Raw genomic sequence first — 57671 nt, 5'->3', positions numbered from 1 at the left:
AGATCACAGTGACACTGGCAGGCACCTCAGGTAAGGGCTGCTGCAGGCGCACGGGGCTGAGCACTACGGGGACTTCTGGCTCAAACTCTGACAGTACATCCGCCCGGCTGGCAGCCGTTGCCATTACCGTTGACGACACAACGACCAGTATCAAAGTTCTGCAGGCCATACTTCAATCCCTTGAAAACAGGACCAGAATTATTTCACAGACTGATTAGAAATATTCTGACCCCGTTACTGTTTTTATAAACGAACCTCAATTCCAGCCGCAGCCATGTGTTCCTTGGCTTGCTGAATAGTGTACTCACCAAAGTGGAAAATACTGGCGGCCAATACAGCATCGGCCCGGCCCTGGATCACGCCGTCGACCAAATGGTCGAGATTGCCCACGCCGCCGGATGCAATCACCGGAATATTCACTGCGTCTGAAATCGCCCGGGTTACACCAATATCAAAACCGGATTTCACGCCATCACGATCCATGGAGGTCAGCAGAATTTCACCCGCGCCGTAGTCGGCCATCTTCACCGCCCACTCAACCGCATTGATACCAGTTGGCTTGCGGCCACCATGGGTAAAAATTTCCCAGTGATTGTCACCAACCTGCTTGGCATCAATCGCCACTACGATGCACTGGGCACCAAATTTTTGTGACGCTTCGCGGACGAATTCCGGGTTGTACACCGCTGCCGAGTTGATCGACACCTTGTCCGCCCCGGCATTCAGCATGTTGCGAATATCAGCCAGCTCACGAATGCCGCCACCGACCGTCAGCGGGATAAACACCTGCTCGGCAATGGCTTCCACCATATGCACCGTCGTATCACGACCTTCGTGACTGGCGGTGATATCCAGAAAGGTGATTTCATCAGCGCCCTGGTCGTTGTAGCGTTTGGCAATCTCGACCGGGTCACCCGCATCCCGAATTCCAACAAAATTGACGCCTTTTACAACCCTGCCTTTGTCTACATCGAGACAGGGGATAATGCGTTTGGCCAATGCCATAGTGTTCTCTCCGCTCCGTCCGGCGCTTATTGGCCAACCAGCTCATCAGCCAACTTCTGTCCAGAAGCTACATCCAGTGTGCCTTCATAGATCGCGCGACCAGTGATAGCCCCCAGAATGCCCTTGTTGGCAACCATCGCCAGCTGACGAATATCTTCGATATTGGTCACACCGCCGGAAGCAATTACCGGAATGCCACCTTCAACCGCCAGCTCAACGGTTGATTCCAGATTCACACCCTGCATCATGCCATCACGGGCAATATCGGTATAAACAATGGCAGACACGCCGTCATTCTTGAACTGTTTGGCCAGATCTACCGCCTTCACTTCAGAGACTTCAGCCCAGCCGTCGGTAGCCACAAAACCATTCTGGGCATCCAGACCCACAATCACCTTGCCAGGGAAAGCGTCACAGGCTTGCTTCACAAAAGCAGGTTCTTTTACCGCCTTGGTGCCAATAATCACGTAGCTGACGCCCGCTTTTACATAGGCTTCGATGGTTTCCAGAGTCCGAATACCACCGCCAATCTGGATTGGCAGACCCGGAAACTCCTTGGCAATCGCGGTCACGGCTTCGCCGTTGACCGGCGTACCAGCAAAGGCGCCGTTAAGATCCACCAGGTGCAGGCGACGGCAGCCGGCATTGACCCAACGACGGGCCATTTCAACCGGGTTATCACCGAATACGGTGGAGTCGTCCATCCGGCCCTGACGCAGACGCACGCATTGACCATCTTTCAAATCGATTGCTGGGATAACAAGCATGGGGAAACCTTTTTAATTCAGCAGACGGCGGCGATCAGGCCTGACCGTCCCATTCAAGAAAATTCTTTAACAGCGTCAGACCGGCGTTGTGGCTCTTTTCCGGGTGGAATTGCACCGCAAACACATTGTCTTCACCAATTGCAGCCGCAAAATCAACACCGTAATGGCCACGCCCCTTAACCTGCTCTGGCCGCTCGGCAGACACGCAGTAAGAGTGGACAAAATAAAAGCGGCTGTTATCGGCAATGTCTTTCCAGAGCGGATGAGCAAGCTGCTCGACCTGGTTCCAGCCCATATGCGGAACCTTCAGCTTTTCGCCGTTTTCGCTCAGATCGTTACCGAAAAAACGCACCTGACCGGGGAACATACCGAGGCAGTCAACGCCACCGTTCTCTTCTGAACGATCCATCATCGCCTGCATGCCAACACAAATCCCCAACAGCGGCTTGGTCTTGCGAACTTCTGCAACCACCTGATCAATGCCCTGGGCACGGATTTCCGCCATACAATCGCGAATCGCACCAACCCCCGGCAACACCACGTGATCGGCAGCCATAATGACTTTCGGATCACTGGTTACCAGCACCTGCGTACCCGGAGCCACTGCCTGCAGCGCACCATGAGCAGAGTGCAAATTGCCCATGCCATAGTCGATCACTGCACAAACTTTACTAGTCACAAATCTATTCCTTCCACAGACCAGGAGAGCGTATTATCAGAGCGTGCCTTTGGTTGACGGCATCACACCAGCCATACGAGGGTCCATTTCCACCGCCATCCGCAGCGCCCGACCGAATGCCTTGAAAATAGTCTCAGCCTGGTGGTGTGCGTTGAAGCCCTTGATATTGTCGATATGCAGGGTCACCTTGGCGTGATTCACAAAGCCCTGGAAAAATTCCCAGAACAGCTGGGTATCCAGTTTGCCAATGCTGGCACGAGTGAAATCGCAGTTGAAACTCAGGCCCGGGCGACCGGAGAAATCGATCACCACTCGCGACAGGGCTTCGTCCAGTGGCACATAGCTGTGGCCGTAACGAACGATACCTTTCTTGTCACCAATGGCCTCGGCAAAAGCCTGACCCAGTGTAATACCAATGTCTTCCACCGTGTGGTGATCGTCGATATGCAGGTCGCCCTTGCAGAAAATATCCAGGTCGATCAGACCATGGCGAGCGATCTGGTCCATCATATGCTCGAGAAACGGCACTCCGGTGTCGAATTTGCTGGTACCGGTTCCATCCAGATTGATGGATACCTTGATCTGGGTTTCCAGGGTATTGCGTTCGACCGTCGCGGTACGGGCCATGGACAGACTCCAAACTCTCGCCAAAGAAAAAGGAAAGCATTATAAAGGGCGGCGTCAAAAACCTCCATGGAACAAACCCGGTCCCGGGTTATCCATATCCGCCAGCTATTGGCTGTGCATCATTTGCCAATCACACAGGAGACTCCAGGTGCCCATCAAACTGGAACATATCCACCAGCCGACCCCGGAAGACTGGAACGACCTCGACAAACTCCACCAGAACAGCGGGCTTGCCCCCCTCAGCCGTGATCAACTCGACAATTTACTCACCAGCAACGGCTGGATCGCGGGAGGCCGTTTTAACGATCGAATCGTCGGTGTCATACTCTGTTCGCAATCAGCTGACATTGTCACCCTCCACTGCGCCGCCGTACGGACACTGACCCAGCGCCGGGGCGTCATGCACCAAAGTCTCTGGTTACTGCAAAAGTGGGCCGCCAACGAAGGCTTTGTTTTGCAAATCAACAACCTGCCGGAATTCCTGCACGCTGCCGTTGTCTCAAGAGGGTTCACGGAAACAGCTGAAGGCACCTGGCAGTGGACGCCGACAAACTGACACTTGAGAGCCACTGGCAACACTCTTTCCAGAGTGGACACGCTACACTCAATAATAACCAGGCCTCATACTGGTTGCAGTTTTGTCCCGCCAAGAACTATTAAGGGAAGCACCAATGACCATGATGAAACGCTTGCTGACAACCACCGCCATGCTGTTGTTCGCCCTGAACAGCTGGGCGGCTACTCCAACAGAAGTCGTCACCAAGGCAACCAACGGCCTGATCGACAAGCTGAAAGCCACTACAGTGGAAGACCGTACCGACGAACTGGTAACCAGCCTGGTAATGGAATATATCGTCCCGGCTATCGACCAGGAAAAAATTGCCATGGGCGCCATGGGCAAATACTGGCGTCTGGCCAGCCCGCAGCAACGTGACGAATTTATTGAACGCTTCCGCGAGTTGCAGATTCGTACCTATTCCGGCGCCTTCAAGGCCTTCAGCGGCGAAAAACTCGCCTACGAAGACGCCCGCATCAATGATGCTGGCGACCGCGCATTGGTACAGGGTCAGCTGATCCAGCAAAACGGCAACGTGATCCCGATCGACTTCAAACTCTATCAGGGTGACGACAAGCAATGGCGCATCTACGATGCCGTGGTATCCGGCCTCAGCATGGTTAAAACCTATCGCGACCAAATGAGCCAGCGCTTGCAGGGAACCAACCCCGGCAATGCCAAGGAGCGCATGGATGTACTGCTGGAAGAACTGAAGAAGGAAGCAGAGCAAGTCGCGGCCAGCTGATTCAGCCAATCAGCTGCCAACCTTGGCAATTCAAACTCCCCGGACAGCTCTGCCTGTCCGGATTGCCACTCCCGCCAGACCACCCCACATGCAGCAGTCCTTGTTGATATAGTCCATACTGACCGACTCGTTCGTGTATCCAGAGCCGATGTATCGCTATGTCACGCCAACACCAGAATCTGAAACGCAAGCTGGTTATGGTCTCCTTGCTGACCACCGCCATCACCATGACTTTCAGCAGCGCAGCCTATCTCTGGCTGGAGTATTACCTGACCCGCAGCGATGACCAGCAACAGGTCGCCACCATCGGCCGCATCACAGCAGCCTACGCAGCCCATGAAATCCTGGATGGCCATTTACACGACCTGCAACAGGCAATTCAGGCACTCCGGGCAGCGCCCAATATCAGCCTCGGCTGTTTCTACAACACCGATCCACGCTTGTTGGCCAGTTACAACTCAGTCAGCACCAAAGACGAACCAGCCAAATGCCCGCCCTCTCCGTTTGACGCCGAATGGGACAGCTGGCAAAACACCTATCCGGTATTGAACGGTAATCAGCCCGTCGGAACCCTGCTAATTCAGACAACCGACCAGCAACTGCATAACCACCTGCGCCAATTTATTGGCTTCGCGACCATCATTACCATCATTGCCATGCTGCTGGGCCTGCTGGCGGCAACCCGTCTGAAGCACCTGGTGCTGATGCCAATCCGCAATCTCAGCGAAGCGCTGGGCCAGATCGCCCGGGAAAAAGACTACTCAATCCGGGTCGGTGAAGAATCCCATATTGAATTGAGTGGCCTGACCAACCTGTTTAATGAACTGCTGCACACCGTCGAGCAGGAACACATAGCGCTGAAAGAAAACGAGGCCCGCTTCCGCAAGCTGGCGGCCTTTTCCCCCGTCGGCATCTTCCAGCTCGACAATCAGATGAAGCTGCAGTACGTCAACCAGCGCTGGCGCGATATTCACAACCTCTACAGCGAACTGCCGAAAATAGAACACTGGTTCGACAGAATTGCCGAGCAAGACCGCGACCAGGCCCAATCCGCCTGGCACCAGCTGGTTGAACAGCAAACCAGCATCGCCATGGAGCTGCGTCTACAGCCACAAAATGGCAAGGAATGCTGGGTACATCTGCTGGTCAGCCCCCTACACGACCAGTCTGGACAGGTGATTGGCTGTCTTGGAGCCGTGTCCGATATTTCCGAGTTAAAAGCCGCCCAGCTGCAAATGGAAACCCTGGCTTTTTATGACCCGCTGACCGGGCTGGCCAACCGTCGCCTGTTCAAGAACCGCCTGTCGAAATCCATCAAGGCCGCCCAGCGCAGCAACTCCACCCTGGCACTGATGTTCCTCGACATGGACCAGTTCAAGCGAGTAAACGACTCCCTTGGCCACGACGCTGGTGACCTGTTACTTCAGGAAGTCGGCCATCGTCTCAGTGCCTGCGTGCGGGATCGTGATACCGTATCCCGCATTGGCGGCGACGAGTTCACCATCCTGCTGACCGACATCAAACAGATACCCGACGTGCTGGTCGTCGCCGAAAAGCTGCTGCAGGCGCTCAGCAGTCCCATTCGCATCAAAGGCCAGGAAATTATCACCTCGGTCAGTATTGGCATCACACTGACACCACAGGATTCGAGCGACCCCAACACGCTGATGAAAAACGCCGATCTGGCGATGTACAAAGCCAAGGAGCTGGGCCGCAACAACTTCCAGTTTTTCTCAGAGCACATGAATCAGGAAATTCTCGAACACCTGGCCTGGGAACAGGAAATTCGTACCGCACTGGCAGAAAAACAGTTCAGTATCTATTACCAGCCCAAGGTCTGCCTCGAAACCTATCAGGTCACGGGTGTCGAAGCCCTGCTGCGCTGGAATCATCCGACCCGAGGACCGATTGCTCCAGACCGTTTTATCCCGGTGGCAGAAGAAACCGGCCAGATTCTGGACATTGGTGAATGGGTGCTGCAACACAGCTGCCAACAGATCAAAGCCCTGATTGAACAACGGCGACTACCGCGCAATACCCGCGTAGCGGTCAATCTATCGGCCCGCCAGTTCGCCGCCAGCAATCTCGAACAACTGGTAGGTGACGTACTGCAGCACACCGGCCTGCCACCAGCCAACCTGGAACTGGAAATTACCGAAAGCACCCTGATGCTGGACCTCAACGCCGCCGTGGCGGTGATGCAACGGCTGCGCAATACCGGCATCCGTTTTGCCATTGATGATTTTGGCACCGGCTATTCGTCACTGGCCTACCTCAAAACCCTGCCCATCGAAGTGCTCAAGGTCGATCGCTCGTTCGTCAACGACATCCCGGAAGATAGCAATGATATGGCCATCACCGCGGCCGTTATCGCCATGGCACACAAGCTCGGCCTGCAGGTTGTTGCTGAAGGCGTGGAATCCGAGGATCAGGTAGAATTCCTGCGCCGTAACCGCTGCGACCAGGCCCAGGGCTACCTGTTCAGCCGTCCGCTTGACGTGCAACAGCTGGAACAATTTCTCGACCAGACCCGTGCCATGCAGCTCAGTCACCGACAACCTTGAAACCGGACCCATGCCGAACAACCCACAGCAGTCTTTCGCCACCACCATACTCAACTGGTATCACCAGCACGGCCGTAAACATCTGCCCTGGCAGCAGGACATAACTCCCTATCGGGTATGGGTCTCGGAAATCATGCTGCAGCAGACCCAGGTTGCCACCGTGATCCCGTACTACCAACGCTTTATGGAGCGCTTTCCAACCGTTGAAGCGCTGGCGGCGGCAGAGCAGGACGAAGTACTGCACCTCTGGACCGGGCTGGGCTATTACGCCCGCGGACGTAACCTGCACAAATGCGCCCAGGTCATTGTCGAACAGCATGGCGGTCAGTTTCCGACATCCGTCGAACAGTTGTCCGACCTACCCGGTATCGGCCGTTCGACCGCCGGAGCCATTGCCTCGATCAGCATGGGCATACGGGCCGCCATTCTCGACGGCAACGTCAAACGGGTACTGACCCGCTTCTACGCCGTCGAAGGCTGGCCCGGCACCACCGCCATCCAGCAACAACTGTGGCAAATAGCCGAACGCCTGACACCGGAACACAGCCATCGCGAATACACCCAGGCGATGATGGACATGGGCGCCACCCTCTGCACCCGCAGCAAACCTGCCTGTGGCATTTGCCCACTACAGCCGGATTGCCAGGGGTATGCTGGCGGCAAGCCAACCCAATACCCCAATGGCAAACCCAAACAGGTCAAGCCGGAAAAACACAGCTGGCTGCTGATGTTCCGCACGCCTGCTGGTCATGTGCTGCTGCAACAGCGGCCACAGACCGGCATTTGGGGTGGATTGTGGAGCTTTCCCGAAGCGGATTCGCTGGAACAGGCACAGCAAGCAGCAGACCTGCGCTTTGGCAGCCAGGTAAAGTACCTGCAGGAACTCCGCAGCTTCCGTCACACCTTTAGCCACTACCACCTGCATATTCACCCGGTAGAAATCGAACTGGCCGCCGAGCTTGCCCAAATAGGCCAAACCAGCCAGCATTGGTACAATCCGGCCGACCCCAGCGAGCTGGGACTGGCAGCACCCGTCATCAAGCTGCTGCAACGTCAACTCTGAACCCGGGAGCCAGCCATGAGCCGTACTGTCGTCTGTCGTAAATATCAGCAAGAACTCGAAGGCCTGTCACAGCCACCATTCCCAGGCCCAGCCGGAGAAGACATCTTCAACCACGTCTCCGCCCAGGCCTGGCAAGAGTGGACCGAGCACCAAACCCGCCTGATCAACGAGAAACATCTCAACATGATGGATAAGGAAGCCCGCAAATATCTGACCGAACAGCGTGGAAAATTCCTGTCAGGCGACGACTTCGACAAGGCCGACGGCTATGTGCCTGAAAAACCTGAAAATTAATTTTAAAAAAGTTGTTGACAGAAAATCGAGATAACTGTTTAATGCGTCCCACTTGAGCGAGACGTCAAACGTCAGCCAAGATGCCCAGATAGCTCAGTCGGTAGAGCAGGGGATTGAAAATCCCCGTGTCGGTGGTTCGATTCCGCCTCTGGGCACCATCCAGATTCCTCAAAAAAGCCTCGCAATCGCGAGGCTTTTTTGTTTCTGTAAATCACATCCAGATCAAACACGCCGCCACAATAGTCCACCACCGCTAGCGCGGCAGCAGGCCCATGGTTGGTTCTTTCGCATCCCACTCTTCTTTCACTGCCAGAATTTCTGGTAGTACGGCTTTGAAAATTTCCCACATATGCGGATCAAAATGATGGCCTGCACCCTCTTCCATCACGGCCAGAGTTTTCTCCAGCGGCCAGGCATCTTTGTAGGGGCGGTCCATGGTGAGTGCATCAAAAACATCGGCGATCGCAACGATCCGGGCTGACTCTGGAATCTCTTCTCCTTTAAGGCTGTTGGGATAACCTTTACCGTCCCAGCGTTCATGGTGACAAATGGCAATTTCTGCCGCCAGACGAAATACGGGTTCATCACTGCAGCAGAGAATGTCGTGGCCGATCTGGGGATGACGGCGCATGATTTCCCACTCGTCGTCGGTCAATGGGCCGGGCTTTTTGAGGATATGGGCGGGAATACCGATTTTGCCGGTATCGTGCATGGGCGCCGCCAACTCCAGCAGACTGCTGCGCTCGCTGTCCCAACCAATGGCTTTTGCCAGCGTCGCTGAAAACGCCGCCATCCGCCAGATATGGGCACCCGTATCACTGTCGCTGAAGTGTCCTGCCATGCCGAGCATGTTAATGGCATCACGGCTCACCCGCTCCAGCCGTGCCGAACGAACCAGTGACAGATGGGTACGCACCCGCGCACGAACTACCGGAGCCGACACCGGTTTGGTAATAAAATCGACCGCACCAGCATCGAAGGCTGCAGTTTCATCTTCCGGGCTTGAATGACTGGTAACAAAAATAATCGGTAGCTGGGCAAATTGCGGCTGCTGACGCAGGCTACGGCAGGTTTCCAGACCACTCATGCCGGGCATGTCCATATCCAGCAGCACCAACACCGGTAAATGCCGGGCAGCCATCTGCAAGGCTTCTTCCCCACTGCGGGCAAAGATCAGTTTGTAATCCGGCGACAGGATCTGTCTCAGGGTCGCCAGATTTTGTGGCTCATCATCAACCACCAGAACAGGACTACCCATTTACAGCTTACTCCGTTTTGCAAAATCAGTTTTCATCTGCCGAGCCAGTCCGGCGGCCTCTGTCAGGTTGAATGCAGCCAATGCATCCAGCAACTGCTGACAACGATTATCCGGGCATTTGGCAGCCAGATCAGCGGCCAATTGCTCACTCTGATCAATATCGTCGGCAGCCAAGGCCTCTAACAAGTGCTCCAGTACGACCAGCAGCGAACGTTCATCAACTGCCGTAACCGGCATAGTGGCTGTATATGCGGCATCCGCCAGATACTCGTCCACCAGTGTGAAGGTTTGTTGCAGCCGATCCAGTACCTTGCTGAGTGCTTGCGGATCAGGCTCTTCGCCACGATCCGTTTGCTGTTCAACGATTGCAGCTTCTGCCGCCACTCTTTCAAGTCCAAGGTTGGCAGCCGCGCCACGCATCTTGTGCAGCCAGGCACGAGCTTCCTCCTCTGGCTGGTCGCCATAGTCACGTCGGAAGATCCCCAGATAACGGCGGTAAACAGACAAATCCTGCCATGTTTGCATGGCCTTGCCCGGGTTAAACAAGGGCAAGTCCGTTTCATTGGCAACACCGGTCTGCGAACTATCCTCGAACGGCTGCCCAGCGGCATGCTGTCTGATCGGCTCTGGCGACACATTGCGCAGAATCAAGGCGACTGCAGCATCAACATCGAAGGGCTTGGGTATAAAACCGTTCATACCGGCGGCTTCGGCTCGCTCACGCTGATCCTGAAAAGCGCCAGCGGTAAGGGCAATCACGGGCAAATGCAGTATGCCAGCGCTCTGGCGAATAATCCGGGTGGCTTCATAGCCATCCATAATGGGCATTTGCGCGTCCATCAGAACCAGATCAAATGTATCGTCAGGCTGACTTTGCAACAGCTCCACTGCCTCACGACCGTTAGCAGCCAGCGAGATCCGCGCACCTTCGCCGCCAAAAATCCTGGCCGCGACTTCACGATTGATTTCACTGTCATCGGTAACCAGCAAGTGTAGCCCAGCCAGCCGCTGACAGGGCAGTTCGGTGTCTACATGTCCCTGCTGGTGACGCAAATGGCGAATACGCAGCACATGATCAAACAGCTCGGAGCCGGTTACCGGTTTATTGATGAAGCCATCGAGGCAGTCGAGGTTATCACTGGCCGCCAACTTGTCGCGCCCATAACTGGTCACCATTACCAGAATCGGTGCTTCTTCGTCAGAATAACGCTGGCGAATGGCGCGGGCTGCCTGCAGTCCATCCATGCCATCCATTTCCCAGTCGAGCAGAATCACCGGCGGAATGGTTTCACCCCGTAACCGGTTATCCAGTGCGTTGATCAGCTCCTCTGCGGAGACAAAGGTACGAGCCTCCCAACCGAGGGTATCAACCACATTCTTCAGGGCATCCAGCGCGATAGGGTTATCGTCAGCGATCATCAGCTTGAGACCGCTCAACTCAGGATGAGAAAAGATCTGCTCGCGAGCACGGGGGAAGGTCAGCGTGAAAAAGAACTCACTGCCTTCACCCAGAACAGAATCAAGCTGCAGCTCACCGCCCATAATCTGTACCAGCTGACGACTGATAGACAAGCCCAGCCCGGTGCCACCGAACTTGCGGGTGGTCGAGCTATCGGCCTGCGAGAAAGGTGCAAAAATTTCTTCAGCCTTGGCCGCTGAAATACCAATGCCAGTGTCACGCACCGAGAACCTCAGCTCCACCTGCTGTTGCTGTTGCGCGACCAGCTCAATGCTGACCAGCACAGTGCCGGACTCGGTGAATTTAATCGCGTTACCTGCCAGGTTTATCAGCACCTGTTCCAGTCGCAACGAATCGCCAATGAGAAAATTGGCGACCGCAGGCGGCGGTGAAATCACCAGTTCGATGTTCTTGCTGCCGAGGTTTGACGACATGATGGTAGCCAGATTGTCGGTCAGGGAATCAAGCCGGAATGGCGCCTGTTCGATTTCCAGCCGACCAACTTCGAGTTTGGAAAAATCCAGGATGTCGTTGATGATCATCTGCAACGAGCGTCCTGCCTTGCAGATTTTCTTCACCATATCCGCCGAGTCGCGCTGCAGTTTGCTGTTATCCAGCAGATACGCCAGCCCCAGAATGGCATTCAGCGGAGTACGGATCTCGTGACTCATATTGGCAAGGAATTCACTCTTCACCTGGGTCAGATATTCAGCCTGATGGCGCGCTTCTTCCAGTTCCGACGTCCGTTCGGCAACCCGCTGCTCCAGCTGCTGGTTCGATTCCAGTAACTCCCGGTTCAACTGCGAAATGCGTTCACGACTGGCCAGCTCTGCGGTCAGGTCACGTACACCACAAATCACCTGATAACCGTCCGGTGAATCGACCGCGTTCAGACTGACACTGACCGGAAACTCGCCACCATTCTTGGCCACCGCCGACAACGGACGGCCTTCGCCCATCGCCCGTCGCATTGGCTTGGCGTTATAACTTTCGCGCAGTTGCGGATGCTCGCGACGAAATTTCATCGGGATCAGCAATTCCACCGGTTGGCCAATCAATTCGCCACGCTCATAGCCAAACAGGTCTTCCATCTGATGATTAACCATCACGATATGTCCCTGCTTGTCGGCCACCAGAATTCCATCCGGGGTGGCACTCAACAGCTCACGGAATTCCGCGTTGGCTCGTTCCAAAGACACAAAAGCCTGCAAACGCTCGATAGTCTGGCGATAGCCAACCCCGGCACGAACCAGAATCAGCGATGCCATCAATAAAAATCCCAACAGCAACCAGTTACGTAACTTGGCCAGGCTGTTCCAGCGTTGCGACTCCGGCAACCAGTACACCAGTTGCCAATGCTGTCCCTTGTCGAACAGGGCCTGCTCAGCCGGATCGGTGATCATGGATACCGGTTTGTTATTGAGAAAGCGGGACACTGCCAGCCGATCTGTTAGCAACAGGCCCTCTGAGTCGCTGGTGACATCGCCACCCTGCAGCCGCTGCCACACGGCCGGAAAATCCAGCGGCACGGAATGCGGGTGGTTCTGGTCCCCCTGCAAATGCCAGATACCGGTCTGACGCGGCGGCATCAACCAGTTGCCATACTGGTCCACCAGCCAGAAACTGCCCTCCAGATGACTACTCTGCTGCTGCAAATAGTCCAGCATCGAGCCTATGCGGTAAGTCAGTACCAACACGCCATCATTACCGGCAGCCAGCCGATTGGGGCGCCCCGCCAGCTGTAACAGTGGCTCAAATCGCATTTGCTGAAGGGTGGCCAGATCCCGGATTGGCTTCATCTCCGTCAGGATCAGATGCCCCGGAGGTACACCCATAACAGCCCTGAAATAATCACTGCGAGAGCGGTCCTGAAGCAGGTTGGCAGCAACCTGGCGCACTGAACCATCATCGAATTGTTCAACCCGAAGAACTTCCTGGCCGTAGGGGGATAAAAAACGCAGCTGCTGGTATTGGTCCAGATGGGAAGACAGGAACGCCTGATATGCGCCTTCCAATAAGGTGAAGTGAGTGGCCTCAGAGACCATCGAACGCCCCACCCGCTGATGCACCCCCATCAAATAGCGGACATCTTCCTGAATGGAACGCAAACTGTACTGTACGGCTTCTCGAGACTGTGAAAGCAAATGACGGGCAGCAACGTCCTGGCTGCTTTCCAACCGCTTCTTTTCCTCGTTGTAAAACGCCTTGAGGGTGATGGCCAGCAAGGCCAGCAGCAAAAACACAGACCCCAGAGTCCGCCACAGCACGCGCCGTTTCAGCTTTGTGTAATCATCCCCAACTGTTGGCATTTACATTTATCCAGCTCGTCATTCTTGTGAACATCGGCACACATCTGAGCCATAACAATACCCAGACAGCAGCACAATACAAACTGTTGCCACGGCCAGCCTTGAATATAGGCCAGCCCAGCCATCTGGCCGGATGAATTGACCTCTATTTGTGCCAACCTGACAGCTTTGTCAGGACGGTAACCATTCCAGTAATCGGCGTCCCCAATTACTGCTGTAAGCCAAACCATCCAACCGACCACCCAACCAGGCACTCAGACTGACGCCCTCCTGCGGCGCTGGTGCCAGCACCAGCAACACCAGACACAACACTGCCAGCCCAAGGCTGCCCTGCCAGTTGTCCAGGCTGAGTGGCTTCAGGGCAGAACCAAACGATTTTTTCAATCGCATGCCGTTAAAGTCCACCGCACTGATTTCATCCAGCAGCAGATGCACCACAAAACCACCGGCCACAAAGATTCCTGCCTGCCAACAAAAACCACCGTCACTGGCCGGTAGCCAGGACACCAGCACCGTCGTCAGCAAACCACTGCTCAAGGCCGCCAGCAGCGAATGCAAAACCCCGCGATGCACCGTCAGCCGGAAAAATACCTGCATCGCCACCGGCCCGGCCAGTGCATAGGCCGCTGCCATCGCGCCCCACAAACAACACAGCGGCCACCAGTCAAAACTCACATAGGGCACTAACAGCCATAAGGTGATGGTTGCCGCCAGCGTGCCAAAGGCATTGAAAATCCATACCACCGGCCGCGACGTATCAGAATCCACGTCCGGCAAAATGCCACCCAACATGCCCAGTCCAAACAAGACTGCAGCCGTCGCCAGCGAGGCCTGATCAGCCACTACCAGCAACGAAGAAGCCATGGCACTTGCCACAGCAGCGCCACCCAGATGGGTCGCAAAACTAGCCATTACAGATTTCCAGTATAAAACAGTCGTTAGTATGGTGATGAAATAGCAAGAATTGACTGTATTGTCAGCACCACAAACTGGCAATAGAGACAGTTGGTGAACAATGACTGGCGATTTGTGCCTGCAACAGCTCGGCACAGGCCAGCGCATCCGTTTGGGCATGATGCGGGTGGTAGAAAGGCAAACCATAACGTTCGCGGGCGTCACCCAGTCGCAACGACTTCTTGTGAGCACCAAACACGCGCTCGATCAGGGTTGGCTGACGCACCAGATCCGCTTCCAGCTGCATGGTATCGAGCATTGGGAAACGAATGCCATCACCCCAGCGTGCCCGCACGGCCTTATCCAGAAAATTCCGCTCAATCGCACAGCAGTGGGCCACCACCACCTTGCCCTTGAGCTGCTCCAGTACTTCGTCCAACTGCTGACTCAGGTCCGGCGCCGCATCCACATCACTGTGGGTAATGCCATGCACCACCACCGAATCGGTCGACAGGTCAGTACGTGGCCGTACGATCCAGTGGCGCGCCTGACTGCTGTAAATCCGTTTGATGGTCATCGGCACCAGACCGATGCTGACGATGTCACAGGTCTTGGCATCCAGCCCAGTGGTTTCAAAATCAATCGCCACCAGTGGCACCTCCGCCAGCGGCGTCCCGGGGTCAGGCACTCCGGCAGCATAAAAATCCCGCAACGCCGGATGCCGTGAATTGCGCGCCTGGGCGGCATAGAGTTCTGGCCAACTGAGCCGCCCGGAAGGCGACAAATTAGCCATCAGTCGTTGTTGAAACCGGCTCATCCGTAAGCCCTCACAGACTGATAACGGAACCGCAGTGACTTCTGCGCGTTACTGACGATCTGGAAAGCGTCTTTCAGGGTCTTGCGTTCAAAGTCCGACAGGTTATCCGGTTCGATACTGTTGTCGGGCACCCGCCCGGCTTCGAGATCCTTGGCCTGATGGCGAATCCGCACCATTGCCAGCATCTCCAGCGCATCCCGCAAGTCCGGCCCCTGACCTTCCGGCAGATAATCCGCCGCAATCAGATCCTGCAGTCGCTCGAACGAGTTGTGTGCCCGAGAACCTATCGCCAGCGCATGCACCCGCACCAGATCCGCCAGCGGCGCAGTGCCACGGCGTTTCATATTGATCGAACGGCTGTGGTCACCATCACTTTCCATCACAAAGCCCTTGAAGAACCCCAGCGGTGGTGTGCGTCCCAGCGCGCCGCGGGCCATACAGGCGAGGAACATGGGATTATGCATGGCCTTCTCAGCCACCAGCCCGGTGAGCTGGCTAGCCCACTGGGTTTCACCCCAGACGCCCTGCATATCAAAAAAGATAAAGCTGTTGAGCAGCACTTCCTGCACCGGGTTTTCAATCCAGTCGACAAACGCCTGCTGCCATTGTTTGAGGGTTTTGCGCCACTTCGGATTGGTCGCCATAATGCCGCCCCGGCAATATTCATAACCACAGGCATGTAAACCGTCGCAGACGAACTTGGCGAGCGCGACAAAATAGGCTTCGTGTTCTTTCGGGTTGTAAGCGTTATCCAGGATCATGGCGTTGTCCTGGTCGGTCACAATCAGCTGCTCTTCCCGCGCCATCGACCCCAGTGCCAGAAAACAATAAGGAACCGGTGGCGGCCCCAGTTCGGCTTCCGCCATCTCCAGCAGCCGTTGTTTGAAACTGCGGCCAATCACCGCCATCGAAGTCCCTATCATGCGTGAGTTGGCGTCTTCCGCCACCAGCCGACTGAAACAGGCTTTCACTTCCGGCTGCAACGCCGCCAGCTCTTCAACGGTTTTGGCCTTGAAGATATTGCGCACCACAAACAGGCTGTTCTGCGACTCGTAACGAATCACATCCGGCAACGCAATTACCCCGATCGGAATGCCATGGCGCATCACCGGCAAATGGTGGACGTTGTAGCGCAGCATCATCAGCATGGCTTCGAACACAAACTGGCTGTGCTCAACACTGGCAATACAGCCGCTCATAATGTCTTCGATCGGCGTGTCGTACGGCAGCCCCGGCACCACCAGACGATTACGAATGTCCTTGTCGGTGACAATGCCCACCAGCCGGCTGGCCGCCAGCGGCTGATCTGACTCAGTCACCACCAACACACAGGTGACGCCAGCTTCCGACATGCGGATCGCCGCATCCCGTACCGGTGTCGATACCGTCACCAACTGCGGCTCACGCTGAATCAGACTGTCGACCTCGGCGCTCATCAGCTGATTGCCATCAATCTGACGGGCCACCGCCTGCCGCAACCGGCTGCGGTCTTCCACCTCAACCTGATCGGCAAAGTTTTCATGCTCTTCAAACAGCTCGGTAAACATGGCTTCAGGAATCAGATACACCAGCGTGTCTTCCAGCGCCCGCGCCGGGAAACGAATGCGGTTATTCCGCAGCAAGCCGAACTGGCCAAAATAGCCCCCAGTGGTCAAACGGTCGTACAGCTCACCGGAACGCCGATAGACCTCCACCACGCCGCTGCGGATCACATGCCAGTCGGTGATCTCCTCACCAAAGGCCAGAATCTGGGTACCGGCCTTGTAATAGGTCACATCGGTATGTTCGGCAATCCGCTGCAGCACCTTGTCATCCAGCTCGGTAAATGGCTGGTGCTGGCGCAGAAATTCCAGAATCTCGATATGTTCAGCCTGCATGATCACTCCCCTGACAGTTCCGTCGCAGCCACAATCTACCGCCACTATTCACTATAGCGGCTCTGGCCAGAGCCAGAATATACCGGCTGGCAACGATATTGTCGGTTGAAAGCTCACGAACAATGGCCTGAAAGCGGCATTCTGGCGGGAGAATTGCCCAAATCAGCTGCTCAGCAAAACCGCAGCAAGGACAGGAAGCAGACGACGCCTGGCGCACAAGCGCCAGACACCATCTTCATCAAAACGACCAGAAAAGAGTCAACCGGCCTCAGGCAGAGGCCGGTTCCTGCAAGGCATAGATCAGCCGTTGCGGCTGTAAGATCTGTTGCAGCAGTTCCGACGACAGCAGCTGCTCTTCTTCCACCAGTTCGATAACGCCACGGTTTTCGTGCAGGGCCCGGCGGGCGATGCGGGTAGCGTTGTCATAACCAATGTACGGATTCAGCGCGGTCACCAGACCAATCGAGTTATGCACCATGGCGGCACAGACATCACGGTTGGCGGTAATGCCAATCACACAGCGTTGCTCCAGCATCATCATGGCGCGTTTCAGCAGCCGCATGGATTCGAGGATGTTGTAGGCGATCAGGGGTTCCATGGCATTGAGCTGCAACTGGCCGGCTTCCGCCGCCATTGAAATCGCCAGATCATGGCCTGCCACCTGATAGGCAACCTGGTTCACGGCTTCCGGAATCACCGGATTGACCTTGCCCGGCATGATCGAACTGCCCGGCTGTTGCGGCGGCAGGTTGATTTCGTTGAGTCCGGCACGTGGCCCCATGCTCAGCAGTCGCAGGTCGTTGGAGATCTTCGACAGCTTGATCGCCAGCCGCTTCAGCATCGACGAGAACAGCACAAAGGCGCCCATATCGGAAGAAGCTTCAATCAGGTCTTCCGACTGGCTGAAGCTGAAGCCACTGATTTCGGACAGGTGTTTGATCGCCAGTTTGCCATAACGCGGATCGGCGTTAATGCCGGTGCCAATCGCCGTACCACCGAGGTTGACCTCTTTCAGCAGCTCCGACAGCGAGGCAATTACCCGCACGTCTTCACCCAGCGTGGATGCCCAGGCACCAAATTCCTGCCCCAGAGTCATGGGCACCGCGTCCTGTAACTGGGTACGGCCCATCTTGATGACATCGGCAAACTCGTGACTTTTAACCCGCAGCGCCTGCTGCAGGCTGGCCAGCGATTCGACCAGATCACCGTGACTGAGCAGAATCGACAGTCGAACGGCCGTTGGATAAACGTCGTTGGTCGACTGCGCCTTGTTGACGTCGTTATTCGGGTGCAGGAACTGGTATTCGCCCCGCTGTTTGCCCATCAGCTCAAGGCCAACGTTGGCGATCACTTCGTTGGCGTTCATGTTGGTGGAAGTACCCGCGCCACCCTGAATCATGTCGACCACAAACTGCTGGTGATACTGGCCTTCAATCACCTTGTTGGCGGCGCCAACAATGGCGTCGCAACGTGGCTGGTCGAGCAAGCCCAGTTCGTTGTTGGCCAAGGCGCAGGCCTGTTTCACCATCGCCAGCGCGTTGACCAGTTTGGGGAAGTGCGACAGCGTCACCCCGCTGAGGTTGAAGTTGTCGCGGGCGCGCTGGGTTTGCACACCGTAATAGGCGGCGGCTGGCACCGCCAGCTCACCCAGCAGGTCTTTCTCGATACGCATATCAGCAGCAGGCAGTTCCATGAGACAGCTCCGCTTAATACAACTTTTTCTGCGGCGGACCAGCGAACTCCAGCGGGCCGACTTTCGACATATCCACTTCAATTACTGCCGGGCCATCCAGTGCGATGGCAGCCTCGATAGCTGCGGAGAATTCTTCCACTGAGCCCACCTGCCAGCTGGCCATGTTCATGGCCTTGCCAACCTGGCTGTAATCCGGGGTGTGCAATTCGTTGTAGTACTGACGGCCACCGAAGTAGTTGTTCTGGATACCGCGCATCACACCGTAACCGCCATCGTTCATAACGATCAGCACCATGTCGGTGTTTTCCTGCACCATGGTGGCCATTTCACCAATGCCCAGCATCAGGCCGCCGTCACCAACGATGGTGGCGACTTTTTTGCCCGGGTTGGCCTTGGCAGTACCAATGCCGTGAGCCAGACCCAGACCAATAGCACCAGCCAGCGAGTGGATGTTCTGGTTTGGCTTCTCGAACGGCAGCAGACGGCTGCCCCAGGTAGAACCAGACACCGTGATGTCACGAACAAAAATACCGTCTTGTGGCAGCGCATCACGCAGTGCCTGACAGAGGTTGGCGTAGTTACCCACCTGTTCGATCAGGCCACTTTCCGCCTGTTTGACCGCCTGCTGGATTTGCTCGTCGTAGGCCGCATCGGTTTTGTCTTGCAGGTGTTCAGCCAGATAACCCAGCACCGGCTTGCAGTCGGCACAGATAAACTGGTCAACCTGGTAGTTACGGTTGTAGGCACCTGGATGGGCGTCGATCTGGATCAGAGGGCGACCAAATCTAGTCGAATAACTGGTGGTTTCGTTGCTGCGCAGACGCGAACCGGCAACCAGCACCAGATCGGCTTCTTCCAGCAATTTTTTCACCGACGGGCTGTTGTGAAAAGCACGCAGGCTGCGTGGATGTGAATCCGCCAGCAGACCACGGGCATGGGTGGTCGACAGTACCGGAATCCCCTTGTCGGCCAGTGCTTTCACTTCTGCCAGTGATTCGTTGGCACCACCACCGACCCACAAGACCGGCCGTTTGGCGGCTTTCACTTGCGCCAGCAGATCCGCCAGGACGTCGTAGTTGGCTTGTGGCATGGCAGGCACCGCAATCGGCCCCAGGTTGGCGGGCAATTCCATTTCGGTGGCTTGCACATCAATCGGAATTTCCACGCTCACCGGACCCATTGGCACAGTGCGGGCAACCCGGATGGCTTCACACAAAATACCGACCACCTGTTCAGGATGGGTAATACGGTAAGCGGCCTTGCTGGCAGCCCGCAGGAAGGTCAGCTGATCCTTGGCTTCGTGGATAAAGCTGGCATCACGATCCAGATAGGTGGACTCCACCTGACCGGTCAGATGCAGCAACGGGCTGGCAGCGTTGCAGGCTTCAATTAATGAACCAATGGCGTTACCGGCACCGGCACCAGTGCTGGTCAGGCACACGCCCAGACCTTTGAAACGGCCGTGAGCGTCGGCCATGGTGGCGGCGCCAGCTTCGCCGCGGGCACAGACAAAATGGGTTTTGTTGCGGCGACCAATGGCGTCTGCGATTGGCAGGTTGTGGATCGAAATCACGCCATACACATCAGAGACCCCATGGGCTTCCAGTACACGAGCAACGACTTCGCCGACGGTAACTTTTTCTTTCATAGCTATAACTCCAACAAATTGCGGCGGGTTGCCATCAGGCCCATGGGTTTGGCTGATCGCTCAAACCGACATAAATGCTCTTCTGTTGCATGTATTCCAGAATCCCCTGGCGGCCTTTTTCACGGCCCAGGCCGCTTTCCTTGAAGCCACCAAACGGTGCTGAAATCGAGAATTTCTTGTAGGTGTTCATCCACACGGTGCCAGCCTCTAACACCCGTGCCAGCTGCCAGCCCTTGCGGAAGTTTTCGGTCCAGATACCGGCCGCCAGACCAAACACGCTGTCGTTGGCCTGACCGATCAGGTCCTGCTCATCGTCAAACGGCAGCACCACCAATACTGGGCCAAATATTTCTTCCTGACAGACGTAGCTGCTGTTGCTGAGGCCAGCAATGATGGTCGGCTCATAGAAGTTACCGGCATCGTAGTCACAGTCGGCCGTTTTGCCGGTGATGCGCTGGCCACCACAGAGCACCTCACCACCGTCAGCGCGGGCACGTTCAACAAAACCGGCAACGGTTTCCAGGTGCGCCATGCTGATCAGCGAGCCAATCTGGGTATCCGGATGCTCCGGGTGACCCACCTTGAGGCCACGGGTCAGCTCTAACAGTCGTGCCATAAATGGCTGGTAAACCTTCTGGTGTACAAACAGCCGGGCACCGGCGATACAGGCCTGACCAGCGGAGCTGAAAATGCCGTAACAAACGCCACGGGCAGCCATTTCAATATCGGCATCTTCCAGCACGATGGTCGGCGACTTGCCACCCAGCTCCAGTGACGTCGGGATCAGTTTGTCAGCGGCGATATGCGCCAGGTGACGGCCGGTGCTGGTGCCACCGGTAAAGGAAATCTTGCGCACCAGAGGATGTTTCGCCAGCGCTTCGCCCACCACCGAACCACGGCCCGGCAGTACGCTCAGCAAGCCTTTTGGCAAGCCCGCTTCCTCAAACAGTTTGGCCAGTTCCAGCGCCGCCAACGGCGTGGCGTCAGCCGGTTTGACGATCACTGCGTTACCAGCTGCCAGCGCCGGGGCAATCTTCTGCATCTCGCTGGCAATCGGTGAATTCCAGGGTGTGATCGCTGCCACAATGCCAATGGGTTCATGCACGCTGGCGGTCATGAATTCCCGTGAACGCTGGCTTGGCAGGCTTTCGTCCATGGTTTCGCAGGCCGCCGCAAAATAGCGGGCAGTACCAGCAGCACTCATCACCAGTCCCATGGTTTCCGCCAGCGGCTTGCCGTTGTCGCGGGTTTGCAGCGCCGACAATTCCGCCGCGCTAGCAGTAATCAGGTCGGCAACCTTGTAGAGGATCGCAGCACGCTCGTGCGGCAGGCTGTTGCGCCAGGCCGGGTTACGCCAGGCGGCTTCGGCCACCCGGACGGCTTCTTCGACATCCTCGGCACCGGCGGTCGCAATTTCAGCGTTGATGCTGCCATCGGCCGGGAAAACGCTGGTGCGCACACCACCACGGCCGTTTTTCCATTCACCTGCGATGTAAATCGGCTTGAGCATTAAAAGCCTCCTCAAGGTTTTTAGCTGTCGAACGGCAAGGGGCTCCCCTTCCCATCCGGGAATATCGTTTTGAAATTCGGGTTCGAGCGATTAACTTATCTGGCGGTCTGCTGCTGACCAGAGTGAATAACGGTCGTTAGCTAACCGGTTTAAATAGCCGTTAAATAACCGCTTATATAACTATGGTCGACACACTCTGACGACAGGCACGTACCACACTCAACGCCGCCAGCGTTGAGGTTTTCGGATTGCTTTCCAGTGGCTTGCCAGCCAGCTGGATATTCATTTCACCGAAGCGACCGTTGGCACTGATCAGGTGCTGGTTACTGCGGGTTTCGGGGTCGACCATCAACTGCACACGGGTATCGTCGAGACCCATGCTGGCCAACGCGATGGTGGCAGCAACGTTGGCGTTGGCCGGGAAAGTCAGCGCCGCTTCACGGGCCGAACCTTCAAAAAACACCTGGGCTTGCTCAACCTTGTCGAGGTCGATCATTTGTTCGGCCGGGCTGCCCTTCCAGCTTTGTGGGCTCTTGCGGCAGGTGTAGGTGACCTGATCCAGGCCACCTTCGCGGGCGGCCGACAAGCCATCAATACCGGCAATGGCGCCAGGCAAAGCATGCAGACGGGCGTTGCCAACGGTCGCCGCAGCACACAGCTGATCGGCCAGTTGCGGGTCGGCCAGCGCACCAACGGAAATCATCAGCAGGTCCCAGCCGTTACGCAGCACATCGACACCGTGGGCACGCACACCGGGCTGACCAGCACATTCGAGCACCAGATCCGGCTGGCCGTCACAGTCCGCGATAGCCGTAATGACCTGCACATCACTGGCCTTGTATTGGCTGGCCAGTTGCTGGCGCACACGCTCGCAGCTGCGTTCGGTAGTGACCACCCAACCGACTGCCAGATCCGCTGGCAGCAGTTTCAGAACTTCTTCGGCCATCGCGCCGAAACCAATCATCATTATCTTTTTCATGCTGCTGTACCCGCCCCGGTTACGCTGCTGGTTACAATTGCTTGCCAAAGCCGCCGGACACATCCAGTGTCGCGCCGGTGGTATAGGACGCCAGTGGCGACGCCAGGAATACCAGCGCCCGCGCTGGCTCTTCCGGCCGTCCCAGCCGTCCCATCGGAATGCCACGTTTTTCGGCGATGGCACCGGTCCACTGTTGCCAGCTGGCCTCGGTGTCAGAACGCTCCTGATAACGGCGACGCCACTGACCAGATTCCACCATACCGAGCAAAATCGAATTTACCCTTACACCTTTGGCGGCATATTCGTGCGCCAGCGTGTGGGTGAAGTTGAGCAGTGCCGCACGGGCCGCCGAGGTGGCCATCATGTGGGGTTCAGGCTGTTTCGCCAGCAGCGAGTTAACGTTGGTAATGGAGCCGATATCCGATGCCAGCAGCTGATTGATAAAGGCCCGTACCGGCCGAATCACACCAAACAGCTTGAGGCTGGTTTCGGCCATCCAGTCTTCGTCACTGGTATTGTCGAAACCGGAAACCCGGCCCTGACCGGCGTTGTTGATCAGGCAGTCGGCATTACCCAGTTCGCTGGCGACGGCGGCGGCAAAGGCCTCAACGTCGTCCGCTTTTAATACGTCGCAAATGCGGGTCATGAACTGGCCGTTCGGGAATGCTTCCTTGATGGCAGTCTCAGAGGCCGCCAGACGGTCGGCATCACGGCCACACCAGGCCACTTTGGCGCCTTCGGCCAGTAACAACCGCACGGTTTCCAGACCAATACCGGAGGAACCACCGGTCACCACCACCACACGATCCTGCAACATAAAACTCATAACACACTACCTGTCTGCCGGGATGTTGCCGTCACTGTGGTCGATAACCACTCCAGCAACACCTGATTTACCTGATCAGCCGCCTCGATATAACAAGCGTGGCCGGCTGCCGGGATTTCAACAAATTCGGTGGCACCAAAGTCCAGTGCCAATTGTCTTGCGGCCGTCGGTGGAGTGATGTCATCAGCACCACCACAAATCACCCGACGGGGTTCCGAGTCGACGGGCAAATACGACCAGATGTCGTCATTGGCCAGCAACCAGGAGGCGGCGGTAAAACCTGCCAGCCGTAATTTCTTCATACCATCGGCGACCAAAGCCACCTGATCGGCACTGGCATTGGGGGATACCAGTGCCGCTGCCCGCTTTTGTGCCAGACCTTCCGGCCCCAGTTGCTGCAAGACATCCGGGCGTTTGCGGAACACCTGCTCTCGGGTTTGAGCGTCGGCCTTGCCATATCCCTGCGCCGGGCTGGCCAACAACAGGCCAGACAAGCGTTGTGGATAACGACGGGCAAAGGCTGAAGCAATCATGGCGCCGAGCGAGTGACCGACCAGCCAGCAGCGTTCAACGCCCTGACTTTCAAGCCAGCTGGCCAGCCGTTCGGCATAGTCCAGCGCGCTTGGTCTGGTGGTCGCCAGCTCGTCGCTGCCGCCATAACCCGGGGCATCCCAGGCCATGACCTTGCGTTCAGCAGAACCCAGTGCTGCCAGTTGCTGGACCCAGGAACCCGAGCCGGAGCTGATGCCATGCAACAGCACCAGCGTTTGGCCGTGTTCCGATGATTTGCCAGATTCGCGCCATGCCTGGGTGCGGCCATCGGCCAACTGGCAGGTCTGTAACGGCAAATCTTCAAGCATCCGGGTTAACATGGCAGCACCAGTTCCTTACATTTTTTCGCGTTTGATTTTGGCCAGCGGGTGATCGGCTGGATAGGTTGGAATCTCAGGCTTCGGATTACCAATCATCACGGCCATTACCGCATCTTCCTGGGTGTAGTTGTGCAGGCCACGGTAGATACCGGGAGGCACAGACACCAGGTCGCGTTCTTTCAGAATGGTTTCGCAGGTTTCGCCGTTCAGTTCGAGGAACAGACGGATGGAACCACGAATCATGAAGAACACTTCTTCAGCATCTTCGTGCAGGTGCAGCGGACCTTCACAACCGGCTGGCAACACCATGTTGGAGAAGGTGAAGTGCTCAGCAGGCACAGTGTTGGAATCACTGGTCACACCAGCGGCACCGGTACCCATGTAACGCATCTGGGCACGACGGTATTTGGGGTCGTAGTCAGCCTGGAACTTGAGCGCGTTGAAGTCGTAGGTACGTTCTTCCTTGCGGGCAATACGGCCTTCCATAAAGTCGGCCAGGCTTTTGTCTTCCGGTTTGATCCAGGTTGCGAATGTTTCGGACATGCTGTTTTCCTCTGTTTTGTTCGCAGTGTTCAGGGACTTACCCTTCCGCTATTTCTGCTGCACCCTTGTGTCATTCCTTGACCCAGGGGGCGTTCTCAATTATTCGGCTAGGCCTGTCAGGTGAAAAAAGCCTGTCAGGCAAGGCGTTGAATGCGGGGAATGGCGAGTCCTTTACAAATTCAACAACACAGCATGGCAGACTTTTGGCCCTGACCCTTCGGGCTGAGGCCAGCTGGCTCCAGACACTGCGTTATTCGTCATTTGTTTAGCTCGCTAAACCACATTCCTCCTGCCTTGTTCTGAAACCAGCTGGCTCTCAGCAGGTCCCGCTTAATAATTGAGAACGCCCCCTAGTTGCTGTGCTCATCCGTATCTTTGTCTTTGGTCGTGCCGAGGTCTGCGCCTCTTTTTCCTGCTTCTTTAATTACGGCGGTCGTGCTGATCAGGTGCTGTGTTGCCGGTCTTGCGATGGCCGGTTAGTGGCCTTTCCCTTTGATCATTGTTTTATATTTAAAACACTGATCTTTATTTGAAACATGCTAGGCGGATTAAGGCGTTCGGTCAAGATCAAACTTCCGCCACTGCGACGTCTTCGTCGCCTTTGTCCCTACAGCCGTCGTACGGCGACTGCAGGGGAATAAAAATACGTTACAAATCCAGTACCAGACGTTCGGATTTACAGCCGGATACGCAGATCATAATGGTGTTATTGGCGGCTTTTTCAGCCTTGGTCAGAACGCCGTCGCGGTGATCAATCTCACCCTCCAGGACAGCGACCTCACAGGCACCACAGACGCCTTCGCGACAGGAGCAATCAACCGCCACACCGGCTTCTTCCAGTCGCTCCAGCAACACATCGCCGGGATTGATCTGCAGGGTTTCGCCCGACTTCGCCAGTTCCACCACATAGCTGGAGCGGGCATCGGCTGAGGCGGCAATTTCCACCGGCGCAAACCGCTCGATGTGTACCTCGGTATAACCCAGCCGTTCACAGGTGGCTTCAAACGAATCCAGCATCGGCGTTGGGCCACAGCAATAGAAGTGGGTCTGCGGGTCCCGGCCGTGTAACAGCTGTTCGAGATTCGGCGGCGTGCCCTCTTCTTCGTCAAAGCGGAAGGTCACCTTGCCTGTCGGGTACTGTTCAACCAGCTGGCAGATTTCGTCGATAAACGCCGCCTCACCACGGGCGCGGGCGCAATAGATCAGCTCAGCCGTCTTGCCCTGTTGCAACAGCTCGCGAAACATACAAAGGATTGGCGTAATACCAATACCACCAGCCACCAGCACGCTGTTGTTGGCAGCGGTTTCCAGCGGGAAAGCATTGCGCGGCGCGCCAATCGGCAAGCGCATTCCCACCCGCAGTTGCTTGTGAACCCACTCCGAACCACCACGACTTTTCTTGTCGCGCAGAATGCCGACCACATAGCGGTTGGTCTCTGCAGGTGAGTTGTACAGCGAATAGCTGCGGGTCATGCCATTGGGCAGTTTCAGGTCGATATGGCTACCGGCGGTGAAAGCCGGGAAATCCGCAGCGCCAGCTTCGGGCCGCAATTCCACGCTGATGATGCCTTCGGCTTCGTAGCGAATCTGGTAAACCAGTGCCGTCAGAAATTCAGTGCTCATGGCAGTTCTCTCTAATCTTGTTGCCGTCAATTAGCGACGGGCTGTTTGGTCAGTGTGCGCAGGTCAACATCGAGGTTGATACCGGCCTCGATTTCCACACACAGCTCCGGGAACACCAGCCCGGAAACTTCCACCAGGGTCGAGGTCGGGAACACCTGCTGGCTGGCAAAAAAGTCCTTGCGGGCACGACCTACGTCGTCCTTGTCGGCGATGTTGGTGACGTACACGGTAAGGCGGTAAATATTGCCAATATGGCCACCGGCCGCCTCGGCCAGATCACGGATCTTGCCGAGCACCAGCAGGGTTTGCTGGTAGGCATCCAGCGGCAGGCCGTCTTCCGCTGCCATGCGGGTGGCAGGGTGGCCGGTCATGCCGGAGGTCACCAGTTCACCGCCAATCTGCAAGGCGTTAGACCAGCTGGCAGTGGCCAGCTCGGGCACCTTGCTGGCGCTGATGTGTTGTACGGTCGGTTGGCTCATGGTTTTTTCCTTACGGTTACTGGCCTGTTACTAACGCCTGATCAGGACTGCTGGTTTTCCAGCTGCTGCTTGGCCAGGTTTTTCATGTAACGACGCAGGCGCACCAGGCCAAGGTCGTGCTGATACAGAATCTCGCGCTGGTTAGCATCTGGCTCCATCGCTTCCAGTGCGACGCGGTCCTGCTCCAGTACATGCCAGTGACGGGCTTCCAGACGGTTCTTGTAGAGGAAACGCCAGGTATCTTTCTGCCAGCCGGTCAGTGGCCGACAACGCCAGTGGAATACCGCTGCCAGTTGCGGATTGATCGGTACGTACATGCCGATGATGTGGAAGTTACCGCCCGGGCCACCGGTTTTTGGATAGGGAATTTCCAGTCGCTGCCAGAACAGGCTGGTGTCGGCAAACTCACTCCAGTCGAAGTTGACGCCGCGCTGGCCTTCTTTCTCGAAGATAAAGCCGTGGTCTGTGTCGGTGGTGACGAACTTGGCTTCGGTTTCACCTTCCGACATGGAGTGCGACATCTTGTGCAAGAAAGCCCCGTGCATCGGGTCAGCGACGTTATCAATCACCATGCGGTAATCGGACTTCCACTCGCAGTAGCAGAGGAAGCTGGAGAATTCAGCGGAAGTCAGCTGCTCTGGCAGGATCAGCTCCGGCGGAGTTTCCAGATGCGGATCGGTGGCGTTGTAAAGGAAGATAACGTCGGCCACTTCACGAACGTGGAACATGCGGGTTGGACGGCTGCCGTCGAGCTTGCAACCGGGAGAGCCTGGTACCTTGCGAACCTTGCCAGTGCAATCCACTTCAACGCCGTGGTATGGGCACTGCAAACGGTCACCCAGATTGGCACCCAGCGACAGCGGTGCACCACGGTGTGGACAGTGATCTTCAACCGCGTGGGCAACACCATTCTGGTCACGCCAGAGGGCAATCTTGTATCCCAGAATACGGCGTGACACCGGCTTTTCGATGGTCAGCTGGCTGGCTGGCAACACTGGATACCAGCGGTCCTTGAGGCCTTGCTGGAGAATTTTTTCAACCGGATCGGCACTGGTTTGAATAAGGGTCATGATCTCGTCTCCTCTGCTGACTTATTCGCCGAGCTTGCTCATCAGGGTCTGGTAGGAATCTGCGGTCCACAGACCGGACTCAGTTGGGCATGGCGGCCCGACCCGGTTAAGGAAATCCACCAGCGTTGGCAGGTCATGAATCTGTTCGGCAAACGCCCGTTCGATGGAATCAGCCAGCAGGTCCTCAAACGGTGTGTTGTCGCGGGTACGAGCCTGATGCGGCTCCAGGTAACGATCAGTCATATGTGTGTCCTCCAATTCCTGTTGACGGTCAGCTGTGGTTAAAAGCCCTGGTTACAGGCTCTTATTGGCCGCCATTACGTACCCGTTCGCGGATCATTTCGCGTACCGGTACAAAGTCGTAAGTCGGGTAGCATTCGGTGCGGAATACGCCCCACGCCGAGCGCTCAAGCTCAACGTTGATTTTCGGTAACAGCGCCGGTGGCAGGCGCAGCGTAACGATCTGGCCCAGCCCCATGGCGACGGTCCAGGAGACGATTTCAACGCCTTCCACCGGGAACCGCTCCCACCAGTCCATCTGTTTCATATGGCTCTGGATGTCATCAAGATTCTTGCTCTGGTCGTGCTTCAGCAGCACGGTCAGCAGCATGGTGTTGTCGGTGTTAGCGCTCATTGCATCACTCACAGGGCGACTCCCTTATTGCTTCTCGCGGGCGGTAATAAAGGTGCCGCTGGCAGCCACTGGCGCCTTGGCCTGACGACGGGTGTTGCCGTCGATACCGCCAGAGATGGCCCATTCGGCAAACACGGTTGGGCCCGGCTCAAATTCCCGTGGCTGCCATTCGGCGGTCAGTTCGTCTTCATCGGCGTAGTACTCCACCAGCGCACCGGCCGGGTTTTTGAAGTACCAGAAGAAGGCGGAGGAAATCGGGTGACGGCCAGGGCCGAGTTCGGTTTCCCAACCAAGGCGGGCGATGTTCATGCCGCCGCCAAATACTTCATGAATGTCCCGTACGGTGAAGGCCACGTGGTTGAGGCCGGCCTTGCCGTCTGGCCGTTGCAGCAAAAAGATATCGTGGTGACCACCAATGTCGGCGCAACGCATGAAGGCACCCTTGTTGGGGTAACGATCGGAAGTCACAAAGCCCAGCACATCACGGTAGAAGGCTTCACAGGCCACCACGTCACTGACGAAAAACACCACGTGACCGACTTCAATCGGAGTGGCCTTGTCGTAGATCGGGCTGGGCTGGTTAACCCGGCCTTTTTCGGTCCAGCTGTTATGGCCGACACAGGCAATTTCGACGTCCTGTTTGATGGTTTTCTGTAGCCGTACCCCAACGCCGTTAGGGTCGATACAACCGGCGCGACCATCCTTGAAGAAATAACCCGGCTGGCTGGCCATCTTGTCGGCAAAGCGTGCCAGGTCTTCATCTGACTCGACGCCCCACACCACTTCGCGCAGGCTTGGGCCGTCTTCAATGGCAGGCGGCAGATCGGCGGCATCCAGCGGCTTGATCAGTACCCGGCCACCGTTAAGGGTGGTAAATACCAGCTCGGCCTCAGACTCGCTTTGCAGGGTCAGGCCCCAGTCAGTGAAGAAGCGCAGGCAGGCTGCCATGTCTTCGACACCGTAGGTAATTTCATCGATTCCCAATACACTCATAATTCGTTCCTGCTGAGATTCCAGACGCCGTTATGGCATCACGAAGCCGCCGTTAACGGGCAGCGTCTGGCCAGTGATAAAGCGGGATAAGTCCGACAGCGCAAAGATCACCGCGCCGCATACATCTTCAGGCAGCTGGGTACGCTTCAGCGGACGTTGCTGGCGGTACAGCTGCTTGCGGTCTTCCGGCACGTATTCGGTGGCTTCAACGGCCACCAGACCGGGAGCAATGGCGTTGACGGTAATGCCGTCGTCGCCGAGTTCGGTTGCCAGCGTGCGGGTCATGGCCATCACGGCACCCTTGCTGGCGGTATAGGCCAGCAGTTTCGGCGCGCCCCATAGCGCGGTGTCCGACGCCAGGTTGACAATCGCAGCGCGCTGACTGGCACGCAGCGCTGGCAAACAGGCGTTAGTCACCAGCCAGCAACCACGAACGTTGACTTCCATTACCCGGTCCCAGGTATCGATATCCAGCTCTTCCGTGGTTTTGCCACCCGAGTTAGTGATGGCAGCATTGTTAACCAGACCATCAAGGCCACCGAGCCAGGCCACCGCAGCGGTTACCGCGGCCTGCACCGATTGCAGCTCACGCACATCGATGGTCACCGCATGCACGTCCAGCCCAAGCTCGCGCAGTTGCGCGGCTGATTGCTGTACCTGTTCGGCCAGAATATCCGCCAGTACTACCCGCGCACCGGCACGGGCAATCTGTTCGGCGAAAGCAAAACCCAGTCCGCGAGCGGCACCGGTAACCAGTACCTTACGGCCGTTCAACAAGTCAGCAGGCAGTGTCAGATCAGCACTCATGGTCTGCTCCTTACGCCGTAACCAGGTTGGCTTTTGGCATGTAGTGCAGCATGCGTTTTTCGGCAAAGACCACCCCGGCGTAGGCAACGATTCCGATCACGGTCAGCCCAACGATGGCAACAAACACCCCGGCGGTATTGCCCTGGCCTTCAGAGTCAACCAGCAGGTAACCCAGACCCAGGTTGCCACCCACCAGCTCACCGACGGTGACACCAATTACAGCCAGCGTGGAGGCGATGCGCAGGCCGGAAAACAGGGCTGGCATGGCTGACGGAAACTCCACCAGCCGGAACAGCTGCCAGCGGCTGGCGTTCATGATGCGGATCAGGTTGATCATGTCCGGGTCGACTGCCCGTACTGCTGACAGCACGTTGATCATCACCGGGAAGAACACAATCAGCACCGCCACCAGGATTTTTGGATAGATGGTGTAACCCAGCCACATCACAAACAGCGGCGCAAACGCCACTTTCGGGGCAATTTGCAGCGCCAGAATATAGGGTGACAGCATGGCTTCGGTGGCTGGGGACAAGCCCAGCACCACGCCAATGGCGACACCCAGCAAAGCACCGATTCCGAAGCCCAGCAGCACTTCTGCCGCCGTGACCAGGGTGTGTTTGAGCAGGTCGCTGTTGTCCCACATAACGAAGAACTCACTCCATACGCGGCTCAGTTTCGGCAACACGTATTCCGGCATTCCCATTACGCCGGGACCCCATTCCCACGACGCCAGAAACAGCAGCAGGATGCAGACGCTACCAATCACAGTTCGGTTATTCATACAGCTTTCTCCAATCCCGTCTTATGGACGGTCTTCACGGGTGGTCACCTGAATGTGCGGCTTGGTAGACGAGAAGTCGGCTACGGTGCCAGGGCGCGCATTCTTGGCGAATTCATTGGTGAACAGGTCTTTCAGTGGTACTTCGGTCTTGACGATACCTTCGGCCAGATAGAACTTGGCGACTTCGCCCAGACGCTCTTCATCGATCACACCCGGCATTGGCGGATTCTTGTAAACGCGCTCGTTAAACAGAGCGAACGCCCGTTCGAGGTAATCTTCACGACCTTTAAAGGCAGGCACGGCGGAAGCAAAGTCCATCGCGGCCTGTTTTGGGTCGGCCATGATGTCGCGCATACCTTTCAGCGTCGCAGTTACCACGCCCTGGACGATGTCCGGGTGATTCTTGATGGCGTCGTCAGAGGCCAGAATCGCCTGTGCCATGCTCTGGAACATGTCTTTCTCTGGCACCACGCTGATGTCACGACCGCTGTCCTGCACGGATACAACCCAGTCCGGCGCACCGGCCATGGCATCGGCATCACCGGTCGCAAACAGCTTCCAGACACCAGCCGGGCCAGCGGCCTGAATGTTCATGTCGTCCTTGGTCAGGCCGTATTTCTTCAGGGTTGCCAGCAGCGCGTAATAGGTCGTGTCGGCGTAGGACAGCACAGTCACTGTCTTGCCTTTCAGGTCGGTGACGGACTTGATGCCAGCACTGTCACCGGTCGCCAGTACGGTCAGGCTGCCGGAACCCAGTACCGCAACGGCTTTCACCGGAATACCGTTGGCACGTACGATCAGTGGTGTATCGCCAATCGCGCCACCAACCATGGCATTGCCGGTACCAATCTGCTTGGCAACGTCAACACCACCGCGGGCGGTGACAAAATTCACTTTCAGACCTTCTTCCGCGAAATAACCCTTGCTCTGGGCCAGGGTCCAGGGTGCAAACGCTGGCAGGGTTGGTGGTGCCGGCATCAGGTAGGTAATTTCCTTCAACGCATCTTCAGCCTGGGACATGGCTGAGCAAAGCACGGCGGCGCTGACCATAGCGGCCCGGGCGAACGTCTTGCCAAATAGCTTCATGGTGTTCTCCTAGTAGTTGCAGTCGGTCTTTCTAGCGATTTGAGTGGGTGTTACTGAAAGCAGAACGAGACGATCAATGCATGGAACCTTCTTCACCGACATGCAGCAGCTCCATCAAACGACCAATCAAGGGGCCGGTTTCTGGCAGCTTGCGGCGCTCCAGCGGGTTGTCACGCATTGGCAAATTGACGTCGATCTCTTCGATGATGGTGCCCGGACGGGCGCTCATCACCAGAATGCGGTCAGACAGTGCAACCGCTTCGGCGAGATCGTGGGTAATAAAGAGAGCAGTCTTCTGCTCGTTATAAAGGGTGCGGGCCAGATCCTGTTGCAGCACCATTTTGGTCTGGGCGTCGAGTGCCGAGAACGGCTCATCGAGGAATAGCACATCCGGTTTCATCGCCAGCGTGCGAGCCAGCGCGGCGCGCTGACGCATACCGCCAGACAGCTGGAACGGATAATGTTTTTCAAAACCGGCCAGGTGACATTTGCCGAGCATTTCGGTCGCGATGGCACGACGTTCCGCCTTCGGCATACCGGCGATTTCCAGACCGACCTCGACGTTTTTTTCGATCGTGCGCCATGGCATCAGCAGGTCTTTCTGCAGCATAAAGGCAACCTTCTTGACCGGGCCTTTGACTTCCTGACCAGCCACCATCACAGTGCCGGTGGTCGGGCTGTACAAACCACTGCCCATATTAAGCAAGGTGCTTTTGCCACAACCGGAAGGGCCAATCAGCGATACCACTTCACCCTTGCGGATGCTGAACGTAAGATCCTTGACCACCGCAGGCGCATCCTTCTGGCCTTTACGCGGGAACGCCTTGCTGACGCCACGAAATTCGATTTCCACCCGGGTTGGAGTTACATCAGCAACCCGAGCCTTGCTCGCAGTTGCAGCAGGCTGGTTACCGTCGGATTCGGAGACGACATACATAGGGCTGGTTGTGGTCATTGGAATCACTCTTTGTTTCAAATATGAATTGATGATTTATATGTGAAATTATGATGCAGAAATGATGCCAGACTAAGGCCCAGTTCCTTTGGAAAATAAAAATAAGGGGGAGAAACCGCAGAAATGCGGCTATTTGACTTATATCAAGCAATCCAGCTGCTTGAATGTTCAAGCATTTATCAAGCCAGCTTTTTGACCTGAACAGGCATTTTTCCAGCAAAAACACCCCAACCTGGCGCATTTATGAAGCACAGCGCACCAAAATAAAACACACCTGCCGGTTTGCTGATCATCAAAAACACCACCCGAGCCACCACAGGGCAAAAACAGCCAATCCCCGGCAGACTCAGTGAATTATGTCACTGTGAATAGATAATCCGTCCGAAACACCCTCAACCACCAGACAAGGCTCCCTCACCCAGCCACAAAAACGCTACCTAAGGTAACAGGTGTTACCGCTCCACGGATTCCAGCAGCAGTGATCAAACGCCAGCAGGCGATCAAGCCAGTCGGTGTCATCCGGCCAAAGCCGTTGTTTCCATTCATCGGCAAACAGAATAAGCCAACAGCCCAATCCGCAACGGCAATCCATACCGGCTTTTCAGACAGGCTTTTTAGCAAGACCTATAAAGAGCCGCCAAAAGCACCACCTCGGTTTCAGCTGCCAGGCAATGCAATAGCGAGATACCAATCCAGTCATAAATATGTAGCTCAACGTAATCAAAAAGAGTCCATCTGCCGAAAATCTGCCCATAGCTCCAGAAGTTTTCGCCTGCTACCGGCTATTCAACCCGATTTGTGTCGTATTTATGACATTAAAAGGAAGTTGTACTACATATAACCATCATTGTTTGTCATTGAACGCCATAATTCCCGACAAAAATCGCCATAAGAACTCCCTGAAACCCTATCGTTATATTTTTTATTTACATAAAAAACAACCAGTTATCCCTTATCAACACTCGCTGACTGGAACCTTATGCCTGTAACAGCACAGCTGGTATATCGGTTGCTATCTCCTCCTCACGGATCGTTATGTAGTTTTTATTCATAGAAAAGTGTTCGCTTGCCAAATTCCTGCGCTGGCAAGTGGTAGCAACACCGAGCGGGTAACCCTCACCAGTGACACTTGATGGAGAACAACACGATGAAAAAGCAAGTTCTGCCCGTTATCAGCACTCTCGCCATGGCCATCGCCTTCAGCGCTTCCGCCCAGGCGGTTACCGTTGAAATTGCCGCTGCCAAGCTGTTTGAAGATGCGCTGGGTTCAGGCACTACCGAAGGCCCGGTGATCCAGGCATTCAAGGCATCCAGTGCCTATAGCGGTCTGGGATTTACTGTCGATTTTGATATTGCAACAGGTTCATCTGGCAGCTATGCCAGCCAAATTATCAGTGACCTGGCCAGCAGTACCGCAACCTACAACTTGTTTATTTCGGCGGATACCGACTATCCAGACGATATCTATGCCGATTACCCAAGTAGCGTGACGTCGCCAGTGGTCGTTTCTGAAGGCAAACTGATGCACTGGTCCAATGGCAATATTGATGTTTCTACCAACTGGCCCACCAATTTTATTGCCAACTACACCAGCCCCAGCATTGGTATCTGTAATCCAACCAATGGGCCTTATGGTGTGGCCGCAGAAGATATGATCGATGATTATTACTCTCCGATCAGCTCTTCCTCGGATACCACCCAATACAGCACCATCAAAATGGTCGACAACAATGTGTCGAGCGGCACGATGGAATCCGGCTTTGTACCGACCGCACTGCATTGCAGCAGTGGCGCCGTCAGCGTGCCAAGCGGTGCCACCTATCATGTGTTTGACGATACCTACGATCATGGAGCAATCCAGATCTACAGCGGCACAACCAATGTAGATACCGCGGTAGCCACCTTCATGACCTGGCTCGCCAGCAGCGCCGGTCAGGCCGAACTGGCGGATTATTGCCTGGCGTTCTGATCCCACCCCGCCTTGCCCGGTCAGCGACAGCTGATCGGGCTTTCCCCTGTTACAACGCATTATTGATGTCTATGCCGCCTGCGCTGGTGGGCCTGGCATTGGGAGAGTCTTTGTATGAACCGATGTTATCGCACGGTCTTTAACCCCAGCGTGGGTGAGTATCAGGCAACCTCTGAACTCAGTCGCAGTCGCAGCCGTGGTGTCACGGTCCGTTCCCTTTCCCGTTCTGCCATGCGCAGCGGTTTGTCCGCCTGTTGCCTGCTGGGCAGTCTGCCCGCTCTGGCAACGGATTTACCAACCGGCGCCGAGGTCGTGTCTGGCGAGGCCAGCATCAGCACCAGTGGTACTGAAATGGCCATTAACCAGAGCAGCGACAGCCTGATCACCAACTGGCAAACCTTCGACATTGGTGAAGGCTACAGTGTGGTGTTTATTCAGCCGTCGTCGGATTCAGTTGCCCTGAACCGGGTCATCACCAGTGATGCTTCCGAGATTTACGGCAGCCTCAGTGCCAACGGCAAAGTCTTTCTGATCAACAGCAGCGGCATCCTGTTTGGTGAAAACGCATCGGTGGATACCGCCGGTCTGGTGGCCTCCACCCTGGACATCAACGATGACGACTTTCTGGCAGGTAATTACCAGTTCAGTGGTGACGGCGATAATGCCGCGGTGGTCAATAATGGCAGTCTCAACAGTGCCGGGGGTGCCATTGCCCTGCTTGGCGGCAGCGTCACCAACAACGGTGTCATCAGTGCCCGACTGGGTACGGTAGCTCTCGCGGCGGGGAACGTCATTACGCTGGATTTCGCTGGTGATGGTCTGCTTTCTGTGGCGATTGACGAAGCCACCCTCGGCGCTCTGGTTGCCAACCACCAGCTGATTCAGGCCGATGGCGGCCAGGTCATTCTGACCGCCAGCGCCGCCGACAGCCTGTTACAGACAGTGGTGAATAACGACGGCATCATTCAGGCCGCCAGCCTGGAAGACCACAACGGCACCATAGTGCTCAGCGGCGGTGATGGTGCTGTTGAGGTGTCCGGTACTCTTGATACCTCAGCAGCCTATTCTTCAGCAGACGGCGAACAAGCCAGCAGCGGCGGCACCATCCAGATCAGCGGCAGTAGCATCAGCCTCACATCAGCCACGCTGGATGTGTCAGGCACCACCGGCGGTGGCAGCATTGAAATCGGCGCTGGTTATCAGGGCAGCGACTACCAGTCCACCGGTCTGACTGACAGCAGCAGCCTCACCAAAGCCACCAGCATCAGCATTGACGACGACAGCAGCCTGCTGGCCAATGCTGGCAGCAGCGGCGACGGTGGCACCATTGTGGTGTACGCCGAACAAGACACCCAGGTAGGTGGCCAGTATTCCGCCACCGGTGGCAGCATCTCCGGCGACGGAGGTCTGATTGAAACCAGCGCCAGCAGCCTCAGCGTCGCCAGTGCCATCAGCATAGACACCACTGCTGCGAACGGGGCAACCGGCACCTGGTTACTCGACCCGGATGGCTTTACCGTCGGTGACGACGGCGATATGACCGCAGCGGCCCTGACCAGCGCCCTGCAAACCAGCAATGTCACCATTCAATCGACCGATGGCAGTGGCGACGACGGTGATATCACCATTGCCGACGATGTCAGCTGGAGCAGTAACACCCTGACCCTGACTGCCACCCATAACATCAACGTCAATGCCGTGATGACCGCCAGCGACAACGCCGGGCTGGTCGCCAATTACGGCACTGGCACCGACGAGGACGGCGTTCTCTACGGCCTGTATACCCAACAGGGAGGCAATAGCAGCTTTACTGGCCAGATCAACCTGGACGAAACCGTCAGCGTGGTGATGAACGGCAACAGCTATACTGTGATTACCGACGCCAGCCAGCTGGCCGATATTGCCAGCGACGGTTACTACGTACTGGGCGCAGACCTGGGTGATGGCTTTGATGACCAGACCATTAGCAGTTTTGCCGGTGTCTTGAACGGCTTTGGCCATACCTTCAGTTATAGCAACGACTATGACAACAGCGGCATTGCCAGCGGCCTGTTCGGCACACTGGAAAGCAGCGCCCTGGTCTCCAACCTGATTCTGACCCTTGGCTATATCTATGGTCAGGGCAGCGGCTCAGCCAGTGCTGTTGGTTCACTGGCCAATATCAACTACGGCAGCATTATCAACGTCGGTAGCGGAGTCGGCGTGAAAGATACCCTGGCCGATGACGAGGGTAACTCCAGCATTGGTGGCCTGGTCGGCATCAACTACGGCTTGCTGGCCAACAGCTATACCTACGCAGGAAGTCTCGACATCGTCAATATCGGTGGCGGCCTGGTGGGCACCAATGAAACCAGCGGTGTCATTGTTAACAGCTCCACGCGCTACAACAGTGCTACCGTCGTTGCCGATGCGGCCACAGTGACCTACCTGGGCGGGCTGGTCGGGGTTAACAACGGTACGATCAGTAAAAGCTATTCAACCTTACTGGTCAGTACCGGTTCCAGTAGATATGACGAAGAGGATTTTCCTGACCTGATTGCCGGTGGCTTTGTTGGCCAGAATAACGGCACCATCGACCAGTCGTATGCATACCATGACACTGAAACGGGTACCGGCAGTATGGCCATTAGCCTAAGCACGGTCGGTGGTTTTGTTGGCGAAAATACCGGTACCATCACCAATGCCTACGCCTACGATATGCTCGACGGCAATAAAGCTCATGCTGCCGGTTTTGCCTACATTAACAGCGGCACCATTGAAAACAGTTATGCCCGCTTTACCAGTAACGCCTCTTCTGCAAAGACCGTATATGGCTTTGTTGCCTACAACACAGGCACCATCAGCAACAGCTACTGGACCCATAATGAGGGTGGTACGGCGGTGGACTCTGTCGACGACGATGGCTCTGAAGACTACGTCGATCTCACCACAGAGCTGAGTGCTGAAGAAGCTTCCGATCTTTCCAGCTATGTCGGTTTTGATTCGGATATCTGGAGCAGTGCTGGCAGCGGCTTCCCCATGCTGGCCGCTCTGAATGCGGTTTATGTATCCAACTCACTCAGTAGCTACACAACGCTGGACTACGGCGAAGATGCCTATAGCTCAGGGAGTCTCCTCATTTATGGCCTGCAGGCAGGCGACACATCTGCCGATGTGCTGTCTATTGACGAAGATGCCCTGTCCTGGGGGTATCTGGATGCCGGTGACTACAATGCCAGCGATGTGACGGTGAGCAGTGTTGATGGCTACAACGTCATGGGTACGTTCACCGTCACCCCGGCCACCATCAACCTCAGCTACAACAACTACACCACCTACGCCGCCAAGGAATACGACGGCACCACGGATGTGGATCTTGACGGCAACAGCAGCTTTACCGGGCTGGTCGGCGACCAGACCCTTACCATCAGCTACGATGCCTCATACGACTCCGCCGATGTCGCCTGGAGCGATGGTTACGTCACCAGCCAGACCATTACGGTAGATAACATCAGCGTCAGCGATGGCGAAAACGGTGGCAAGGCCTCCAATTACGTGCTGTCAGCCGACAGCTACACCGCCAGTGCGGTGATCTCCCAACGGGTGGTCGACAGCTCGGAACTCAGCAGCAGCGCCAGTGACAAGACCTACGACGGCACCACCACTGCCGACGTGACTCTGAGTACCACCGACAGTCTCGCTGCCGATGCCCTTGCCAGTGGTGAACTGAGCCTGGAGTACGACAGTGCCGACTTCGACAGCGCCGACGCCGGCGATGATCAGACCGTCACCGTCAGCGGTATCAGCCTGGCTGGCGACAGTGCTGGCAACTATGTACTGGCCTCCGACAGCAGTACTACGGAAGCCAGCATCACCCCGCTGGTATTAACCGTGTATGGCAGCACCACAGATACCGAGCTCACCAGCACGACGATCAGCGCCGACGAGTTGAGCCTCTCGGGTGTATTGGAAGGCGATACTGTCAACCTCAGCGGCAGCGCCACCCTGCTGTCGAGTGACGAAGGCAGCAACGAGCTGGACATCAGCAATCTGACTATTGATAACGCCAACTACACCCTGGCAGGCGCCGACACCAACTTTGTTATTTCAGAAGCCTTGCGGGTCGCCATCTCCAGCAGTGATGGCGTCACCCTGGACGATGATGTCAACACCACCAGCATCACCACCACCGAATCCAGCAGCTGGATCAACTGGCAGGTCTTCTCGATTGACGCAGGCGAAACCGTCACCATCACCCAGCCAGATGGCAGTTCGGTACTGCTCAACCGGGTGGTTGGCGATGCCGCCAGTATTATTGACGGCACCCTGCTGTCTAATGGCCGGGTATTCATTCTTAACTCCAATGGCGTGCTGTTCAGCAGTAGCTCCTACGTCGACGTGGCCGCCCTGGTCGCCAGCACACTCAGTCTCAGCAACGACGAGCTGATGGACGGTGACGGCCAGTTCGTTTTCAGCGTCGGCAGCAGTGAAACCGGCTCAATCGTCAGCGAAGGCGATATCGTTATTGCCGATGGTGGGTTTGTGGCGCTGCTCAGCAGCCAGGGCGTCAGCCAGACCGGCAATATCAGCGCCACCAATGGCAGTGTGGTGCTGGCCGCGACTTCCGGACTGACGCTGACCACAGATGACACCGGGCTGACCGATTACCAGTTGGACGACGTCAGTGGTGCCCTCACCTTCGGTGGCAGCGCCAGCATCAGCAATGGTCTGCTGGAAACCGCCGGTGAAACCCTCAACCTCGACAGCCTGACGCTGATCGACGACAGCGCAGCGGCGACCTGGTCCGTCTCTGTGCCTGCCATCAGCATTGGCGACAGCGGCCTGTTCAGCGCAGACGAAGTAGCAGCCCAACTGGCCGTACGCAACCTGCTGCTCAATGCCATGGACGGCGGCATCACCATCAGTGATGACATCAGCTGGAGCAGCGATAGCACTCTTGGACTGGCCAGCACAGACACCCTGGACATCAATGCCCGCCTGAACGCCAGCGGCGCCAATGCCGGATTGATTATCGAGGGCGATTACGCCATTAACAGTGAGCATCTGGACTACAACGCCGACACCACAGGCTATGCCGACGCCGGCATTACCCTCAGTGGCGCCAATGCCAGCCTCACTATCGACGGTAACGATTATGTACTGCTGCACGACATGGACGATATTGAAGCCATCAATGACGCTGGCGGCAGCGGTTATTACGCCATCGCCAATGATATTGACGCCAGTGCCTACAGCTATACCGAAGCGGTCGTCACCACCTTTACCGGCGTATTGGCCGGGTTGGGCAATACCATTGCCAACCTGACGGTTAATACTGGTCATGAAAACTACGCGGCTCTGATTGGTCAGGCCACCGACGCGGTTTTCCGCGACCTGATCATGGAAGCTGTCGATATTGCCGGTTACCGGTATCTCGGTGCACTGCTGGGATATGGCAGCAACATCACCCTGGAAAATATCCATGTCAGCGGATCAGTCATCGGTAATATCGACAACTCCATTACCAGTGGACTGGAAAGAAATGGCTATGTTGGGGGCATCGCCGGAGCCATCGACCTGGGCACCGCAAACAACGTGTCATCCTCAGCTACGGTCACCTCAAACTACTCTGATAGCGCCAATGCGGACTTTACAAACACTGGAAGCCATACCGGAGGGCTGATCGGCGAAGCGGCAGGGCTTACCCTGACCAATGCCTACAACACTGGCGACGTTACCAGCCACTCCTCAGTGGGCGGTCTGGTCGGTTCACTTATCAGTTATACCGCCTCCGATGGCACCGTGGTGGACTCGGTTGTGGAATACGCCTGGAACACCGGCACCATCAGCGGTGACGACGTCTACCTGGAAGATGGTACTGCGGGAAATATTTCCTACTATGTTGGCGGCCTGTTTGGCAGTGTGACCAACGCCACGATCAGCCACGTCTGGAGCAGCGGCGATGTCTATGGCGGCGGCTATACCGGCGGTCTGATCGGCGCGGCAACCGACAGTGATATCACTGACGCCTCCGCCAGCGGCGACATCTACGCCTACAACGTCGAAAACGACCATTTCTACCAGACCAGTATTGGCGGCCTGATTGGCGATATGTCGGGTGGCAGTGTCTCGGATTCCAGTGCCAGCGGGGATGTTTATGCCGATTCAACTGATGACCCTTATTACACCTACATGAGTGTCGGAGTCGGCGGCCTGGTCGGCACCCTCGAAGACGGCACCATCAGCAACTCCAGCGCCACCGGTAACGTCACTGGCGGCAGTATGGTCGGCGGCCTGGTCGGCGAGAACACAGGCGGCAGCATCAGCGACTCCAGTGCCAGTGGTAATGTTAACGGCAGCGCTGCCGTGGGAGGCCTGGTCGGTCACGACGAAGAAGGCAGCTACACCAACTCCACGTCCAGTGGCGAAGTCTCCTATCTCCTTGAGCCGCAATCGGCCGTTGATAACTCGGAAGACAGCATCACCGATGAGGAGGATGGGAATTCTGACGACTCGGATACCAACAACGGCAACACCTCTACCTCTGCCACCACAGCGGCCCGCGCTGCGGCAGATGCCAGCCAGCAAGACCTGCCTGAAACCGAATCCACTGCCGACCGCTTTGACGGCGACTCCAGCGACGATCTGGCATTAATTGCCGCCCGCGAAGGCAGCGGTGATCAGGACGACGGCAGCTACAGCGCGGATGTTCACGAAATCGAAATTGATGGCGTGATCTATCAACTCAGCGAAGACAACTGTGATCCAGCCACCGAAAACTGCCAGGGAGAAGACCAGTGAGCATACTGAAACCAAGCCGTATTAGTCCGCCAGCTGGCCTGCTCATGCTACTCAGGGCAGCACTGCTGCCGTCGGCTCTGACACTGCTGGCGGGGTCCGCAGTGGCTGAGCCTGAGCCGTCAGAGATCCAGCACCAGAGCGGCCTCAGTGCCGCCCACCAGCTGCAGGCAATTGAAATGGAAATAGCCCAACAACAGCTGCTGCAACCCTTGACGGACCGGGTGACCTTCCACCAGCAGAATGAACCCGATCCACTGTTTGAAATACAGCAAGGCGGTATTGCCATGCCTGCTGACTGTAGCCATTCACCGTGTCTGGCGGAGGACCGTCCATGAAACGATTACCTTGTAGTTCTGGTCGATTGCCCGCGCTCATGCAGCTGCTGTTATTACCACTCGGAGCCCTGTCACTGACGGCGCAGGCCCAGACAGCCCCGGATGGTGATCAGATATTGCGGGAAATCCAGCCCCAGGCCGAGTTACCCGCACCACGCGAACTCGATCTGACCCTGCCCGCCAGCGGCGATTCAGCAGCGCGACCGTCCGGCGGCACCACGCTGCTGGTGAAAGGCTTTCGTTTGGTCGATAACCAGGTGTTTTCAGACGCCGAGTTACAGCCATTGCTGGCCGATTTGGCCGACAGTCAGATGAGCCTCGGCGAACTGGAAGGTGCTGCCGCCCGTATTACCCATTATTACCGTGACCAGGGGTACCCGCTGACCCGGGTGATCATTCCCGCCCAGACCATTGAGAACGGAGTGGTGACCATGCAGGTACTGGAAGGCCGTCTGGGCAAACTGCAGGTGACCAACAATACCCGCCTGCGCAGTATTGGCCAGGCACCGCTAGACCTGCTGCAAACGGGTGAGGCCATTCGCTCCGACGCACTGGAACGCGCGTTATTGCTGACCAATGAACGCGCTGGCGTCACCAGCCAGGCAGTACTGAGCCCCGGCGACAGTACTGGCCTGACAGATTTGCTGGTTACCCTGCAACCCGAACCAACCCTGCAAGGCAAGCTGATACTGGATAACGGCGGCAACCGTTTCACCGGCAGCAACCGTGCGATGGCCATGCTGAAGGTTAATAACCTGCTGGGGCTGGGCGAACGCTTCGACGTCAACCTGATCGGCAGTAACGGTGACCAGCAGTACTACTATGGCGGCGTTGATCTGCCGGTCGGGCGCTGGGGCACCAGTATCGGCGGCAGCTACTCCTGGCTGCGCTACCAGCTGGGCGAGGACTTTTCCTACCTCGACAGCTATGGCAACGCCCGTTCCGGGCAGCTGTTTATCCGCCAGCCACTGATCGCCCGGCGCGATCTGTGGCTCGACGTCAAGCTCGACCGTCAATGGCGCCGCCTGCATGACATGATTGATCTGGTGGGCACAGAAAGTAAAAACCGCTACCGGGTAAACACCCTGACACTGGAAGGCAACAACCGTGACTCCTGGTTCGGCGGCGGCATGAATGCCTTTGCGCTCAGCTGGGGCCACGGCAGCTTCAACATGCTCAGCACCGAAGACCAGAACAGCGACAAGCTGGGTGCCCAGGCCATCGGTGGTTTTAACACCGTTCGGCCAACCGTGGTGCGACTGCAACGACTGGACGACCGTTTCAGCCTGTATGCCCGTTTCAGTGGCCAATGGGCAAACACCAACCTTGGCGGCGGTGAAAAATTCAGCCTCGGAGGCAGCGGTGGTGTGCGCGCCTATCCACAAGGCGAAGCCCAGGGTGACCTCGGCTGGCTGACCAACGCCGAGTTGCGCTATGGCCTCAATGACTATGTGCAACTCAGCGCCCTGTTCGACTACGGCGCCGTGACCGTCAACAAGGATCGCTGGGACGACAGTGATAACAGCCGTCATCTGTCATCACTGGGGGTAGCTGCAGCCGTGCGTTATGCCGATTTCACGATCAACCTCAGTTCGTCATGGAAAGCCGGTTCTGAACAACCGGAAAGCGACAAGGATAAATCCCCTCGAATCTGGGCCCAGGCAAGCTGGACCTTCTGAACCGGAGCAAGCGTATGAATATGGATGTGTTGGCAGGTGTGATCGACTATGGCGTGATTGTGTTTCTGGTGCTGCTCAGCGTACTGGTCGTCGCTGTCGGGCTGGAACGCCTCATTCGTTATCGGCAGTTGAAGATTGCCGATTTCAGCGACCTCAAAAGTCTCGAACTGGCCTTGTCTGACAAGCTGATTCTGATTTCCACGGTGGCCGCCAATGCCCCCTATATCGGCTTGCTGGGAACGGTACTGGGCATCATGCTGACCTTTTACCGAATGGGCATGGACGCCAACATCGATACTCTCAAGATCATGGTGGGACTGGCACTGGCGCTAAAAGCCACTGCCGCCGGGCTGGTGGTGGCGCTGGTCGCTGTCGTGCTCTACAACCTGCTGATGCGACGCGCCAAGGTGTTGATGCTGAAATGGGAGATTGCCAATGGATGACAAGTCATTCGAGAGCATGAACATGATCCCCTTCATCGACATCATGCTGGTGCTGCTGACGATTGTGCTGATGACCTCCAGTTTCATCGTCAGCGGCAAGATTCCACTCAATCTGCCCAGTGCCAGTAACACCGACAAGGACCGCGAACAGCAACGGATGCTGGAACTGGATGCCAGCGGCCAGTTGTATTTGGACAGCCTGCCGGTGCAGGTACCTGAGCTGGACGCGGCACTCAGCGGTACGGATCGCCAGACCCCGTTTTTGCTGCGGGCCGACAAGAGCATTGCGCTGCAGCAGTTTGTTGATGTGATGGATGCACTCAAAACCCTTGGCTTCACTCGTGTTGCCATTCAAACGGAAGCAGGAGGCTGAGATGAGTCGCCGCCCATTTACCCTTTGGCACGGGGCTTTGGCCTCGCTGTCATTGCACGCTCTGGTCGCCATGCCCTGGTGGCTGAATCTGCAGGCTGAAGAGTCCAAAGATGAGCAAAAACAGTTGCTGGTGATCGAGCTGGATGGCCTGGAAAGCCTGATACAGCAACAACAGCAGCAACTGGGTGCCAAGCCGGAGGTCAGCCAGCAGGCCAGCGAAGCCAATCCAACACCGCCGCCGGTCGCTGCCACACCAGCGGTGGTGGCCGAGGCCGAGCCGGTAACAGAAGCACCATTGCAAGCCGAAAGCCCGGTCAAGGTCGAGCAAAAACCACCCGAACCCAAACCGGTGCCACCGACCCAGCCACAGCTGGCGCAGGCGGCACCGACCCAACAACAACCGGAACAACAGCCCACCGATGCAGGCCAGAAACAGCAACAAGTGGAGCAGGCTTTGAAACAGCCGGAACTTTCAAAGTCGGCACTGCAGCGTTATCTGGCCCTGTTGAAACAGTCGATTCAGGGCAATCTGGAGTATCCCGAAGATGCCCGCCGCTATCGCCAGACCGGTACGCCGGTGGTCAGTTTCCGTTTGCAGGACAACGGTCAGCTGGAACCAGGCAGCCTGCATCTGGCCCGCAGCAGTGGTTTTCCCCAGCTCGATCAACGGGCGCTGGCAGCAGCCAATGCCAGTGCGCCATTTGATCGTCCCCCCAAAGGCATGCAGGTCGCCATTGCGATTTCGTTTGCCCGCTCTGAGCGCTGATCACTAATCACAGATCGTCAGGGCTCAGCCGACACCGACTGACCAATCCCGGCAGCCATGCGGGATTGGTTAGCCCGGTGTCAGACCAAACACCTGCCCAAACGCTTACACAAAAGCTGCCTAACAGTCGCTCTACAAGCATATGATTCACATAAAAAACATCGTTTCTTTTTTGAATCAAGCAGTTCCAATGCCAATTTCCCGTTTATCGTTCACCATCAACCCGGACTCTGCCGAATCAATATCGGTAAGAGAAGAAATAAGTCTTTATATTCAACAGGATAGGGAATTTCAGTAAGACCAGCCGGGACCAATGAAACACAGCAGCCAGCGTTTGAACAACTCTGGCGTTTGTCTCTGCTGCACCCGACTGACACAGATCCAGCCGCTGAAACCAGATTTGTGCACGACTTCAGGGCCGCTGGCAAAGCGACCCTGAACGATCGTTAGTAACCGCGAGCGCGGGTATATCCCAACAGACGGGAGAGTTCCTCAGCGCTGGTTCTGACCTTGCTGACCATGGGTGACAGCTGTTCGTCATCGATGTGGCTGGAAGGAATGGTCGCGCCCAAAGCAGCAACGATTTTGCCAGTGCCATCACGCACCGGTGCAGCTATGGTGGAAATACTGGATTCGTAGAAACCTTCACTGAGCGCATAACCGCGTTTGAGATCCTGCTGCACCATGTCATGCAGGCTTTCGACGGTTTGCGGGGTATTCGAGGAATAGCCTTCCAGCTGGTTTTCCGGATACAGCTCACGCAGTTCGGACAGACTCAGATCTTCCAGCAGAATACGCCCCAGTACGGTGGCGTGGGCTGGCAAGCGGGTGCCGACCGTTACCGTGCTGGCCAGAATGCCTGGCGGCGTGACCTTGGCGACGTAGACAATCGAACGCTCGTCCCGTACCACCAGGTTGCAGCTGTAACCGATTTCCTGGCTCAGACGATTCAGCACCGGCTGGCCCAGTTCGGTCAGCTCCAGCGACGCCAGATATTCAAAGCCCAGCCGCAGCACCGACATGCCAAGTTTGTATTCGTTACCGTGACGGGTCACAAAGCCCATGATTTCCAGCGTCGCCAGCAGACGGAAAACCGTGGTGCGTGGCAGCTCCATCCGTTTTGCCAGTTCCGGTGCTGTCAGGGCCGCGTTGTGGCGGTTGAATTCCAGCAACAGCTTCAGACCCCGTTCAAGGCCCGGAACCACATAGCGTTCCAGACCTTCGGATTTTTCACTCATCAGTTCACTCCATTTGCTCCGTTCGCGGTGCTGGTCCGTTAGCCACCTGAACACTTGCCCGGCAAATTCGCACAGGGACAGGAAGATTGTCAAACCGTCTCTCGACGCGGCGACCAGCGGCCATAAATCGCCAAGGACAATTTTGACCAAAAGCGGCTTCCCGGCGACCTCACCTCTTACTCATGTATCAATGTCAACAATTTCAGTCGTTCAGCAATTGACGTTGAGAGCATACACACTTAGCTTAATTTTAAATACAAAACGTCGTTTCTTATTTGAAACAACTTATAACCAGCACCCGAGGTACTCTGCTTATGAAACAGGCACTCACCGCTTTGACTGGCGCATGTGTTCTGACTCTCTCTGCGCAAGCTATGGCAGCCGGTTCACCCACCGTTTACGGCACCATCAGCGGCCGCATGGTGAACTACTCTGATACCGATTTTATCGGTAACGATGTAGATGCAACACCAACCCTGTACGAAGGAATTATCGGGGTTAAAGGTCTGCATGTGCTGAAAAACGGCATGAAGCTGGCCTACAACTTCGAAGCCGACTTCGCGCCACTGGCAGAAGCGGATAACACCTACAGCAAGTACTACGGTGCCACCTCGACCGAAGATCCGATTTTCATTCGCGCCGCCGGTGCTGCGTTGATCACCAAATACGGTCTGTTTGCGTTTGGTGATGCCATGTCTGGCGTGTATTCCGAATTCTACGCACCGGTTGACGTGTTTGAAATCAACACCCAGGACAGCACTCCGACTGGCGCGCCTAACGGTTCCCGTATGTGGACCCAGACCAAATGGTCGAAAGACGGTCTGGTGTACAAAACCCCGGTCTGGAACAACATGTTTGTGAAGATGGTGTACGCCTCTGTGGATAACCAGTCTGGCGAAGCAGACGACCTGAAAATCATCCACGCGGTCTACAACGACAAGAAGTTCATGTTTGGTGTGAACCTGTCAACCTACGACAAGAGCCTGACTTCCGGCGCGGCCAATGGCGAAGACGATCGTAAGCGCTGGGTGGTAGCGTCTCACTACAACTGGGAAAGCTTCCACCTCGCGGGCGTTTACGAGAAAAACATCGCTCTGGGCGGCGCCGGTGCTGACTTCGACGTCAAGGCCGTTACCGGTACTTACATCCACGATGCCCTGAGCATGTCGGTGTCCTGGCAGAACCGTGAAGAACCAAGCGCTGGTGTACTGACCAAAGACACCGCCAAGCTGGCGCAGGTGAAATACCAGGTTGATGACAATCTGTCGGTGTGGGCTGAAATGGGTAAATACACCGAGTCGGACAACGACAACTTCGGCGCAGGCGTGAAAGTTTCGTTCTGAGTTTGATTCTGACTGAACCTGAGTTGCCTGATCCAAGCAGGCAGTTCCGATGAGCAGGATGCTCATTACCTTGCCGCCGACCACTTCCTCCCGGTCATATGGCGGCATGGCTTGTATTACGGGGGTAATACAAGCCGCTGGCTACTCCGTTGGCCAGCACCTTCATCTTTGCGCGTGCTCGCCAGTCGTCCGGCACGCGCCTTTTTATTTCCCTCGCTGGCGCTGAACTATTCCTTACCGAGTAAAAACTGCCGGATCGCTCGAATCTGATCACGCGCCATCAAGGCCGGAGCATGGCCAATACCGGCAAATTCCACCAGCGTTACATTCGACTGCCGCGCCATTGCCTGCGCCGTTTCCGGCAACAACAGATCGGAGTCCTTGCCACGAATCAACAGGGTATCAACCTTGACAGCCTGCCAGATGCCAGACAGATCCACATCGGTCATCGGCACCCCAGCGAAAGCATCAGAAATCGCCGGATCATAACGCAGCCGCCATTTGCCATTATGTTCGGTGGCGCCGTAGCGAGCCAGGTGCTGCCACTGCTCATCGGTCAGCGGACCAAAGGTTGCAGCAACCTCACGCAGATAGTCTTCCACCTGCTGCTGGCTGGTAAAGTCAGTCGACTTGCCGACGTAGCTGGCCAGTCGATCCAGTGATGCCTTGGGAATAAAGAAGCCCACGTCGTTCATTACCAGTTTACGCAGCGGACAAATCGGCTGCGCCGCCAGCATCATGCCGATCAGACCTCCCATGGAGGTGCCGACCCAGTCGAATTCACTGACCTTGTGTTTCAACATCAGTTGCTGCAGCAACTGGTGCATTTGGCCAACGTAGAGTGGATAACCATAGTTGGCAGGGTTCTTCAGCCATTGGCTGTCGCCACGGCCAGCCACGTCAGGACAGACGACCTGATAGCCATCGGTCAAGGCTTGCGCCAGGGGATCGAAATCACGGGCGTTGCGGGTCAGACCATGGACACACACCAGCACGGGAGCATTGGCCCGGCTGTCGCGGTTGGGCCAATAAAGATAACTGCCCGTACGCGGGCCTTCGGCGGTCTGGTATTGGTAGGAAAGCGTTTGAGCCTGCTGGGTCACGAGTCACCTCCTTGATAGTGATTCCTGATACTGCCAGCAGGTCGGGGATTACTTCTTGGTGGCGTCCGCTTGCGGCAGGGGGCGTTTAAGGGTCAGTGGACTAATGTTATTACTGACCAGAATATCCATCGCCTTGTTCAGTTTCGAACGATTGGTGAAAGGGCCAACATACACCCGGTGCCAGGTGCTGTCATTCACTGTTGAACCTTCCTGATAGGCATTCAGGCCCAGCAATAACAGGTTGGCGCGCATCTGGTCAGCATCACTGGCGTTACGGAACGCACCAGCCTGGAGAACATATTGATAGTTGACCTCGGCATCCTTGGGGGTCGAGACGTAGGCATCGACTTTTGGCGCTTCAACCTTCTGCTCTTCCAGCAACCGATAGAAATCGTAGGCCGGTTTGGCTTCTTCTGGCAGGCTGGCAGAGGCTTTTTCCTTCACCGTTGCCTTGGCGCGATCAATTCCCTGTTGCAGTACCGAACGGGCATCACCCTTCACCGCAGCCAGTTCGTCGCTGGACGGCAAGGTGCTCAGATAGATCACAAAGCCTACAAAGGCCAGTGCCAGTGCCGGGGTTGTAATCCAGACCCATCCGGGGACTCGACTGTCAGACATTTTCTATTCCTGCGAACAAGTGACGGTGCGACAGTGTGCCGTCGCACCGTGACAATCGGATTTACATTTCTTCCGGCGCGCTGACACCCAGCAGGTACAGACCGTTAGCCAGTACCTGACGGACAGCTTCCGCCAGTGTCAGGCGGGCATTACGCAGGGCTTCGTCTTCAACCAGGGTTTTCTCGGAGTTGTAGTAGGTGTGGAAATCTGCGGCCAGATCTTTCAGATAGTTGGCGACCTGATGCGGTTCATTGGCTGCACCGGCAGACGTCACGACCTCCGGGAAACGCCCCAGCTTCACAATCAGTTCTTTTTCGGAATCCAGTTCCAGCTTGTCGAGCGAAGCCAAACCGGTTTCCTTGTCCCAGCTCCAGCCAGCTTCCGTCAGTTTGCGGAAAATCGAGCAAACCCGCGCGTGGGCGTACTGGATGTAATAAACCGGGTTGTCGGAAGACTGTTCACGAGCCAGATCGATATCAAAGGTCAGCTGACCGTCCGCTTTACGAGCCGCCAGGAAATAACGGGTGGCATCACGGCCCACTTCATCAATCAGGTCACGCAGGGTCACGTAGCTGCCGGCACGCTTGGAAATTTTCACTTCTTCACCACCACGCATCACGGTCACCATCTGGTGCAGCACGTAATCCGGCCAGCCTTGTGGAATACCGGTATTCAGCGCCTGCAAACCAGCACGAACACGGGTGATGGTGGAGTGGTGATCCGCACCCTGCTCGTTCACTACGCGGGAGAAACCACGCTGCCACTTGTTCAGGTGGTAAGCGACGTCTGGCACAAAGTAGGTGTAGCCACCGTCTTTTTTGCGCATCACGCGGTCTTTGTCATCCCCGAAGTCGGTGGTACGCAGCCACAGGGCGCCGCCGTCTTCGTAGGTGTAACCGTTCTGGATCAGGGTCTGAACCGCTTCTTCTACCTTGCCTTCGGTATACAAGGAGGATTCAAGGAAATAAACATCGAAGTCGACACCAAAGGCCTTGAGGTCGAGATCCTGTTCACGACGCAGGTAAGCCACCGCAAAGTGACGGATAGCGTCGAGATCATCGGCGTCTTTGGCACCGGTAAAAGACTGGTCTTCGGACTCTACGGTATCGCCGTTCATATAGCTGTTGGCCAGATCGACGATGTATTCACCACGGTAGCCATCTTCTGGCCAGCTGGCGTCATCCGGAGTCAGGCCCTTGCAACGAGCCTGTACTGACAGCGCCAGATTATTAATCTGGGCACCAGCATCGTTGTAGTAGAACTCACGGGTAACATCCCAGCCATTGGCTTCCAGCAGACGACAGATACAGTCGCCAACAGCAGCACCACGGCCGTGACCAATGTGCAGCGGGCCAGTCGGGTTGGCCGATACGAACTCAACCTGCACCTTCTTGCCTTCACCAGAGTTGTTGCGACCGTATTGGTCCGCACCGTCCAGTACGGCTTTTACCAGATTGGCCGTAGACGCCTGGCTCAGGAAGAAGTTGATAAAACCAGGACCGGCAATCTCGACCTTTGCCACCAGACCGTTAGCCGGGATGGCGTTGACCAGCAGCTGAGCCAGTTCGCGCGGATTCTTGCCCGCCGGTTTGGCCAGCATCATGGCAAGGTTGGTGGCCAGGTCGCCGTGCGCCTTGTCGCGGGTATTTTCGATCTGAATACGGGGTTCGAAGTCAGCAGGAAGCACTTCATCCTGTTTCAGTTGAACAATGGCGGCAGACAACAACTCGGCGATTTGCGGTTTCATAAGCAGGGAATCAGACTGGTATTGAGAGAAAGGGGCCGAAGTATCTCAAATTCGGCAGTCGGGGTGAAGAATAGCAGCCGATATTGGCCACTGCAGGACCTTGTTCCCAATCCGGTTGCCGGGCCGTTTGGATACCGAACGGGCGCCCCGCTTATGCTGACCGGAAAATTCACTCGCATCCCCAAGATTATTTTTTGAGCAGAAAAATCCGCTTATACACGCGCTATCCTGATCTCATCCATAAGTTATTCACAGATCTGTTCTGTTTCCACTGGTGGTTATCCACAAAATGAATAGCCGCCCATGTTGTTATCAGTGTGTTTAATATCTGATCATCGTTGGTCAAGTTACGGCCAACTGATGAAAAAACACACAAACATCTTCGGCCAACACAATGATTTAAAAGCCTTTTAGCATGCAGGTTGAACAATCCAGGCCAAACTTGTTTTGATCATTTTTCAATCAATCGGCAAGCCACAGAGCTGCAATCAGGGCTGCACGCGGTTGCCCCAAAGTTATCCCGAATTTTATCCACAGAAACACTGGATAAGTCGTTGCGCCAGACTGGTTAATAAAGCAACAAGCTGTCGCAACATCACACTGTGAAGACTTCCGGCTTTTGTTAGAATATTGGCCCTTTTGGCGCGAGGTCCCCGCCTGATGGCATTCTGACAGCGATATAAAGCCTGCCAGATCCAGCAATCACGGACCCAACAACCGGCTGTCGGAGCACCTTGTTGCGACAGTTGCCTGCAACCAGATAAAACGCAGTAAGAGAGACAGCATGCCTGAGTATCGCTCCAAGACCTCCACCGGCGGTCGTAACATGGCTGGCGCCCGCGCACTGTGGCGCGCCACTGGTATGACCGATGAAGACTTTCACAAGCCGATCATCGCCATTGCCAACTCCTTTACCCAATTTGTGCCTGGCCACGTTCACCTGAAAGATCTGGGTCAGCTGGTTGCCCGTGAAATTGAAGCCGCCGGTGGTGTTGCCAAGGAATTCAATACCATCGCCGTCGACGATGGCATCGCCATGGGTCACGACGGTATGCTGTACAGCCTGCCTTCCCGTGAAATCATCGCCGACTCGGTCGAGTACATGGTCAATGCTCACTGCGCCGACGCGCTGGTGTGTATTTCCAACTGTGACAAGATCACCCCGGGAATGCTGATGGCTGCCCTGCGCCTGAATATTCCGGTGGTGTTTGTTTCCGGTGGCCCGATGGAAGCAGGCAAGACCAAGCTGTCCGAACACAAGCTCGACCTGGTTGATGCCATGGTGATCGCCGCTGACGACAAGGCTACCGATGAGCAGGTTGCCGAATACGAGCGCAGCGCTTGCCCGACCTGTGGTTCCTGTTCCGGCATGTTCACCGCCAACTCAATGAACTGTCTGACCGAAGCCATCGGCCTGTCACTGCCAGGTAACGGTACTGTGGTTGCGACGCATGCCGACCGTGAACAGCTGTTCCTGAAAGCTGCCCGTCTGATCGTTGAAAACGCCAAGCGTTATTACGAAGACGGAGACGAATCAGTACTGCCACGCTCTATCGCCGGTTTTGAAGCGTTTGAAAACGCCATCACGCTGGACATCGCCATGGGTGGTTCCACCAACACCATCCTGCACTTGCTGGCCGCGGCTCAGGAAGCGGAAGTCGATTTCGATCTGAAAGACATCGACCGTATGTCCCGCACCATTCCACAGCTGTGCAAGGTGGCTCCGAACACTCCGAAATACCATATTGAAGACGTTCACCGCGCCGGTGGCATCATGGGTATTCTGGGCGAGCTGGATCGTGCCGGTCTGCTGCACAGCAACCTGCCAACCGTTCACAGCAAAACCCTGAAAGATGCCCTCGACCAGTGGGACATCATGCTTAGCCCGTCTGAAACCGTGCTGGAATTCTTCAAGGCAGGCCCTGCCGGTATTCCAACCCAGATCGCTTTCAGCCAGAGCACGCGTTGGCCAACCCTCGACGGCGACCGCGAAAACGGCTGTATCCGCTCCTACGAGCACGCGTTCTCCAAGGAAGGTGGTCTGGCAGTACTGTACGGCAACATCGCTGAAGATGGCTGTGTGGTAAAAACTGCTGGTGTGGACGAGTCCATTCTGGTGTTTGAAGGTAAGGCGAAGATTTTTGAATCCCAGGACAGCGCCGTTAAAGGCATCCTGGCAGACGAAGTTCAGGCTGGCGACGTCGTGATCATTCGCTACGAAGGACCGAAAGGTGGCCCGGGCATGCAGGAAATGCTGTACCCAACTTCCTACCTGAAATCCAAAGGCCTGGGCAAAGCCTGTGCGCTGCTGACTGACGGTCGCTTCTCTGGCGGTACCTCCGGCCTGTCTATCGGCCACTGTTCTCCAGAAGCGGCTTCCGGCGGTGCCATCGGCCTGCTGAAAGACGGAGATCCGATCAGGATCGATATTCCAAACCGCAGCATTGATGTACTGCTCGACGATGCCGAACTGGTACAACGTCGTGCTGAACAGGATGCCAAGGGCTGGAAACCCGCAGAAGATCGTCCTCGTAAAGTCACCACAGCCCTGAAAGCCTACGCCAAGTTCGCTACCAGTGCTGACAAGGGTGCTGTTCGTGACAAATCATTACTCGATTAATCCCTGATCGAGAACCTGTCACACCATGGTCAGTCTTATAGTAAGACTGACCTGAACCACTGCGGCAGCCTCCCTCGCTGCCGTAGAAGGAAGCGAACTCCATGAAATACCCGGTTAATCGAGTTCTGGCTGCGCTGATGCTGGCTGGCTTGTTGTCTGTTTCCGGCTGCGCGACCAAACACATCGCCAATGAGGCCAGCCTGGAAAATCAAGCTGCAATCAAGGCAGGACAACTCACCGGCGACACCCAGAGCGCGCTCGACAAGGCCGAAGAAGCCATCAACAAGGGTAAGAGCGAGAACTTTGCCTTACTGACACCGTTGCACTGGCAGCAGATGAATGACGCCATCAAGCTCGCCCGCAAGGATGACCTCGAAGGTAATGCGGATAAATCCGTCTCAGCTTCTGCCCGGGTACTGGCTCTTTATGACAGCGCCACTATTACTCGTGTACGGGTTGCAAAACTGCTGCAGGCTGCGCTGGCACGCAAAACCGAGCTGGAAGAGATCAAGGCCGACAAGGTACTGCCAAAAGACTTTCGCGATATTCGCGACCAGATTACCGACCTAGCCCGTCAAATTGAAGCGGGCAAGGACGATGCCATCAATGATGATGTTGAAGACGTCCTGGCCGATATGACCGATCTCGAACGTGACACCATGCTTGAGATCCATTGGCGTCCTGCCGCCCAAACACTGACCAAGGCCAGAAAGGAAAATGTTGACGACTTCGCGCCCCAGACATTCCGTCAGGCCGAAGAATTAACAGACCAGGCTGAAGACACTATTCGCGAATACTTCCAGGATCGCCAGCTCTGTGCCGAAACAGGATTACAGGCGCTCAGAGCCGCCCAGCACGCCTTGTACATTGGCCGGGAAGCGGAAGCGATCGTCAATATGAAAGTCGATGATGCCGAGCAGGCCGCCCTGCGTTTTGAAGGCTACCTGCATCAATTGGCAGCAGCGCTGGAAGTCGGCGACTTGCGCAATATGGCCTTTATGGATCAAACCCTGGCATTGGTCCAGAAAGCCAAAGAGCAGACTGCCCGTATTCGTCAGCCGCTGGAAAAACAGATCGAAGCACTGGAAGTTCAGATCAACCAGTTAAAAGCCGAAATCGCCGCCAGCAAGACAACCAGCACACCGGCAGCGCTGGATGATGAAACTGCCCGCTAGCCTATGGCCGACGGGCAGGCCCTGTTAGCACTTACGCCACCGGAGTAATCATACGAATCCGGCTGTGGCCGGTTGCATCCGGTTCAAACTGCAGGCGGTGAGCGAACTCTGTTGGTATCTCATCCGCATGGTGCGTCACGTACAACATCGTCATACGCTGCTGCGATACCAGCCGATTGATAAACGCCAGCACCATATGACGACTGATGTCATCCAACCCCTGACAGGGCTCATCGAGAATCAGCAACGCCGGTTGTTTGATCAAGGCGCGGCCAATCAGCACCAGACGCTGCTCGCCATAGGATAGATGCTTGAGGCTCTTGTTCGCCTTGTCACGCAAGCCAAGAATATCCAGCCACTGTAACGCCAGCTTCTTGTCAGCATCACCAACCGACTTGTACAGCCCGATGCTGTCATGCAGACCGGAAATCAGCGCACTGATCACATTGGTTGACGCCCGGTATTGCCATTGCAGCGATGCCGACACAATGCCGATGTGCTTCTTGATATCCCAGATGCTTTCACCCGATCCCCGCTGGATACCAAACAGCCGCAGGTTATTGCGATAACACTGAGGGTTATCCCCCGTCAGCATCTGCAGCAAACTGGTCTTGCCACACCCGTTAGGCCCTTGTACCGCCCAGTGCTGACCCGGTTGAATCTGCCAGTCCAAGCCTTCAAACAGGATGCGTTCGTCGTAACGGATACTGCCATCCAGCAGTCGAACCAGTGGCTCACCATTATCCAGCTGCAAGGGAGTCGCCGGAGGTGCTGGTAACTCAGGTAGTTCCTGATCAAATTCAATCAAGGCAGCAACTTCCGGCATGGCCAGTACAGTGGCCTTATCGCCCTGTGCAATCAGTTCAGCGTTATGCACAAAAGCCACATGAGTGATCCAGTCAGGTAGTTCATCAAGTCGATTCGCGACCCAGACAATCCGTTGGCGCTTGGCTGCCAACTGGTCGAGCCAGTCACGGACGTACACCCGACTGGCGGCGTCCAAACCCTCATAGGGTTCGTCCAGCACCAATACGTCATGAGTTTTACGCAAGCGATTAACCCACAATACCTTGCGACTTTCACCGGTCGACAGCGAGCTGAAACCTTGATCCAATAAGTGACGAATGCCAAGACCGTCAATCAGATCAGCAATTCCTTCAAGCGGCGCAATCAGATCGCGAATCAAGGTGCCTTTATAAGCCATGTCCGTGATGTCGCTTTCGTCAATCTTGCGCTCGTGCTCAATCATTTCTGCCTGCGCCTCCAGCGAGACGTAGGCAACATCATGAGTACTGGCCGTAACAGACCCATGGCTCAGCTTGAGATTGCCTCCCAGCAAGGCCGACAGCGCCGTTTTGCCACTGCCATTGGTACCAGTAATCGCCCAGAACTGATCTTCATTCAATTGCCAGTCATTAACGACCAGGTAGCGGCCGTCATTCAGCTTGGCTCTGATGGATTCAAACTTCATAGCTTACCCTTCCAGCTCAACCTGGAGGCCAATTCAGTGGGCGGCCACCGATGACGTGCATATGTAAATGGAAGACAGACTGGCCAGCATCAGCACCATTGTTGATAACCAGGCGGAATTTGTCCCCGAGTCCTTCAGACTCTGCCACCTGATTGGCAACCAGTAACATATGGCCGAGCAGCTGCTTGTCTTCAACCGTGGAATCACAGAGACGGGGAATCGGTTTACGTGGAATGATCAGAATATGGGTTGGTGCGGCGGGATATAAATCTCGAAAAGCCAACACCTGATCGTCTTCATAAACGATATTGGCATTGGCTTCACCACGGGCAATCTTGCCGAAAATAGTATCTTCAGACATGGCTTTCTCCTGATTAGCGGATACACGATAAATCAAAGATCCGGGCAGGCCAATGCCAGTTTTCTACAGCAGCTTTAAAACCCCGCAACGAAAAAAGCCCCATCAGCGTAAGCTGACGGGGCTTCTGTTTAAGAGCTTGACGATGACCTACTCTCACATGGGGAGACCCCACACTACCATCGGCGATGCTGCGTTTCACTTCTGAGTTCGGAAAGGATTCAGGTGGTTCCACAGCTC

The 57671-nt window shown here is 56.1% G+C and carries 48 protein-coding genes, 1 tRNA gene and 1 rRNA gene (1 of these 50 running past the window's edge); 16 read left to right on the top strand and 34 right to left on the bottom strand.

Annotation, left to right across the window (positions count from 1 at the left end; all coding sequences use genetic code 11):
* The 5 genes from K6123_RS07090 to hisB all read right to left on the bottom strand — a co-directional run.
* Positions 1-169 carry the 5' portion of a TonB-dependent receptor plug domain-containing protein gene (locus K6123_RS07090; RefSeq protein WP_221795771.1) on the bottom strand. The gene continues 2060 nt to the left of window position 1, outside the view, so the window shows 169 of its 2229 coding nt (coding positions 1-169); the start codon lies at positions 167-169; its stop codon lies off the left edge, out of view.
* 74 nt (positions 170-243) lie between these two features.
* Complete coding sequence (hisF, locus tag K6123_RS07085) at positions 244-1005, bottom strand: imidazole glycerol phosphate synthase subunit HisF (RefSeq protein ID WP_221795768.1); 762 nt, start codon at positions 1003-1005, stop codon at positions 244-246.
* Between the two features lie 26 nt (positions 1006-1031).
* On the bottom strand, positions 1032-1772 hold the full coding sequence (hisA, locus tag K6123_RS07080; protein WP_221795765.1) for a 1-(5-phosphoribosyl)-5-[(5-phosphoribosylamino)methylideneamino]imidazole-4-carboxamide isomerase: 741 nt from the start codon (positions 1770-1772) through the stop codon (positions 1032-1034).
* A gap of 34 nt (positions 1773-1806) precedes the next feature.
* On the bottom strand, positions 1807-2451 hold the full coding sequence (gene hisH, locus K6123_RS07075; RefSeq protein ID WP_221795762.1) for an imidazole glycerol phosphate synthase subunit HisH: 645 nt from the start codon (positions 2449-2451) through the stop codon (positions 1807-1809).
* 36 nt (positions 2452-2487) lie between these two features.
* Positions 2488-3078 (bottom strand): imidazoleglycerol-phosphate dehydratase HisB, encoded by a 591-nt coding sequence (gene hisB / locus K6123_RS07070; protein ID WP_221795758.1) that lies wholly within the window; start codon positions 3076-3078, stop codon positions 2488-2490.
* Here hisB and K6123_RS07065 point away from each other — a divergent pair.
* The 6 genes from K6123_RS07065 to K6123_RS07040 all read left to right on the top strand — a co-directional run bounded on the left by K6123_RS07065 (position 3077) and on the right by K6123_RS07040 (position 8458).
* On the top strand, positions 3077-3634 hold the full coding sequence (locus tag K6123_RS07065) for an acetyl-CoA sensor PanZ family protein (protein WP_221795755.1): 558 nt from the start codon (positions 3077-3079) through the stop codon (positions 3632-3634). The two genes, hisB and K6123_RS07065, sit on opposite strands and share 2 nt — an antisense overlap.
* A gap of 115 nt (positions 3635-3749) precedes the next feature.
* Entirely contained in the window at positions 3750-4379 is a 630-nt protein-coding gene (locus K6123_RS07060) for an MlaC/ttg2D family ABC transporter substrate-binding protein (RefSeq protein WP_221795751.1), read from the top strand.
* 158 nt (positions 4380-4537) lie between these two features.
* Positions 4538-6943, top strand: coding sequence for a putative bifunctional diguanylate cyclase/phosphodiesterase (locus K6123_RS23365; RefSeq protein WP_221795748.1), 2406 nt, complete (start codon positions 4538-4540; stop codon positions 6941-6943).
* A gap of 10 nt (positions 6944-6953) precedes the next feature.
* Positions 6954-8006, top strand: a complete 1053-nt coding sequence (gene mutY / locus K6123_RS07050; protein ID WP_221795745.1) for an A/G-specific adenine glycosylase — start codon at positions 6954-6956, stop codon at positions 8004-8006.
* Between the two features lie 15 nt (positions 8007-8021).
* Positions 8022-8300 carry an oxidative damage protection protein gene (locus K6123_RS07045; RefSeq protein ID WP_221795742.1) on the top strand — a complete coding sequence of 93 codons (279 nt, stop codon included), beginning with the start codon at positions 8022-8024 and terminating at the stop codon, positions 8298-8300.
* 82 nt (positions 8301-8382) lie between these two features.
* A tRNA-Phe gene (locus K6123_RS07040) sits at positions 8383-8458 on the top strand.
* A gap of 95 nt (positions 8459-8553) precedes the next feature.
* Here the strand turns inward: K6123_RS07040 and K6123_RS07035 are convergent.
* The 22 genes from K6123_RS07035 to K6123_RS06930 all read right to left on the bottom strand — a co-directional run bounded on the left by K6123_RS07035 (position 8554) and on the right by K6123_RS06930 (position 33413).
* Positions 8554-9558: a response regulator gene (locus K6123_RS07035; protein ID WP_221795739.1), complete on the bottom strand. Its 1005-nt coding sequence runs from the start codon at positions 9556-9558 to the stop codon at positions 8554-8556.
* Complete coding sequence (locus K6123_RS07030) at positions 9559-13326, bottom strand: response regulator (RefSeq protein ID WP_221795736.1); 3768 nt, start codon at positions 13324-13326, stop codon at positions 9559-9561.
* Between the two features lie 171 nt (positions 13327-13497).
* Positions 13498-14238, bottom strand: a complete 741-nt coding sequence (locus K6123_RS07025) for a metal-dependent hydrolase (protein ID WP_221795734.1) — start codon at positions 14236-14238, stop codon at positions 13498-13500.
* Between the two features lie 64 nt (positions 14239-14302).
* Positions 14303-15037, bottom strand: coding sequence for a 3'-5' exonuclease (locus K6123_RS07020; protein WP_246624676.1), 735 nt, complete (start codon positions 15035-15037; stop codon positions 14303-14305).
* Positions 15034-16914: a DUF294 nucleotidyltransferase-like domain-containing protein gene (locus K6123_RS07015; RefSeq protein WP_221795731.1), complete on the bottom strand. Its 1881-nt coding sequence runs from the start codon at positions 16912-16914 to the stop codon at positions 15034-15036. Before K6123_RS07015 ends, K6123_RS07020 begins: the two co-directional genes overlap by 4 nt.
* Before the next feature lie 268 nt (positions 16915-17182).
* Positions 17183-18607: an aspartate ammonia-lyase gene (locus K6123_RS07010; protein WP_221795728.1), complete on the bottom strand. Its 1425-nt coding sequence runs from the start codon at positions 18605-18607 to the stop codon at positions 17183-17185.
* Between the two features lie 13 nt (positions 18608-18620).
* Positions 18621-20255 (bottom strand): thiamine pyrophosphate-binding protein, encoded by a 1635-nt coding sequence (locus tag K6123_RS07005; protein ID WP_221795725.1) that lies wholly within the window; start codon positions 20253-20255, stop codon positions 18621-18623.
* A gap of 34 nt (positions 20256-20289) precedes the next feature.
* Positions 20290-21765, bottom strand: a complete 1476-nt coding sequence (locus K6123_RS07000; RefSeq protein ID WP_221795722.1) for an aldehyde dehydrogenase — start codon at positions 21763-21765, stop codon at positions 20290-20292.
* Positions 21766-21937: 172 nt separating this feature from the next.
* The gene (locus tag K6123_RS06995) at positions 21938-22744 is read right to left on the bottom strand and encodes an aspartate dehydrogenase (RefSeq protein WP_246624675.1); all 807 of its coding nucleotides are present in this window, start codon (positions 22742-22744) and stop codon (positions 21938-21940) included.
* 31 nt (positions 22745-22775) lie between these two features.
* Complete coding sequence (locus tag K6123_RS06990; protein ID WP_221795716.1) at positions 22776-23570, bottom strand: SDR family oxidoreductase; 795 nt, start codon at positions 23568-23570, stop codon at positions 22776-22778.
* Complete coding sequence (locus K6123_RS06985) at positions 23567-24442, bottom strand: alpha/beta fold hydrolase (protein WP_221795713.1); 876 nt, start codon at positions 24440-24442, stop codon at positions 23567-23569. The genes K6123_RS06990 and K6123_RS06985 overlap by 4 nt, the downstream gene beginning before the upstream one ends.
* 15 nt (positions 24443-24457) lie before the next feature.
* Positions 24458-24985, bottom strand: a complete 528-nt coding sequence (locus tag K6123_RS06980) for a cupin domain-containing protein (RefSeq protein ID WP_221795710.1) — start codon at positions 24983-24985, stop codon at positions 24458-24460.
* Positions 24986-25633: 648 nt separating this feature from the next.
* The gene (locus K6123_RS06975) at positions 25634-26608 is read right to left on the bottom strand and encodes a PDR/VanB family oxidoreductase (protein ID WP_221795708.1); all 975 of its coding nucleotides are present in this window, start codon (positions 26606-26608) and stop codon (positions 25634-25636) included.
* Positions 26609-26634: 26 nt separating this feature from the next.
* The gene (locus tag K6123_RS06970; RefSeq protein WP_221795705.1) at positions 26635-27087 is read right to left on the bottom strand and encodes a Rid family hydrolase; all 453 of its coding nucleotides are present in this window, start codon (positions 27085-27087) and stop codon (positions 26635-26637) included.
* Positions 27088-27128: 41 nt separating this feature from the next.
* A complete protein-coding gene (locus tag K6123_RS06965) occupies positions 27129-28157 on the bottom strand; it encodes an aromatic ring-hydroxylating oxygenase subunit alpha (protein WP_221795702.1) in 1029 nt (342 codons plus the stop codon).
* Positions 28158-28178: 21 nt separating this feature from the next.
* Positions 28179-28400: a recombinase-like helix-turn-helix domain-containing protein gene (locus K6123_RS06960; protein ID WP_221795701.1), complete on the bottom strand. Its 222-nt coding sequence runs from the start codon at positions 28398-28400 to the stop codon at positions 28179-28181.
* Between the two features lie 61 nt (positions 28401-28461).
* Positions 28462-28803: a hypothetical protein gene (locus tag K6123_RS06955; protein ID WP_281423917.1), complete on the bottom strand. Its 342-nt coding sequence runs from the start codon at positions 28801-28803 to the stop codon at positions 28462-28464.
* Positions 28804-28815: 12 nt separating this feature from the next.
* Positions 28816-29784 carry a VOC family protein gene (locus K6123_RS06950; protein WP_221795698.1) on the bottom strand — a complete coding sequence of 323 codons (969 nt, stop codon included), beginning with the start codon at positions 29782-29784 and terminating at the stop codon, positions 28816-28818.
* 30 nt (positions 29785-29814) lie between these two features.
* A complete protein-coding gene (locus tag K6123_RS06945; RefSeq protein WP_221795696.1) occupies positions 29815-30591 on the bottom strand; it encodes an SDR family oxidoreductase in 777 nt (258 codons plus the stop codon).
* Between the two features lie 10 nt (positions 30592-30601).
* Positions 30602-31372, bottom strand: a complete 771-nt coding sequence (locus K6123_RS06940; protein ID WP_221795693.1) for an ABC transporter permease — start codon at positions 31370-31372, stop codon at positions 30602-30604.
* A 21-nt stretch (positions 31373-31393) separates the two neighbouring features.
* Positions 31394-32458, bottom strand: coding sequence for an ABC transporter substrate-binding protein (locus K6123_RS06935; RefSeq protein ID WP_221795689.1), 1065 nt, complete (start codon positions 32456-32458; stop codon positions 31394-31396).
* Positions 32459-32531: 73 nt separating this feature from the next.
* Positions 32532-33413: an ABC transporter ATP-binding protein gene (locus K6123_RS06930; RefSeq protein WP_221795686.1), complete on the bottom strand. Its 882-nt coding sequence runs from the start codon at positions 33411-33413 to the stop codon at positions 32532-32534.
* Positions 33414-34560: 1147 nt separating this feature from the next.
* On the opposite strand from K6123_RS06930, the gene K6123_RS06925 reads away from it, so the two are divergent.
* From K6123_RS06925 to K6123_RS06895, 7 genes are all read left to right on the top strand, one after another.
* Entirely contained in the window at positions 34561-35382 is an 822-nt protein-coding gene (locus tag K6123_RS06925; protein WP_221795681.1) for a molybdate ABC transporter substrate-binding protein, read from the top strand.
* 114 nt (positions 35383-35496) lie between these two features.
* Positions 35497-42162: a two-partner secretion domain-containing protein gene (locus K6123_RS06920; RefSeq protein ID WP_221795678.1), complete on the top strand. Its 6666-nt coding sequence runs from the start codon at positions 35497-35499 to the stop codon at positions 42160-42162.
* Positions 42159-42497 (top strand): hypothetical protein, encoded by a 339-nt coding sequence (locus K6123_RS06915; protein ID WP_221795676.1) that lies wholly within the window; start codon positions 42159-42161, stop codon positions 42495-42497. Before K6123_RS06920 ends, K6123_RS06915 begins: the two co-directional genes overlap by 4 nt.
* Complete coding sequence (locus K6123_RS06910) at positions 42494-44176, top strand: ShlB/FhaC/HecB family hemolysin secretion/activation protein (protein ID WP_221795672.1); 1683 nt, start codon at positions 42494-42496, stop codon at positions 44174-44176. The genes K6123_RS06915 and K6123_RS06910 overlap by 4 nt, the downstream gene beginning before the upstream one ends.
* A gap of 14 nt (positions 44177-44190) precedes the next feature.
* Positions 44191-44619: a TonB-system energizer ExbB gene (exbB, locus tag K6123_RS06905; RefSeq protein WP_221795669.1), complete on the top strand. Its 429-nt coding sequence runs from the start codon at positions 44191-44193 to the stop codon at positions 44617-44619.
* Entirely contained in the window at positions 44612-44992 is a 381-nt protein-coding gene (locus K6123_RS06900; RefSeq protein ID WP_221795666.1) for an ExbD/TolR family protein, read from the top strand. Before exbB ends, K6123_RS06900 begins: the two co-directional genes overlap by 8 nt.
* Before the next feature lies 1 nt (position 44993).
* On the top strand, positions 44994-45758 hold the full coding sequence (locus K6123_RS06895; protein ID WP_221795663.1) for a TonB family protein: 765 nt from the start codon (positions 44994-44996) through the stop codon (positions 45756-45758).
* A 446-nt stretch (positions 45759-46204) separates the two neighbouring features.
* Here K6123_RS06895 and K6123_RS06890 read toward each other — a convergent pair whose 3' ends face one another.
* Positions 46205-46996 (bottom strand): IclR family transcriptional regulator, encoded by a 792-nt coding sequence (locus tag K6123_RS06890; protein WP_221795660.1) that lies wholly within the window; start codon positions 46994-46996, stop codon positions 46205-46207.
* A 314-nt stretch (positions 46997-47310) separates the two neighbouring features.
* Here K6123_RS06890 and K6123_RS06885 point away from each other — a divergent pair, with 314 nt between their 5' ends.
* Complete coding sequence (locus tag K6123_RS06885) at positions 47311-48339, top strand: porin (RefSeq protein ID WP_221795657.1); 1029 nt, start codon at positions 47311-47313, stop codon at positions 48337-48339.
* A gap of 227 nt (positions 48340-48566) precedes the next feature.
* Here the strand turns inward: K6123_RS06885 and K6123_RS06880 are convergent, their stop codons facing one another.
* The 3 genes from K6123_RS06880 to argS form a co-directional block, all read right to left on the bottom strand.
* On the bottom strand, positions 48567-49442 hold the full coding sequence (locus K6123_RS06880; RefSeq protein WP_221795654.1) for an alpha/beta fold hydrolase: 876 nt from the start codon (positions 49440-49442) through the stop codon (positions 48567-48569).
* A 48-nt stretch (positions 49443-49490) separates the two neighbouring features.
* Entirely contained in the window at positions 49491-50060 is a 570-nt protein-coding gene (locus K6123_RS06875; protein WP_221795651.1) for an SPOR domain-containing protein, read from the bottom strand.
* A gap of 61 nt (positions 50061-50121) precedes the next feature.
* Positions 50122-51807 (bottom strand): arginine--tRNA ligase, encoded by a 1686-nt coding sequence (gene argS, locus K6123_RS06870; protein WP_221795649.1) that lies wholly within the window; start codon positions 51805-51807, stop codon positions 50122-50124.
* Between the two features lie 784 nt (positions 51808-52591).
* Between argS and ilvD the strand changes: the two genes are divergently transcribed.
* Positions 52592-54427, top strand: a complete 1836-nt coding sequence (ilvD, locus tag K6123_RS06865) for a dihydroxy-acid dehydratase (protein ID WP_221795647.1) — start codon at positions 52592-52594, stop codon at positions 54425-54427.
* 101 nt (positions 54428-54528) lie between these two features.
* Positions 54529-55602, top strand: a complete 1074-nt coding sequence (locus K6123_RS06860; protein ID WP_221795645.1) for a hypothetical protein — start codon at positions 54529-54531, stop codon at positions 55600-55602.
* Between the two features lie 31 nt (positions 55603-55633).
* Here K6123_RS06860 and modF read toward each other — a convergent pair whose 3' ends face one another.
* From modF to rrf, 3 genes are all read right to left on the bottom strand, one after another.
* The gene (gene modF / locus K6123_RS06855; protein ID WP_221795642.1) at positions 55634-57073 is read right to left on the bottom strand and encodes a molybdate ABC transporter ATP-binding protein ModF; all 1440 of its coding nucleotides are present in this window, start codon (positions 57071-57073) and stop codon (positions 55634-55636) included.
* A gap of 16 nt (positions 57074-57089) precedes the next feature.
* Positions 57090-57434, bottom strand: a complete 345-nt coding sequence (locus K6123_RS06850; RefSeq protein WP_221795639.1) for a histidine triad nucleotide-binding protein — start codon at positions 57432-57434, stop codon at positions 57090-57092.
* Positions 57435-57568: 134 nt separating this feature from the next.
* A 5S ribosomal RNA gene (gene rrf, locus K6123_RS06845) occupies positions 57569-57671 on the bottom strand; the annotation flags it as partial.

The organism is Oceanobacter mangrovi, assembly GCF_019740315.1.
GTDB classification, from domain to species: domain Bacteria; phylum Pseudomonadota; class Gammaproteobacteria; order Pseudomonadales; family Oceanobacteraceae; genus Oceanobacter; species Oceanobacter mangrovi.
The sequence above is the reverse complement of the archived record's forward strand: the minus strand, read 5'-3'. Positions and strand labels throughout refer to the sequence as shown.

Coding starts and splice junctions, on each gene's coding strand:
- modF (WP_221795642.1), bottom strand. CDS start 57,073: ATGAAGTTTGAATCCATCAGAGCCAAGCTGAATGACGGCCGCTACCTG.
- K6123_RS06975 (WP_221795708.1), bottom strand. CDS start 26,608: ATGAGCACTGAATTTCTGACGGCACTGGTTTACCAGATTCGCTACGAA.
- K6123_RS07035 (WP_221795739.1), bottom strand. CDS start 9,558: ATGGGTAGTCCTGTTCTGGTGGTTGATGATGAGCCACAAAATCTGGCG.
- K6123_RS06990 (WP_221795716.1), bottom strand. CDS start 23,570: ATGAGTTTTATGTTGCAGGATCGTGTGGTGGTGGTGACCGGTGGTTCC.
- K6123_RS07025 (WP_221795734.1), bottom strand. CDS start 14,238: ATGGCTAGTTTTGCGACCCATCTGGGTGGCGCTGCTGTGGCAAGTGCC.
- K6123_RS06965 (WP_221795702.1), bottom strand. CDS start 28,157: ATGACCCTTATTCAAACCAGTGCCGATCCGGTTGAAAAAATTCTCCAG.
- K6123_RS07010 (WP_221795728.1), bottom strand. CDS start 18,607: ATGGAACTGCCTGCTGCTGATATGCGTATCGAGAAAGACCTGCTGGGT.
- K6123_RS06945 (WP_221795696.1), bottom strand. CDS start 30,591: ATGAGTGCTGATCTGACACTGCCTGCTGACTTGTTGAACGGCCGTAAG.
- K6123_RS07065 (WP_221795755.1), top strand. CDS start 3,077: ATGGACAGACTCCAAACTCTCGCCAAAGAAAAAGGAAAGCATTATAAA.
- K6123_RS06885 (WP_221795657.1), top strand. CDS start 47,311: ATGAAACAGGCACTCACCGCTTTGACTGGCGCATGTGTTCTGACTCTC.
- K6123_RS06925 (WP_221795681.1), top strand. CDS start 34,561: ATGAAAAAGCAAGTTCTGCCCGTTATCAGCACTCTCGCCATGGCCATC.
- K6123_RS06960 (WP_221795701.1), bottom strand. CDS start 28,400: ATGACTGATCGTTACCTGGAGCCGCATCAGGCTCGTACCCGCGACAAC.
- K6123_RS07020 (WP_246624676.1), bottom strand. CDS start 15,037: ATGAGCCGGTTTCAACAACGACTGATGGCTAATTTGTCGCCTTCCGGG.
- K6123_RS06930 (WP_221795686.1), bottom strand. CDS start 33,413: ATGACCACAACCAGCCCTATGTATGTCGTCTCCGAATCCGACGGTAAC.
- K6123_RS06890 (WP_221795660.1), bottom strand. CDS start 46,996: ATGAGTGAAAAATCCGAAGGTCTGGAACGCTATGTGGTTCCGGGCCTT.
- K6123_RS06910 (WP_221795672.1), top strand. CDS start 42,494: ATGAAACGATTACCTTGTAGTTCTGGTCGATTGCCCGCGCTCATGCAG.
- K6123_RS06860 (WP_221795645.1), top strand. CDS start 54,529: ATGAAATACCCGGTTAATCGAGTTCTGGCTGCGCTGATGCTGGCTGGC.
- ilvD (WP_221795647.1), top strand. CDS start 52,592: ATGCCTGAGTATCGCTCCAAGACCTCCACCGGCGGTCGTAACATGGCT.
- K6123_RS06850 (WP_221795639.1), bottom strand. CDS start 57,434: ATGTCTGAAGATACTATTTTCGGCAAGATTGCCCGTGGTGAAGCCAAT.
- K6123_RS06935 (WP_221795689.1), bottom strand. CDS start 32,458: ATGAAGCTATTTGGCAAGACGTTCGCCCGGGCCGCTATGGTCAGCGCC.
- K6123_RS06980 (WP_221795710.1), bottom strand. CDS start 24,985: ATGTCCGAAACATTCGCAACCTGGATCAAACCGGAAGACAAAAGCCTG.
- K6123_RS06995 (WP_246624675.1), bottom strand. CDS start 22,744: ATGAAAAAGATAATGATGATTGGTTTCGGCGCGATGGCCGAAGAAGTT.
- K6123_RS06940 (WP_221795693.1), bottom strand. CDS start 31,372: ATGAATAACCGAACTGTGATTGGTAGCGTCTGCATCCTGCTGCTGTTT.
- exbB (WP_221795669.1), top strand. CDS start 44,191: ATGAATATGGATGTGTTGGCAGGTGTGATCGACTATGGCGTGATTGTG.
- K6123_RS06985 (WP_221795713.1), bottom strand. CDS start 24,442: ATGTTAACCCGGATGCTTGAAGATTTGCCGTTACAGACCTGCCAGTTG.
- hisB (WP_221795758.1), bottom strand. CDS start 3,078: ATGGCCCGTACCGCGACGGTCGAACGCAATACCCTGGAAACCCAGATC.
- argS (WP_221795649.1), bottom strand. CDS start 51,807: ATGAAACCGCAAATCGCCGAGTTGTTGTCTGCCGCCATTGTTCAACTG.
- K6123_RS06970 (WP_221795705.1), bottom strand. CDS start 27,087: ATGAGCCAACCGACCGTACAACACATCAGCGCCAGCAAGGTGCCCGAG.
- mutY (WP_221795745.1), top strand. CDS start 6,954: ATGCCGAACAACCCACAGCAGTCTTTCGCCACCACCATACTCAACTGG.
- K6123_RS07045 (WP_221795742.1), top strand. CDS start 8,022: ATGAGCCGTACTGTCGTCTGTCGTAAATATCAGCAAGAACTCGAAGGC.
- K6123_RS07005 (WP_221795725.1), bottom strand. CDS start 20,255: ATGAAAGAAAAAGTTACCGTCGGCGAAGTCGTTGCTCGTGTACTGGAA.
- K6123_RS06950 (WP_221795698.1), bottom strand. CDS start 29,784: ATGAGTGTATTGGGAATCGATGAAATTACCTACGGTGTCGAAGACATG.
- K6123_RS06900 (WP_221795666.1), top strand. CDS start 44,612: ATGGATGACAAGTCATTCGAGAGCATGAACATGATCCCCTTCATCGAC.
- K6123_RS06895 (WP_221795663.1), top strand. CDS start 44,994: ATGAGTCGCCGCCCATTTACCCTTTGGCACGGGGCTTTGGCCTCGCTG.
- K6123_RS06920 (WP_221795678.1), top strand. CDS start 35,497: ATGAACCGATGTTATCGCACGGTCTTTAACCCCAGCGTGGGTGAGTAT.
- K6123_RS07030 (WP_221795736.1), bottom strand. CDS start 13,326: ATGCCAACAGTTGGGGATGATTACACAAAGCTGAAACGGCGCGTGCTG.
- K6123_RS23365 (WP_221795748.1), top strand. CDS start 4,538: ATGTCACGCCAACACCAGAATCTGAAACGCAAGCTGGTTATGGTCTCC.
- hisF (WP_221795768.1), bottom strand. CDS start 1,005: ATGGCATTGGCCAAACGCATTATCCCCTGTCTCGATGTAGACAAAGGC.
- K6123_RS07000 (WP_221795722.1), bottom strand. CDS start 21,765: ATGCTCAAGCCGATTTACATCGCAGGTGAATGGAAAAACGGCCGTGGT.
- hisA (WP_221795765.1), bottom strand. CDS start 1,772: ATGCTTGTTATCCCAGCAATCGATTTGAAAGATGGTCAATGCGTGCGT.
- K6123_RS06875 (WP_221795651.1), bottom strand. CDS start 50,060: ATGTCTGACAGTCGAGTCCCCGGATGGGTCTGGATTACAACCCCGGCA.
- K6123_RS07015 (WP_221795731.1), bottom strand. CDS start 16,914: ATGCAGGCTGAACATATCGAGATTCTGGAATTTCTGCGCCAGCACCAG.
- K6123_RS07060 (WP_221795751.1), top strand. CDS start 3,750: ATGACCATGATGAAACGCTTGCTGACAACCACCGCCATGCTGTTGTTC.